This window comes from Propionivibrio pelophilus DSM 12018 (assembly GCF_059569095.1).
Genome location: NZ_JCANUT010000020.1, coordinates 1 through 52,561, shown reverse-complemented (window position 1 = coordinate 52,561; position 52,561 = coordinate 1). Strand labels below are relative to the sequence as shown.

Annotated in this window: 54 protein-coding genes; 16 read left to right on the top strand and 38 right to left on the bottom strand. The window is 60.8% G+C overall.

Annotation, left to right across the window (positions count from 1 at the left end; genetic code table 11):
• Positions 1–211 precede the first annotated feature (211 nt).
• The 3 genes from sucD to BO74_RS10440 are packed head-to-tail and all read right to left on the bottom strand — an operon-like array spanning position 212 to position 2,874.
• Positions 212–1,105 (bottom strand): succinate--CoA ligase subunit alpha, encoded by an 894-nt coding sequence (sucD, locus tag BO74_RS10450; RefSeq protein WP_496442127.1) that lies wholly within the window; start codon positions 1,103–1,105, stop codon positions 212–214.
• Positions 1,106–1,120: 15 nt separating this feature from the next.
• Positions 1,121–2,281 carry an ADP-forming succinate--CoA ligase subunit beta gene (gene sucC / locus BO74_RS10445; RefSeq protein ID WP_496442125.1) on the bottom strand — a complete coding sequence of 387 codons (1,161 nt, stop codon included), beginning with the start codon at positions 2,279–2,281 and terminating at the stop codon, positions 1,121–1,123.
• Positions 2,278–2,874 (bottom strand): DUF2889 domain-containing protein, encoded by a 597-nt coding sequence (locus BO74_RS10440; RefSeq protein ID WP_496442123.1) that lies wholly within the window; start codon positions 2,872–2,874, stop codon positions 2,278–2,280. Before BO74_RS10440 ends, sucC begins: the two co-directional genes overlap by 4 nt.
• A gap of 159 nt (positions 2,875–3,033) precedes the next feature.
• On the opposite strand from BO74_RS10440, the gene BO74_RS10435 reads away from it, so the two are divergent.
• Positions 3,034–3,981, top strand: coding sequence for an AEC family transporter (locus tag BO74_RS10435; RefSeq protein WP_496442121.1), 948 nt, complete (start codon positions 3,034–3,036; stop codon positions 3,979–3,981).
• A 5-nt stretch (positions 3,982–3,986) separates the two neighbouring features.
• Here BO74_RS10435 and BO74_RS10430 read toward each other — a convergent pair whose 3' ends face one another.
• The 5 genes from BO74_RS10430 to BO74_RS10410 form a co-directional block, all read right to left on the bottom strand.
• Complete coding sequence (locus BO74_RS10430) at positions 3,987–4,745, bottom strand: phosphate ABC transporter ATP-binding protein (protein ID WP_496442119.1); 759 nt, start codon at positions 4,743–4,745, stop codon at positions 3,987–3,989.
• Positions 4,742–5,617, bottom strand: a complete 876-nt coding sequence (locus BO74_RS10425) for a PstA family ABC transporter permease (RefSeq protein ID WP_496442117.1) — start codon at positions 5,615–5,617, stop codon at positions 4,742–4,744. Before BO74_RS10425 ends, BO74_RS10430 begins: the two co-directional genes overlap by 4 nt.
• A 4-nt stretch (positions 5,618–5,621) precedes the next feature.
• On the bottom strand, positions 5,622–6,488 hold the full coding sequence (locus tag BO74_RS10420; protein WP_496442136.1) for a PstC family ABC transporter permease: 867 nt from the start codon (positions 6,486–6,488) through the stop codon (positions 5,622–5,624).
• Positions 6,488–7,324, bottom strand: a complete 837-nt coding sequence (locus BO74_RS10415) for a phosphate ABC transporter substrate-binding protein (protein ID WP_496442116.1) — start codon at positions 7,322–7,324, stop codon at positions 6,488–6,490. Before BO74_RS10415 ends, BO74_RS10420 begins: the two co-directional genes overlap by 1 nt.
• A gap of 153 nt (positions 7,325–7,477) precedes the next feature.
• Positions 7,478–9,112, bottom strand: coding sequence for a methyl-accepting chemotaxis protein (locus BO74_RS10410; protein WP_496442114.1), 1,635 nt, complete (start codon positions 9,110–9,112; stop codon positions 7,478–7,480).
• Positions 9,113–9,257: 145 nt separating this feature from the next.
• On the opposite strand from BO74_RS10410, the gene BO74_RS10405 reads away from it, so the two are divergent.
• Positions 9,258–11,027: a M61 family metallopeptidase gene (locus BO74_RS10405; protein WP_496442111.1), complete on the top strand. Its 1,770-nt coding sequence runs from the start codon at positions 9,258–9,260 to the stop codon at positions 11,025–11,027.
• 42 nt (positions 11,028–11,069) lie between these two features.
• Here the strand turns inward: BO74_RS10405 and BO74_RS10400 are convergent, their stop codons facing one another.
• Both BO74_RS10400 and BO74_RS10395 read right to left on the bottom strand, forming a co-directional pair.
• Positions 11,070–12,941 (bottom strand): methyl-accepting chemotaxis protein, encoded by a 1,872-nt coding sequence (locus BO74_RS10400; protein WP_496442109.1) that lies wholly within the window; start codon positions 12,939–12,941, stop codon positions 11,070–11,072.
• A gap of 87 nt (positions 12,942–13,028) precedes the next feature.
• Positions 13,029–14,378: an MATE family efflux transporter gene (locus tag BO74_RS10395; protein WP_496442107.1), complete on the bottom strand. Its 1,350-nt coding sequence runs from the start codon at positions 14,376–14,378 to the stop codon at positions 13,029–13,031.
• A gap of 260 nt (positions 14,379–14,638) precedes the next feature.
• Between BO74_RS10395 and BO74_RS10390 the strand changes: the two genes are divergently transcribed.
• A complete protein-coding gene (locus BO74_RS10390) occupies positions 14,639–14,833 on the top strand; it encodes a hypothetical protein (RefSeq protein ID WP_496442105.1) in 195 nt (64 codons plus the stop codon).
• Positions 14,834–15,038: 205 nt separating this feature from the next.
• Here the strand turns inward: BO74_RS10390 and BO74_RS10385 are convergent, their stop codons facing one another.
• Positions 15,039–15,785, bottom strand: a complete 747-nt coding sequence (locus tag BO74_RS10385) for a Nif3-like dinuclear metal center hexameric protein (protein WP_496442104.1) — start codon at positions 15,783–15,785, stop codon at positions 15,039–15,041.
• Between the two features lie 25 nt (positions 15,786–15,810).
• Here BO74_RS10385 and BO74_RS10380 point away from each other — a divergent pair, with 25 nt between their 5' ends.
• The gene (locus BO74_RS10380; RefSeq protein ID WP_496442102.1) at positions 15,811–16,959 is read left to right on the top strand and encodes a trypsin-like peptidase domain-containing protein; all 1,149 of its coding nucleotides are present in this window, start codon (positions 15,811–15,813) and stop codon (positions 16,957–16,959) included.
• Between the two features lie 30 nt (positions 16,960–16,989).
• On the opposite strand, the gene tatC is transcribed toward BO74_RS10380, so the two are convergent.
• The 10 genes from tatC to hisB all read right to left on the bottom strand — a co-directional run bounded on the left by tatC (position 16,990) and on the right by hisB (position 22,434).
• The gene (gene tatC / locus BO74_RS10375; RefSeq protein WP_496442100.1) at positions 16,990–17,751 is read right to left on the bottom strand and encodes a twin-arginine translocase subunit TatC; all 762 of its coding nucleotides are present in this window, start codon (positions 17,749–17,751) and stop codon (positions 16,990–16,992) included.
• A 2-nt stretch (positions 17,752–17,753) separates the two neighbouring features.
• On the bottom strand, positions 17,754–18,167 hold the full coding sequence (gene tatB, locus BO74_RS10370) for a Sec-independent protein translocase protein TatB (protein ID WP_496442099.1): 414 nt from the start codon (positions 18,165–18,167) through the stop codon (positions 17,754–17,756).
• Positions 18,168–18,262: 95 nt separating this feature from the next.
• Positions 18,263–18,493: a Sec-independent protein translocase subunit TatA gene (tatA, locus tag BO74_RS10365; RefSeq protein WP_496442097.1), complete on the bottom strand. Its 231-nt coding sequence runs from the start codon at positions 18,491–18,493 to the stop codon at positions 18,263–18,265.
• Between the two features lie 11 nt (positions 18,494–18,504).
• Complete coding sequence (locus BO74_RS10360; protein WP_496442096.1) at positions 18,505–18,855, bottom strand: histidine triad nucleotide-binding protein; 351 nt, start codon at positions 18,853–18,855, stop codon at positions 18,505–18,507.
• Positions 18,856–18,863: 8 nt separating this feature from the next.
• Positions 18,864–19,190: a phosphoribosyl-ATP diphosphatase gene (locus BO74_RS10355; protein WP_496442094.1), complete on the bottom strand. Its 327-nt coding sequence runs from the start codon at positions 19,188–19,190 to the stop codon at positions 18,864–18,866.
• Positions 19,187–19,591 (bottom strand): phosphoribosyl-AMP cyclohydrolase, encoded by a 405-nt coding sequence (gene hisI / locus BO74_RS10350; RefSeq protein ID WP_496442093.1) that lies wholly within the window; start codon positions 19,589–19,591, stop codon positions 19,187–19,189. The genes BO74_RS10355 and hisI overlap by 4 nt, the downstream gene beginning before the upstream one ends.
• Positions 19,588–20,349, bottom strand: coding sequence for an imidazole glycerol phosphate synthase subunit HisF (gene hisF, locus BO74_RS10345; protein WP_496442091.1), 762 nt, complete (start codon positions 20,347–20,349; stop codon positions 19,588–19,590). The genes hisI and hisF overlap by 4 nt, the downstream gene beginning before the upstream one ends.
• Positions 20,350–20,388: 39 nt before the next feature.
• Entirely contained in the window at positions 20,389–21,141 is a 753-nt protein-coding gene (hisA, locus tag BO74_RS10340; protein ID WP_496442090.1) for a 1-(5-phosphoribosyl)-5-[(5-phosphoribosylamino)methylideneamino]imidazole-4-carboxamide isomerase, read from the bottom strand.
• Between the two features lie 55 nt (positions 21,142–21,196).
• A complete protein-coding gene (gene hisH, locus BO74_RS10335; RefSeq protein WP_496442088.1) occupies positions 21,197–21,847 on the bottom strand; it encodes an imidazole glycerol phosphate synthase subunit HisH in 651 nt (216 codons plus the stop codon).
• Positions 21,847–22,434: an imidazoleglycerol-phosphate dehydratase HisB gene (gene hisB / locus BO74_RS10330; protein WP_496442134.1), complete on the bottom strand. Its 588-nt coding sequence runs from the start codon at positions 22,432–22,434 to the stop codon at positions 21,847–21,849. The genes hisH and hisB overlap by 1 nt, the downstream gene beginning before the upstream one ends.
• Before the next feature lie 116 nt (positions 22,435–22,550).
• On the opposite strand from hisB, the gene hisC reads away from it, so the two are divergent.
• Entirely contained in the window at positions 22,551–23,633 is a 1,083-nt protein-coding gene (hisC, locus tag BO74_RS10325; RefSeq protein ID WP_496442087.1) for a histidinol-phosphate transaminase, read from the top strand.
• Between the two features lie 109 nt (positions 23,634–23,742).
• Here the strand turns inward: hisC and BO74_RS10320 are convergent, their stop codons facing one another.
• From BO74_RS10320 to BO74_RS10240, 17 genes are all read right to left on the bottom strand, one after another.
• On the bottom strand, positions 23,743–25,017 hold the full coding sequence (locus BO74_RS10320; RefSeq protein ID WP_496442085.1) for a TRAP transporter large permease: 1,275 nt from the start codon (positions 25,015–25,017) through the stop codon (positions 23,743–23,745).
• A gap of 15 nt (positions 25,018–25,032) precedes the next feature.
• Complete coding sequence (locus tag BO74_RS10315; RefSeq protein WP_496442084.1) at positions 25,033–25,530, bottom strand: TRAP transporter small permease; 498 nt, start codon at positions 25,528–25,530, stop codon at positions 25,033–25,035.
• Between the two features lie 66 nt (positions 25,531–25,596).
• Positions 25,597–26,571 carry a TRAP transporter substrate-binding protein gene (locus BO74_RS10310; protein WP_496442083.1) on the bottom strand — a complete coding sequence of 325 codons (975 nt, stop codon included), beginning with the start codon at positions 26,569–26,571 and terminating at the stop codon, positions 25,597–25,599.
• Positions 26,572–26,824: 253 nt separating this feature from the next.
• Entirely contained in the window at positions 26,825–28,138 is a 1,314-nt protein-coding gene (hisD, locus tag BO74_RS10305; protein WP_496442082.1) for a histidinol dehydrogenase, read from the bottom strand.
• Positions 28,135–28,779, bottom strand: coding sequence for an ATP phosphoribosyltransferase (gene hisG, locus BO74_RS10300; protein WP_496442133.1), 645 nt, complete (start codon positions 28,777–28,779; stop codon positions 28,135–28,137). Before hisG ends, hisD begins: the two co-directional genes overlap by 4 nt.
• 127 nt (positions 28,780–28,906) lie before the next feature.
• Positions 28,907–30,928 (bottom strand): sodium-translocating pyrophosphatase, encoded by a 2,022-nt coding sequence (locus BO74_RS10295; RefSeq protein ID WP_496442081.1) that lies wholly within the window; start codon positions 30,926–30,928, stop codon positions 28,907–28,909.
• 73 nt (positions 30,929–31,001) lie between these two features.
• Positions 31,002–31,763, bottom strand: coding sequence for a hypothetical protein (locus BO74_RS10290; RefSeq protein ID WP_496442079.1), 762 nt, complete (start codon positions 31,761–31,763; stop codon positions 31,002–31,004).
• 311 nt (positions 31,764–32,074) lie between these two features.
• On the bottom strand, positions 32,075–33,328 hold the full coding sequence (murA, locus tag BO74_RS10285) for a UDP-N-acetylglucosamine 1-carboxyvinyltransferase (RefSeq protein WP_496442078.1): 1,254 nt from the start codon (positions 33,326–33,328) through the stop codon (positions 32,075–32,077).
• Positions 33,321–33,566 (bottom strand): BolA family protein, encoded by a 246-nt coding sequence (locus BO74_RS10280; protein WP_496442077.1) that lies wholly within the window; start codon positions 33,564–33,566, stop codon positions 33,321–33,323. The genes murA and BO74_RS10280 overlap by 8 nt, the downstream gene beginning before the upstream one ends.
• A gap of 3 nt (positions 33,567–33,569) precedes the next feature.
• Complete coding sequence (locus BO74_RS10275) at positions 33,570–34,322, bottom strand: ABC transporter permease (RefSeq protein WP_496442075.1); 753 nt, start codon at positions 34,320–34,322, stop codon at positions 33,570–33,572.
• Positions 34,319–35,245, bottom strand: a complete 927-nt coding sequence (locus BO74_RS10270; RefSeq protein WP_496442131.1) for an ABC transporter ATP-binding protein — start codon at positions 35,243–35,245, stop codon at positions 34,319–34,321. Before BO74_RS10270 ends, BO74_RS10275 begins: the two co-directional genes overlap by 4 nt.
• A 42-nt stretch (positions 35,246–35,287) precedes the next feature.
• Positions 35,288–35,578, bottom strand: a complete 291-nt coding sequence (locus BO74_RS10265; protein ID WP_496442074.1) for an STAS domain-containing protein — start codon at positions 35,576–35,578, stop codon at positions 35,288–35,290.
• Positions 35,575–36,195 (bottom strand): MlaC/ttg2D family ABC transporter substrate-binding protein, encoded by a 621-nt coding sequence (locus BO74_RS10260; protein ID WP_496442073.1) that lies wholly within the window; start codon positions 36,193–36,195, stop codon positions 35,575–35,577. The genes BO74_RS10265 and BO74_RS10260 overlap by 4 nt, the downstream gene beginning before the upstream one ends.
• Positions 36,196–36,222: 27 nt before the next feature.
• Positions 36,223–36,924: an MlaA family lipoprotein gene (locus BO74_RS10255; protein WP_496442071.1), complete on the bottom strand. Its 702-nt coding sequence runs from the start codon at positions 36,922–36,924 to the stop codon at positions 36,223–36,225.
• Between the two features lie 17 nt (positions 36,925–36,941).
• Positions 36,942–37,412, bottom strand: a complete 471-nt coding sequence (gene mlaD / locus BO74_RS10250; RefSeq protein WP_496442070.1) for an outer membrane lipid asymmetry maintenance protein MlaD — start codon at positions 37,410–37,412, stop codon at positions 36,942–36,944.
• Positions 37,412–38,197: a lipid asymmetry maintenance ABC transporter permease subunit MlaE gene (mlaE, locus tag BO74_RS10245; protein WP_496442068.1), complete on the bottom strand. Its 786-nt coding sequence runs from the start codon at positions 38,195–38,197 to the stop codon at positions 37,412–37,414. Before mlaE ends, mlaD begins: the two co-directional genes overlap by 1 nt.
• A 13-nt stretch (positions 38,198–38,210) precedes the next feature.
• Entirely contained in the window at positions 38,211–39,008 is a 798-nt protein-coding gene (locus tag BO74_RS10240; RefSeq protein WP_496442067.1) for an ABC transporter ATP-binding protein, read from the bottom strand.
• A 157-nt stretch (positions 39,009–39,165) separates the two neighbouring features.
• On the opposite strand from BO74_RS10240, the gene BO74_RS10235 reads away from it, so the two are divergent.
• The 11 genes from BO74_RS10235 to BO74_RS10185 all read left to right on the top strand — a co-directional run.
• Positions 39,166–40,623, top strand: a complete 1,458-nt coding sequence (locus tag BO74_RS10235; RefSeq protein ID WP_496442065.1) for a sigma-54-dependent transcriptional regulator — start codon at positions 39,166–39,168, stop codon at positions 40,621–40,623.
• Positions 40,620–42,002: an AAA family ATPase gene (locus BO74_RS10230; RefSeq protein ID WP_496442063.1), complete on the top strand. Its 1,383-nt coding sequence runs from the start codon at positions 40,620–40,622 to the stop codon at positions 42,000–42,002. The genes BO74_RS10235 and BO74_RS10230 overlap by 4 nt, the downstream gene beginning before the upstream one ends.
• 108 nt (positions 42,003–42,110) lie before the next feature.
• Positions 42,111–43,913 carry a type II secretion system protein GspD gene (locus BO74_RS10225; protein ID WP_496442061.1) on the top strand — a complete coding sequence of 601 codons (1,803 nt, stop codon included), beginning with the start codon at positions 42,111–42,113 and terminating at the stop codon, positions 43,911–43,913.
• Positions 43,910–45,118 (top strand): tetratricopeptide repeat protein, encoded by a 1,209-nt coding sequence (locus tag BO74_RS10220; RefSeq protein ID WP_496442060.1) that lies wholly within the window; start codon positions 43,910–43,912, stop codon positions 45,116–45,118. The genes BO74_RS10225 and BO74_RS10220 overlap by 4 nt, the downstream gene beginning before the upstream one ends.
• A 30-nt stretch (positions 45,119–45,148) precedes the next feature.
• Positions 45,149–46,849 carry a GspE/PulE family protein gene (locus tag BO74_RS10215; RefSeq protein WP_496442129.1) on the top strand — a complete coding sequence of 567 codons (1,701 nt, stop codon included), beginning with the start codon at positions 45,149–45,151 and terminating at the stop codon, positions 46,847–46,849.
• A 5-nt stretch (positions 46,850–46,854) separates the two neighbouring features.
• Positions 46,855–48,057, top strand: coding sequence for a type II secretion system F family protein (locus BO74_RS10210; protein ID WP_496442059.1), 1,203 nt, complete (start codon positions 46,855–46,857; stop codon positions 48,055–48,057).
• A gap of 9 nt (positions 48,058–48,066) precedes the next feature.
• The gene (locus BO74_RS10205; protein ID WP_496442058.1) at positions 48,067–49,608 is read left to right on the top strand and encodes a hypothetical protein; all 1,542 of its coding nucleotides are present in this window, start codon (positions 48,067–48,069) and stop codon (positions 49,606–49,608) included.
• Positions 49,605–50,219 (top strand): hypothetical protein, encoded by a 615-nt coding sequence (locus BO74_RS10200; RefSeq protein WP_496442057.1) that lies wholly within the window; start codon positions 49,605–49,607, stop codon positions 50,217–50,219. Before BO74_RS10205 ends, BO74_RS10200 begins: the two co-directional genes overlap by 4 nt.
• Positions 50,216–50,671, top strand: a complete 456-nt coding sequence (locus BO74_RS10195) for a hypothetical protein (RefSeq protein WP_305074051.1) — start codon at positions 50,216–50,218, stop codon at positions 50,669–50,671. The genes BO74_RS10200 and BO74_RS10195 overlap by 4 nt, the downstream gene beginning before the upstream one ends.
• Before the next feature lie 78 nt (positions 50,672–50,749).
• Entirely contained in the window at positions 50,750–51,838 is a 1,089-nt protein-coding gene (locus BO74_RS10190) for a hypothetical protein (RefSeq protein WP_496442056.1), read from the top strand.
• Positions 51,825–52,561, top strand: a 737-nt coding sequence (locus BO74_RS10185; protein ID WP_496442055.1) for an IS630 family transposase, incomplete at its 3' end; no start/stop codon positions are given. The genes BO74_RS10190 and BO74_RS10185, both read left to right, overlap by 14 nt.

The window sequence follows — 52,561 nt, the reverse complement described above, 5'->3', positions numbered from 1 at the left end:
GCTTCGTTCCACACACAGGTCGGATATACGGTCGCAGTCGCACCCATTTGCCCTATCTCAACTCGCTCTTGCAAAACGGGAGGAGTCCATATACGGAATCCAGAAAATGCAACAAACTGGACCCCGGCCTTCGCCGGGGTGACAGATAGTTCTACGGTTCTTTGGCTGAACGTCTGCCGCCAGTCCTGTGCAGGCCAGCGGCACGAAACAATCAGAGCAGGCTCTTCAACAGCCTTCCCATTTCCGACGGATTGCGGGTGACCTTGAAGCCACACTCTTCCATGATCGCCAGCTTGGCTTCCGCCGTGTCGGCGCCACCGGAAATCAGCGCACCGGCATGGCCCATGCGCTTGCCGGCCGGCGCCGTCACCCCGGCGATAAAGCCGACCACCGGCTTCTTCATGTGCTTCTTGCACCAGTAAGCAGCTTCGGCTTCGTCCGGCCCGCCGATTTCGCCGATCATGATCACCGCATCGGTATCCGGGTCGTCGTTGAAGCGCTTCATCACGTCAATATGCTTGAGTCCATTTATCGGGTCGCCGCCGATGCCGACCGCCGAGGACTGGCCGATGCCCAGTTCGGTGAGCTGGGCGACGGCCTCGTAGGTCAGCGTGCCGGAGCGCGAGACGACACCGATGCGCCCTTTCTTGTGGATGTGTCCAGGCATGATGCCGATCTTGATTTCGTCTGGGGTGATCAGGCCGGGGCAGTTCGGGCCGAGCAGCAGGGTTTCCTTGCCGCCCTTGGCGACCTTCTGCTTCATCCTGTTGCGCACGACCAGCATGTCGCGCACCGGGATGCCTTCGGTGATGCAGATGACCAGATCGAGCTCGGCCTCGACAGCTTCCCAGATGGCGTCTGCGGCACCGGCCGGCGGAACGTAGATGACCGAGACGGTGGCACCGGTCTGCTGCTTGGCGTCCTTCACCGAGGCGTAGATGGGGATGTCGAAGATCGACTCGCCGGCTTTCTTGGGATTGACGCCGGCAACGAAGCAGGCCTTGCCGTTGGCGTATTCCTGGCACTTTTCGGTGTGGAACTGCCCCGTCTTGCCGGTGATGCCCTGGGTGATGACCTTGGTGTCCTTGTTGATGAGTATCGACATGTTCTTTTCTCTCCCTTACTGGACGGCGGCAACGATCTTGGTGGCGGCTTCGGCCATGGTGTCGGCGGAGATGATCGGCAGGCCGGACTCCTTGAGCAGCTGCTTGCCGAGTTCTTCGTTGGTGCCTTTCATGCGCACGACGAGCGGGACGTTGAGGTGGGTCTCCTTCACCGCGGCGATGACGCCGTTGGCGATGGTGTCGCACTTCATGATGCCGCCGAAGATGTTGACCAGGATGCCCTTGACGTTCTTGTTGCCGAGCATGATCTTGAAGGCCTCGGTAACTTTCTCGGTGCTGGCGCCGCCGCCGACGTCGAGGAAGTTGGCCGGTTCGCCGCCGAACAGCTTGATGGTATCCATGGTAGCCATGGCCAGGCCGGCGCCGTTGACCAGGCAGCCGATGTTGCCGTCCAGCGAGATGTAGGCGAGGCCAAACTTGGACGCCTCGATTTCATTGGGGTCTTCCTCGTCGAGGTCGCGGTAGGCGAAGATCGCCTCCTGCCGGTAGAGGGCGTTGTCGTCGACGTTGAACTTGGCGTCGAGCGCCTTTATGGTGCCGTTGCCCTCCAGGATCAGCGGGTTGATCTCGGCGAGCGAGGCGTCGGTCTCCATGTAGCAGGTGTAGAGCCCCTTGAGCAGGATGACGGCCTGCGGCAGGGAGGCGTCGGGGATGCCGATGCCGGCGGCGAGTTCGCGCGCCTGGCTGTCGGTGAGACCGGTCAGCGGGTCGACGAAGACCTTGAGGATCTTCTCGGGGGTGGCGTGGGCGACTTCCTCGATGTCCATACCGCCTTCGCTGGAGGCCATCATGACCACCTTCTGGCTAGCGCGGTCGGTGAGCGCGGCGACGTAGTATTCCTTCCTGATGTCGGCGCCTTCTTCGATGAGCAGGCGGCGGACCTTCTGCCCTTCGGGGCCGGTCTGGTGCGTCACCAGTTGCATGCCGAGGATCTGGCTGGCGTGCTGCCGAACCTCGTCGAGCGACTTGGCGACCTTGACGCCGCCGCCCTTGCCGCGCCCGCCGGCGTGGATCTGGGCTTTCACCACCCAGACCTTGCCCCCCAGCGTCTCGGCGGCTTTCACCGCGTCATCGACACTCGCGCAAAAAACGCCGCGGGGTACGTTAACGCCGTACTTGCGCAGCAATTCCTTTCCCTGATATTCGTGGATCTTCATGCGGCACCCTCTTTTGAATTTGGATTACATGCCTTGGGCAGGGGCCCCTGCCCGGGGGTTGGGTCGCGGTACCAGCGCGGATAAAAGCGCCTGACCACGTCCGAATCTGTAGCAAGTGCATGACAACGATCAAGGTGAAAAGGTTTCTTTTCCGACTCGCCATGTTTCACTTCGCCGGCAAAAGTCTGGAAAGCAGCCGTCGGAACAGCCATCAACAGCTCACTCAGGTGCGCGCAGCCGCGCGTATCGCCGAACAAATTCTTGATCGACTTGAGGAAACCCTTGAACAGGTTCAGTCCGATGATCTGCCGGTAATCGGGGAGGATCTGTTCGCACACGCCCATGAACGGCGTGTAGTCGGCGCAAGCCACCACGTCGACAACGTTCATCGCGCTGTCGATCGTCACGCGCACGCTGATGTCGTGCACCGGCTCTCCCGCCTTGCGCACGCCGCTGCGCAGATTCAAGTCCTGATCCTTGACGTCGACGAGACGCGCCTCGATGTCCCACAGGCCGTCATCGCAGCGGAAACCTTCAAAGGTGATCGAACGGGTGTGCTTGCGTGAGCGTCGGGCGGGTGGCGGCAAAGGCATTGTCAGTTCCATGGATTACGGTCAACTGGCTTCAGCATAAGCGTTTTTGGCCGCTGATGCCCGCCGTTGCGATCATCCTGTCGCTCGCGTTCGGAAGATAAACAGGTGCATTGGCCTATAATCCTCGAGCACATTCCCTGCGTACAAGCCCCCCCATTCATGCTCGACATCCTGTCCACCACCGCGCCCATTTACCTGGCCATCGCCGTCGGCTATTTCGCCGCGCGGTTCGGCCTCTTCGACAAAGCCGGGCTGCGGGTGATGGGGAAATTCGTCATCTACATCGCGCTGCCCGCCATGCTGCTCAACGCACTGATGCAGCGCCGTGTCGACGAGATGCTCAACGTGACCTACGTGCTGGTTTATGCGGTGGGATCGCTGATCAACATCGGTATCGCCTTGTGGTGGGCGCGCCGCCTGGCCCCCGCCGAACCGAGCGCGCGCCCGTATATCGCACTGGGCATGTCCTGCTCGAACAGCGGCTTCGTCGGCTTTCCGATCATGCTGCTCGCCTTGCCGACCGTCGCCGACATCGCGCTCGCACAGAACATGCTGGTCGAGAATATCCTGCTGCTGCCGTTGGTTTTGTCATTGGCGGAACAGGGTGAATCGTCCGGCGGCAACCGGTTGGCCACGATCGGGCAAACGCTCTGGCGCTTGCGCAAGAACCCGTTGATCGTCGCGATCTTCGTCGCCTTCGGTCTCTCGTTGCTGGAAGTGAAGTTACCGCCGGCGCTCGGCCGCACCGTTTCGCTGTTCGCGCAGGCCAGCATCTCCGTCGCACTGTTCGTCATAGGGGGCACGCTTTACGGGATGCCGTTCAAGGGCGTCAAGGCACGCGTTTTTTCGATCACCGCCGGCAAGCTCCTGCTTCACCCGCTGCTCATCTGGCTGACGCTATCGGGCGCCTTGGCGCTCGGTCTGCCCGCCCTGCCGAGCGAACTGCGCAACGCACTGATCCTCACCGCGGCGCTGCCGATCATGAGCATCTACCCCATCCTGGCCATGCGCCACGGCCACGAGGGTTTTGCCGCGGCGGCCCTGCTGGCGACGACAACGCTCTCGTTCTTCACGCTCAGCGCACTGATCGGTCTGTTGCAGCCCTGACCCGCTCAGACGAGTTCGTCCATCACGGCCAGCAGCGCTTCCTTGTCGCGAAAGACTTCTTCCTCCAGACGCTCGACCCGCCCGCCATCGCTCAACACGAACACCTGCTCGGCCAGCCGGTGCGCCTGACTCAGGCTGTGCGAGACGACGACCAGCGTATAGCGCGACTTCAGCTCGACGAGCAGTTCCTCGATCTGCCGCGCCGCCTTGAAATCGAGCGATGCGGTCGGTTCGTCCAGGAGCAGGACTTCCGGGCGCAACGCCAGCGCCCGCGCCAGACACAGGCGCTGCTGCTGCCCACCGGAGAGACTCGCCGCCGGCGCGGCAAGGCGGTCGCCAACCTCGTCCCACAGATGCACATCGCGCAAGGCCTGCTCCATGCGCGCTTCGCACTCGTCGGCTGACAGGTTAAGCACCGTCAGCAGCGGCAGGGTGACGTTGCGCGCCACGGACAGAGGCAGCACGTTCGGCGACTGGAAAACCATGCCTGCCTGGCGTCGCAGGGTCTCGACGACGGTTCCCGGCGCATAGGCATTCACCCAGTCACCGCCGAGTTGCAATGACACTTGCCCGCGTGTCACGCAGCCGGGAAAGCATTCGTTGAGCCGGTTGATCGCCCGCAACAGGGTGGTTTTTCCCGAACCGGAGCGCCCAAGCAGGAAGGTCGGGCCGCCGCGGCCGATCTCCAGGTTCAGATGATCGATGACCATCCGCCCGCCAAAGGCGACCGACAGATCCTCGATGCGGATCACGCACGAATTCATTGCAGGCGTTCCGTTTTCCATCGCGTTTCCAGATGAGCGCGCAACAGGCGCGCGACGGCGAACAGGCCGCCGGTGATGCACAAAAGGACCAGCGCCGCGGCGAACGCCTGCGCCAGCTGGACCGGCGTCTGATACTCAGCGGCCAGATAGTAGATGTGGAACGGCAAGGCCTCGTACTTGCCGAACAGCGACGATGGCGCCCCAGCATTGGCCACCACGCCGGTGAGCAGGATCACCGCGGTGTCCTCGGCGGCCCGCCCGACGGCCAGGATGACGCCACCGAAGATGCCGTGCAGGGCGGACGGCAGCAGAATCCGCCCGACGACCTGCCCGTGCGACAGCCCAAGGCAGGCACCGGCCAACCGCAGCTCCTGCGGCACGCCCTCCAGCGCCAGGCGCGTGGTGCTGATCAGATACGGCAGGACCAACAGGGCGAGACACCCCGCCGAAAGCAGCAGGCCGGTGTTGGCCGTCGGCGCGACAGTCTTGCGCAGCAGGAGAATCAGCGCGAAGCCGAACAATCCCATCAGGATCGACGGGACGCCGGCCAGCAGATCCACGCAAAAGGACAATGCGGCACGCTGACGCGTGCTAGCGAATTCCGCCAGATAGACACCGCTGGCGATCCCGAGCGGCACGGCGATCGCCGTCGCCAGCAACACCAGCGCCACCGTGCCGAGGCACGCCGGCCACAGGCCGTCGAACACCGGCGCGCCGCGCAGCACGGCGTCGAGCGGCGGCGTGTCGCCGAAGAACAGGGCCAGCGACCAGCCCGGCACGCCGCGCCACAGGAGAAACGCCAGCAGTGTCAGCAACACCGCCGGGACGAGCGCGCCCGCCCCCCAGGCGAACACACGCAACGCTCGCTCCATGGCCCTACTCCGCCTGGCCACGCCAGCGGCGCAGCAGCAGATTGACAAACGCCGTCACGGCGAAAAGGATCAGACCGCTGGCGAACAGCGAGGCGTAGGCCAGATCCTGGCTGTCGGTGGCCACCACCAGCGCAACGTGCGAGGTCAACGTACGCAGCGGATCGAGCAGGGAGTGCGGCACCCGCGCCGCATTGCCGGCGAGCATCAGCGGAATCAGCGTATCGCCGACGGCCCGCCCGAAGCCGAGTGCCAAGGCTGCCGCCAGACCGCGCCGGGAAAGCGGCAGGGTCAGGCGCAGCAACTGCTGCACCGGGGAAAAGCCCAGCGCCGCGGCACTCGGCCCGATGTCCGCCTGCACCTGCCGGAACTGACCATCGACGAGCAGGACGATCGTCGGCAGAACCAGGACGCTCAACGTCAGCGTCGCGGCCAGCCAGGAAAAGCCGGAGCCGGAAAAGGCATCGCGGATCAGCGGCACCAGCAGGAACACCGACACCAGGCCATACACAACGGTCGGCACGCTGGTCATGAAGCGGACGGCGGTCAGCAACGGCTGCGCCGCGCGGGCCGGCCCGGCGCCGTGGACAAAACAGCAGACGCCCAGCGCCAGCGGGAAGGCCAGCAGCAAGGCCGAGGTCGCCAGACAGAACGAGCCGAGCAGCATCGGCAGGATGCCGAACTGGCCGCGCAGCGGCTGCCAGCGCCAGGACAGCAGCGAAGCCAGCGCGTCGCCGCGGAACACCGGCAAGGCGAACCAGAGGAGAAAGGCGAACACCGCGACGACGGTCAGCGCCGACACAGCGGCAGCGGCGAGCAGCAACGAGCGCAGGAAGGCGCCGTCCCGTGCCGGAACAGCGCCGCCGGCCGGCATCACAGCGGCAGATACCCCGCCGCAGCGGTCATCTGCTTGCCTTCGGCCCCGAGGATGTAGTTGATGAACGCCGCCGTCAGCCCCTGCGCCTCGCCCTTGGTGTTCATGTACAGCTTGCGCACGACCGGGTACTTGCCGGAACGCGCGTTGTCCTGCGTCGGCGCGACGCCGTCGAGCGCAGGCGCCTTGAGCGTGTCATCGATGTGGCCGATCGAAACGTAGCCGATGGCGTCGGCGTCGCCGGCCAGCGCCGACTTCATCGCCCCGTTGGAGGCCACGACGTTGGCGCTGTTGGCGATAACGCCTTTCTTCAGCAGTTTTCCCCAGAACACCTCGCGCGTGCCGCTCGCTTCGTCGCGGGTGAAGACGTGAATCGCCGCATCGGGGCCGCCAACAGCCTTCCAGTTGGTGATCTTGCCGGAGAAGATCTCCTGAACCTGCACGGCGGTCAGCCCGGTGACCGGGTTCTTTGGATTGACCACCGCCGCCACCCCGTCGATGGCGAAGGCGTACGACTTGAGCCCGTACTTCGCGACTTCGGCCTCGGTCAACGCCCGGCCGGTATTGCCGATATCGACCAGCCCCTCGCCGACCTTCTGCACGCCGACCCCCGATCCGCCCGCCGCGACGGTAATGCGGATCGACGGGTTGGATTGCATGATGCGCTTGGCGGCCGCGTTCATTACCGGAATGTGCGCCGTGCCGCCGGCGATGTCGATCTTGCCGTTCTGGCCAGCGAACGACGCCAGATCCGCTGCCCCGGCAAGTGGCGAAAACGCGTACAAACCGGCGGACAGCACCAGGGTCAGGCAACGCGACATAAATGAATTGCGCATGGTCATCTCTTTCGTGAACGAGGGAAAAAAAGGCCGGTATTATCCGCCATCCCCTCGTGGCGAGAAAGCCGGGCCTCCCCTCCCGTCGCCGCGTCGACGGGAGATAAAACGAAGGGCGCCAGAGGCGCCCCCGTCGCGAAAGAATCGAGGCGGTCAGACCACGTACTGATGCACCGCCTTGTTCATCCTCTCCACGATGCCTTCGAGTTTCTGCACCATGACTTCGGTCTGGTTGACCACTGCGACGTTCTGCTCGGTCATCATCGCCACCTGCTCGACGTTCTGCGCCAGTTGGGTCATCGCTTCCTGCTGTTCGCTGGAGGCATGCGAGATTTCGTTGACCCGTTGGATCGTATTGCCCATCTCGTCATCGATGCGCTGCAAGGCATCCTGCGCCGAATGGACCAGCGTGACGCCCTCCTCGACCTGCGCCGCCCCGGCGCGCATGCCGTCAACGGCGTTCTGCGTGTCGCTCTGGATCAGCCCGATCATGCTGGTGATCTCCTCGGTGGCCTTGGCCGTGCGTTCGGCGAGCTTGCGCACTTCATCCGCCACCACGGCGAAGCCGCGCCCGGCCTCGCCGGCGCGGGCGGCTTCGATCGCGGCGTTGAGCGCCAGCAGATTGGTCTGGTCGGCGATTTCCTTGATCGCACCGGCAATCTGGCTGATTTCCGCGGAACGCTGCCCGAGCGTTTCGACCTGTTCCGCCGAACGCTTGACCGTATCGGCCAGCGAGTTGATCGTGCGGCAGGCTTCGTCAGAGCGTTCGACCCCGGTGCGCGACACCTCGCCGGCGCTCGCCGCCACGTCACGCGTCGAGCGGGCATGTTCGGCCACTTCGCCAATCGAAACCGTGACTTCCTCGACCGCCGCTGCAGCCGACGAGGTCGCCTCGTTCTGGCGTGTCGCCGAATCCATCGCCACGCGCATGCCGTCATCCACCTCGTGCGTGGCTCGCTGGACATGACCGGCAGTATCCGCAATGCCCTGCACCGTCGCCTGGATCGACGACACGAAAACGTCCATCTGGCGCGCCGTGATTCCGAGCAGGTCACCCCGTGTGATCGGCAAACGCTGCCGGAGGTTGCCCGAAGACAAGACCCCCTCGATCCACTGGTTCATCGTTCTCAAGTCACGATTGACCTTGGGTACGAAGTACGTCATGAAATACAGGGAATACAGGACGGTGAAGATCATCAGCCCGTGATGCACGACCGGAATCAGCTCGTGGCCAAAGAATACCTCCGCCACATCCAGCGCGCCGAGCAGCAGGATCAGGATTCCGAGGAACTGCATCTGCCAACTCAGGGAAAGCAGGCCAAGCACAAAGCCGGAATGTCTCTTTCTTGCCCGGCCGTGGCTGACTATCAGGTTTTTCGCCCCGGCGTTGATCCGCGCGTAGGCCTTCTCGGCCGCGGCAATTTCCTCCCTGCTCGGCCGGCTGCGCACCGACTGGTAACCGACGACCTGGCCGTTCTCGCGTACAGGCGCGACGTTGGCCACGACCCAGTAGAAACCGCCGTCCTTGCGCCGGTTCTTGACGATGCCACGCCACGGCAAGCCCAGCTTGAGATCCCGCCACATGTCCTCGAACGCCGCCGGCGGCATGTCGGGGTGACGCACCATGTTGTGCGGCTGCCCAACCATCTCCTCGCGGGTAAAACCGCTGATTTCGCAGAACGCTTCGTTGGCCTCGGTAATCTGGCCTTTCAGGTCCGTTCGCGAATAGATGAACTGGTTTTCCGGGAGGAGGGTTTCGACATTCGTGACGGGCAGGTTTTTTCGCATGGTTATTGGCTTTATTAAGTTGGGGCGTTCATCGGCAATTATGACTCTGCTCATAGAACATCGGCAACAGAAACGAGAGGTAATGCCCGCACTATCGGTCGTAAAATCGCATTCCAACAACGTCTAGCCCGATTCCCTGCCAACCATGCCCAAAATACCCCCTGTCCGTTACAGCGTAATTGCTGCCAACCCGGCGGCGCACCGTTTCACCGTCATCTGCAGCGTCGAGCACCCCGACCCCGCCGGGCAATGTTTCGCGCTGCCGGCCTGGATTCCCGGCAGCTACCTGATCCGCGACTTCGCCCGCCACATCGTCGCCATCCGCGCCGAAGCGGGGGGCAAGCCCGTTCGCCTCGACAAGCTCGACAAGCACACCTGGCGGGCTGCGCCGCTGAAGGCCCCGGCAACGCTGACCGTCACCTGCGAGGTGTATGCCTGGGATCTTTCGGTACGCGGCGCGCATTTCGACCCGACGCATGCGTTCTTCAACGGCACCAGCCTCTTCCTGCGCCCGCTCGGCCTGGAGGCGTCGCCCTGCCTCGTGGAACTGCGGCGGCCGGAGGGTGCCGCCTTCAGGAACTGGCGCGTCGCCACCTCGCTGACACCGGCAATGGGTGAAAAGGGTTGCGCCAAACAGTATGGCTTCGGCTGGTACCGTGCCGACAACTACGACGACCTGATCGACCATCCCGTCGAGATGGGCACTTTCACGCTCGTCTCGTTCGACGCCTGCGGCGTGCCGCACGATGTCGCAATCACCGGCCGGCACGATTGCGATGGCGAACGTCTCGCTGCCGATCTGAAGCGCGTCTGCGAGTGGCAGATCCGCTTCTTCGGCGAACCCGCGCCGATGCGTCGTTACGTTTTCCTCGTCACCGCAGTCGGAGAAGGCTACGGCGGACTGGAGCACCGCGCATCCACCGCCCTGCTCTGTTCGCGCAACGACCTGCCGTACAAGGGCATGAAGGGGCTGCCGGAGAGCTATCGCACCTTCCTCGGGCTGTGCAGCCACGAGTACTTCCACACCTGGAACGTCAAGCGCATCAAGCCCGCCGCCTTCGTCCCCTACGACCTCGACCGGGAAAACTACACGACGCAGCTGTGGGCGTTCGAAGGCATCACTTCGTACTACGACGATCTCGCGCTGCTGCGTAGCGGTGTCATCGGCCGGAAGGACTGGCTGGAACTCACCGCAAAAACGATCAGCAACGTGCACCGCGCGCCCGGCCGCCTGCGCCAGTCGCTCGCTGAATCGAGCTTCGACGCCTGGAGCAAGTTCTACCGGCCGGACGAAAACACGCCGAACGCAGTCGTCAGCTACTACGCCAAGGGCGCGCTCGCCGCGCTGGCGCTCGACCTCACGCTGCGCCGGAAAAGCACCGTCTCGCTCGACGACGTGATTCGCGTGCTCTGGCAGCGCTTCGGCCAGACCGGCCACGGCGTGGACGACGACGACGTGCGGCGGATTGCCGAAGAACTCTCCGGCCTCGATCTGAAACGCTTTTTCACCGAAACAATCCACGGCACTCGCGACCTGCCGCTGAAAACGCTGCTCGCCCCCTTCGGAATTAGTCTGGCCTGGGAGAAAGCCAAGACACCTTCGCTCGGCTTCAAGACGGCCAGCGAAGGCAACGACCTCCGCCTGGCCACGGTTTACGACGGAAGCGCGGCACAAACCGCCGGGCTCTCGGCCGGCGACGTGCTGGTCGCCATTGACGGATTGCGCGTCACCGCGAAGAATCTCGATCCGATCCTCGGCCGATACCAACCCGGCGAGACGCTGACGATCCACGCCTTCCGCCGCGATGAACTGATGAAATTCACCGTCGCACTCGGGCCACACGCTGAAGATTCCGCCAAGCTGACCTGTACGCCGGCAACGAACGGTCTACGCGAAGCCTGGCTGGGCGGCTGACGCCCCGAGAAGGGCCGGGGTAGCCCCCGGCCACAGGCTACGTTACACCCGGAACTTGTCCATCTGCACGCGGACGTCGCGAGCCAGCCCGCGCAGGCGGTCGGTTTCGGTCTGCGTTTCCTGGATCGACGCGTCGGCGCTTTCGGTCATCTCGTGCATGCGCGCGATGTTGCGGGCGATCTCCTGGCTGGCGAGCGACTGTTCGGAGGTTGCCGAGGCGATCGTCACCAGCGCCTGTTCGATGACCTGGGCGTTCTGCTCGATCTGGGAAATGGACGACGTCACCGCCTGCGATTTTTCGACACCGCGGTGAACCTGTTGTACGGCCTCTTCCATGCTGGCCACCGCCTTCTTCGTTTCCTCCTGGATCAGGCGGATCGTGTCGCCGATCTCCACGGTCGAGACGCCCGTCCGCTCGGCCAGTTTCCGCACTTCGTCGGCAACCACCGCGAAACCCCGCCCCTGCTCGCCCGCCCGCGCCGCCTCGATCGCGGCGTTGAGCGCCAACAGGTTGGTCTGGTCGGCGATTTCCTTGATGACTCCCACAACCGTGCTGATCTGCGCCGAACGCCCGTCGAGTTCATGCAGCACCGTTTCGAGTTGCCGGACAGTCGTCGAGATGCGTGCAATCTCTTCGGCAGTCTCCATGACATCGGTGGCGAGCTGCTGCGAAGCCTGCCCGGCGTCGCGCGTCAACTGCTCGGCGTTCTTCGCCGAATCGGCGATGTGGCTGATGCTGACGGTCATTTCCTCGATGGCCGCGGCAGTGGCGTTGGCCGACGACGCCTGCTCCTTTGAGCCTCCGCTGATATCCTCGGTCGCCTTGGCCACCCGCTCGATCCCCTCGATCAGCTTCGACGAGTCGTTCTTGATCTCGCTGACCATCCCGCGCAGGATCGCGGCGAAGCGGTTGAACGCATCCTTGGTCTGGCCGACCTCGTCATGGCTATCCACCGGCAAGGAAACGGTCAGGTCGCCGCCGCCCATCGCCATACCCTGCATCGTGTCGCGTAGCGCGGAAATGCCGCGCATCATCCGGCTGATGCCGAACGACATGACGAAGAAGGCCACCACGAGGCCGATCGCCATCAGGCCGAGCATGCCATACATCAGTTGATCGACTGGTTTGGTTGCCTTGTCTTCCGGCACCATCACGCCCAGCAACCACCCGGTATCGCCAACGGGATAAAGCGCACTGAGCATCTCACCGGCGCCGGTCTTCCGCGCGTGAATCCTGCCATCGGCCGGAAATGACGCGAGATCGAAGCCCGGCTCGACGTCGGCAATCTTTTTCAGGCCGGAGTCCTTGGCCGGATGGGCGATCACCAGTCCGTCCTTGGTAATCAGGAACGCGTAGCCATCACCCGGCAGACGGACCGAGAGAATTTCGTCGACGATGCGCTGCAAGGTCACGTCGCCCCCCGCCACGGCAACCACCTCCCCACCGTCGCGCCGCGCCTTGGCAAAGGTGATGATCGGACGCTTGGTCGACGCATCGATGTACGGGGGTGAGGCAATCGCATTCTGTGAAGCCGCTGCGGCGACGTACCACGGCCGAACCGTCGGATCGTAGCCCGGCGGCACCGGCGTCGCCTGCGAAAACTGGGTCATCGTCTTGTCCGGCTGGCCGATGTACATGTCGTCGAAGCCGCCCGCCTCCCTGGCCTGGTCGAGAATCGGCTTCAATTCACCCGTACCGAAACGCCCCAGAGTCGACGCCACGACGGTCTGACGCGAACTCACCCATTCAGTGACAAAACTCATTTTCCCCGCAGCCGCCTGCTCGACCTGCTGATGGATCGACGCCAGCAACGCCTCCCGCGTCTTGACGTAGGCCACGCCGCAAAGCAGTGCCGAAACCACCGTCAAGATGGCAAGAACAAACACGATCATCCGGATTTTGAGCGATCTCATCATGCCCCCCTCTGTCATAGAAACGTTTTGAACAAACACATCCCGGCAAAGATGACGCCCTGTCAGTATAGCCGGCGGCGGGAGCAATCAGCCTGCCCGTTCTCCACCCCCCTGGGGGCGCATCGCCGACCACATCATCGCGACGAGAAGCATCGCGGCGACAATCAGGCTGAGCAGCGAAGCCAGCCAGAATCCTGCCGCCCCCATCGGCGACTGCGTCCGGAAGGCCAGCCACCAGCCTCCCGCAAGGCCGACGCCCCAGAATGCGGCGACATGCACCAGCATCGGCCAGAAGGTGATCTTGTAGCCGCGCAACGCGTGCGCCGCCACGGTCTGGGCAGCATCGAACAACTGATACGCCGCCATGAAGCCGATCAGAGAAAGACTAACGTTCTGCACGGCCGAGTCATTCGAATACGCGCCTGTCAGCGGTTCGCGGAACATCCACAGCAGTCCACCGAGGAGTGCCGAAAGTATGGAAGCAATGAGCACGCCGGCAATCGCCGAGACACGCGCCCTTGCGTAATCTCGCCCACCGGCGGCGAGCCCCACCTGTGCCAGCGTTGCCACGGCCAGCGACAGCGGCAGCATGTAGCAAAGGCCGGCCAGGTTGGCAATCACCCGATGCCCGGCCACCACGGCAGCACCGAGTTGCGCTACGAATAAGGCCACCAGCGTGAATGCCGAGATTTCCACGAAATTGGACATCCCCATCGGCATCCCGAGGCGCAGCAAGGATTTCTGATCAGACCAGCAGGGGGGTCGCCATCCCTGCATCAGGCGGTAGCACTTCAGTCGCTCGCTGGTCAGAATGTAGATGAGGCTGGCAACGAGTGCCAGCCAGCCGATCAGCGCATTCGAAATGCCGCAACCGACGGCACCAAGTGCCGAACTCCCCGACAGTCCGTTGACCAGCACGCTGGCCAGCGCACCGTGCGCCAGCGTGCAACCGAGGGAAATGATCATCAACGGACGCGGCTGCCCGACAGCAATGCAGAACGCATGAAACGTCCGGTACAGAAGCCACGCGGGAACGCCCCAGGCCAGCGCCGCAAGATACGCGCGCACCTTGGCCTCAATGACCGGTTCGATCGTGGATAGCGCCAACAGCGGATCGGGGTAAAGCAGCGCAACGATACCCGGCAAGGACATTGCCAGTGCCAGCCAGACGCCCTGATGCAGCGCGCCGGCGACTTCATCCTCGCGCCCGGCTCCTTTCAGATGGGCGACGATCGGCGACACGGCCTGAACGATCCCGACCAGCGCGAGGATCACCGCGACATAGATCCCGCTGCCGACAGCGACCGCGGCGAGATCGTCCGTACCGAAATGCCCGAGCAGAACGGTATCGATGACCATCATGCCCATCGAGGCCACCTGGGCCACGAGCATCGGCCAGGCTTGAACGACAATCAACCGGGATTGGGCAAGGAACATGAGCGGACCGAAGGGAAGAAGACAGCGCTTCAGGCTACCGCAACTTCGCCATGCCCGGAATGCTCGACGCGCGAACACAGCGCGGCCCAATGAAAGTTTCGAACATCACACGCCGTTACAAAAGCCGGACGCCCGTTACACAAGCCCGAAAAAGAGCCAACAGACGCCCCTGTGCCCGCTTGTTACGATTCATCCCGTCAGATGAAACGACGTTTCACACTGATAAACGCAGTTCAACCACTCTTGTAAAAGGAAACATCATGGAACTCAACTCTAGCTTCCTCTTTGAGCACAGCCTCGAACTTCGTCTGATCGTTGCGGCACTGGCAGTTGTTGGCGGCTACGGACTCGTCAAGCTCTACGCTCTGGTTGGTGAAGCACGCGACGCCGCCCTCGAAGCCTACCGCAAGGCCGCTGAAGGCAAACTGAGCACCAGTGCAGCTGGCGCACGCTAAGCCTGCCAGGTCATGACAGGGCAAACTCCGACCGGAAAATAACAGTTCGCCGATCGATTCACCATCGTTGCGGCAACAAGACGCCAAGCCACTCCAGGCAGGCCTTCCGGTCGGAATATAGCGGCACCCATCATCGGCGCCGAGCAGTAATATCCCTGCCACATCGCCAACCATCACAGGTTCTCCGGCGAAATCCCCAAACTGATCACACCGGGTTGTCGATATCGACGAACTCGCATGAAACACCGAAGCGTGCCTGCAAATTCTCGGCCAACGCCTGAACCCCAAAACGCTCCGTGGCATGATGCCCGGCCGCGATGAAGGCGACGCCCGACTCCCGCGCAAGATGCACCGTTTGCTCCGAAATTTCCCCGGACAGATACGCATCGACACCCAACGCCACAGCCTGCTCGAAATAACCTTGCGCGCCTCCGGAGCACCAGGCGACACGGCCGATCTGACGCTCGCCGTCGCCCACGACAAACGGTTGGCGCCCCAGCTTTGCGGCTATCGACTGTGAAAAATCCGACAACGACACCGCTTGCGGCAAGCGCCCATAAAAGCCGATCTCCTGCTCGCCAAAGCGCCCTTCGACCTCCCAGCCGAGGCGAGATGCGAGTTGAGCGTTGTTTCCCAGCCCATAATGCGCATCCAGCGGCAGGTGGTAAGCGATCAGATTGATGTCATGCAGCATCAGCGAGCGCATGCGCGCCTTGCGAAAACCGGTCACACGACCATCCTCGCCGCGCCAGAACCAGCCATGGTGCACCAACAAGGTATCTGCACCGCGCGCGATCGCCGTGTCGATCAGCGCCTGGCTGGCCGTGACACCAGCAACGATCGACCGCACCTCCCTGGCTCCTTCCACTTGCAACCCGTTTGGGCAATAATCCTTGAATCGTCCCGTCTCGAGCAACTCGTCGAGGTACTGCACCAACTCTTCGCGTCTCATAACGCCATCTCCGAATCAATATCCCATGCGCAGACTCTGGCTGATTTTTGCACAAACCGTCACCGTCAGTCTCGCCATCCTGTTTGTCGTTTCGTTGCTAAAACCGGATTGGTCGATTCATTGGCCGCTCCCGGAAGAAACGACGGACCACATGCCGGCTACCGGCAGTTCGTTCCGTGGCGCTGCCAAAAGAGCGCTGCCGTCGGTGGTGCATATTTTCACCTCGCAAAAGCAACCATCCCAACAGACTCCGACGGCCGAAGACCCGCTGTTCCGGCACTTCTTCGGCGACGAAGGTGACATCGACGATTCCCGCAAATCCGGACTCGGATCAGGCGTAATCGTCAGCGCCGATGGCTATATCCTGACCAACTATCACGTTGTCGAGAACGCCGACCAGATCGAGGTCGTGCTCGACAACGGAAAGACGCTCAGCGCGCAAACCGTCGGCGGCGACCCGGAAACGGACCTCGCCGTGTTGAAGCTTGAGTCCGGCAAGGACGGCATCCGCGAATTTCCGGCGATTTCCCTCGGCCGGATGGACGACGTCATTGTCGGCGACGTCGTTCTGGCCATCGGCAACCCGTTCGGCGTCGGACAAACGGTAACGATGGGCATCGTCTCGGCGCTCGGCCGCTCGCACCTCGGCATCAATACGTTCGAAAATTTCATCCAGACCGACGCCGCCATCAACCCCGGCAACTCCGGCGGCGCGCTGGTGGACGCAAAAGGCAACCTGATCGGCATCAGCACCGCGATTTATTCTCGCTCCGGTGGCTCGCTCGGGATCGGCTTCGCAATCCCCGTTTCGACCGCCAGCAATGTACTGGAGCAGATCGTGCGCACCGGCGCGGTCACCCGCGGCTGGATTGGTATCGAAGCCCAGGAGATCAATCAGGAACTGGCAGATTCCTTCGAACTCGCCTCGACGGAAGGCGCCTTGATCGCAGGCGTTCAGCGCGGCGGACCGGCCGATGCCGGCGGAGTCAAACCCGGGGACATCCTGTTGTCCGTCGCGGGGAAACCGGTCAGGGACCCGCAAGCGATGCTCGACCTGATTGCCGCATTGACGCCGGGAGAAAAGGCGCTATTCACTTTCCGCCGCCAGAAGGAAGTCGTCGAGACCGAACTCCGAATCGGAAAGAGACCGCCGCTGCGCGGGAACCGAGACTGACCGACGCCCGTTTTTCAGGGAGCGCTGGCTTCAGGAAGCGTCTTGAGGCCCTTCCAGGCGCGCTGGCCCGGATTCTCCGCGTTTCCGCACAAAACGCGCCATCAACATACCCAGTTCGTACAAGAGGCAGAGCGGAATCGCCAGCATCAACTGCGAAACGACATCCGGCGGCGTGAATATGGCTGCAATGACGAAAGCACCGACAACAACGTAAGAGCGCCATTCCTTCAAAGTGGACAATTCCACGATGCCGACCAGCACCAGCACCACAACGATCACCGGCACTTCAAACGCCACCCCGAACGCTACGAACGTGGTCATGACGAACGACAGGTATTTCTCGATGTCGGTCATCCACGCCACGCCCTCAGGAGCAACGTTGGCCATGAAGCCGAACACCGTCGGAAAGACCAGGAAATACGCGAACGACATTCCGACGAAGAACAACAGCACACTCGACGCGACCAGCGGCAACGCAAGCTTCTTTTCATGCGCATAGAGCCCCGGAGCGACGAAGGCCCAAACCTGATAAAGGACGTAGGGCAAGGCGATGAGAAAAGCCACCATCAACGCCACCTTCATTGGAACGAGGAACACGCCGACCACGTCCGTCGCGATCATCTGCCCCCCTTGCGGCAAGGTCGCCAACAACGGTTGCGCCAGCAGCGCATACAGCTCTTTTGCCCAAGGGAACAGACACAGAAAGACGACCAGAATGGACAACATCGCCCTGATCAGGCGATCTCGCAGCTCAATGAGGTGAGTAAGAAACGATTGCTCTGGCTGGTCCATCGTCAAGCACCTGTCTTCGTCGGGTTCGATGAATCGTCAGGCAGTGAGGCGCGAGGAGCATCCGGAGCAGGCACATTCTGCGTCTCCGCCGCAGACTTGGGCTGCTTCACAGGTTCAGGCAATCCTTCCTTTACCGACTCGACTGCCTCGCCGACATCTTTCCCGATCGTCTGCACCTCTGCGGCGATAGTCTGCTCGAAATTGCGGGCGGATTCCTGCATTTCCGCCTGCAATTTCTTCAGTTCATCCAGTTGCATTTCCCGGCTGATGTCTGCCTTGACGTTGTTAACGTAACGCTGCATTCGCCCGAGCAAGATTCCGGCGGTGCGGGCAACCTTCGGTAGACGCTCCGGTCCGATGACTACGAGCGCTACCACTCCCACGACGAGAAGTTCCGAAAAGCCTATATCGAACATAGAGGTTCAGTCACGAGGAAATAGCGCGAACGCTCGGCAAACAAACTAATGAAGGACAAATGCCCGAAGAGCGGCGCCAAGACCCCGGCCAGTTGTTATGACTTGGTTTTTTCCTTGACTTCACCTTCGATCGTCTGACCGCCGGAAATCTGTTCCGAAGGCGTCTCTGCCGGCTTGTTTTCTGCCGTTCCTTCACGCATGCCTTCCTTGAAACCTTTGACAGCTCCGCCAAGATCTTCACCGATATTGCGCAGCTTCTTGGTGCCAAAAACGAGCATGACGATCAACAAGACAATTAGCCAATGCCAGATACTGAAACTTCCCATGATGAATCTCCTTAATTGCGCTTGAGCATCGGTCCGACCGGTTCCGGCCCGCCGACGACGTGGGCGTGAAGATGGGGAACTTCCTGCCCGCCGACCCGCCCGTTGTTGATGATGACACGAAAACCGTCCGGACTACCGTTTTCCTTGGCCAGTTGGTTCGCCACGAAAAGCATGCGTCCGAGCACGGGTTCGTCGGCTTCGGTGGCCGTTTGCAACGATTCGATATGGCGCTTGGGAATAACCAGAAGGTGCATCGGCCGCGCCGGATTGATATCGTGAAACGCGAGTACCATTTCGTCCTCGAAGACCTTGCGCGCAGGGATTTCGCCACGCGCAATCTTGCAAAACAGGCAGTCAGACATGGAGCCTCCTAACCGGCAGTCCGCGAGTTCTTCTCGGCGATACCGGAGGTTCCCTCACGGCGCTGAAGTTCCTCGAGCACATCCTCGGCCCCCAGTTCATAGAACGCCAGCAACGCGAGCACGTGATAAAACACATCCGCCGATTCATAAATAATGTTTTCCGGCTTGCCGTCCTTGGCCGCCATGATCAATTCGGCGGACTCCTCCCCGATTTTCTTCAGGATCGAATCCGGCCCCTTGGCAAACAACTTGGCCGTATAGGACGTCGTTGGATCGGCGTGCCGACGCGACGCCAGAATCTCCGACAAGCGGAGCAATACGTTTTCGTCACTCATTTTGCGTAGATATCCTTTGGATCTTTCAAGACGGGATCGGCGGCAACCCAGCGATCACCGTTTAATTCGAGGAAGAAGCAGCTTTCGCGGCCGGTATGGCAAGCGATGCCGCCAATCTGCTCGATGGCAAGCAGCAATACGTCACCGTCGCAATCCGCGCGAATCGTCCGGATCTTCTGCACATGTCCCGACTCTTCGCCCTTGCGCCACAGGCGTTTGCGCGAGCGCGACCAATAGACAGCATTGCCGGTCGCTACGCTCTCCTGTAATGACTCACGGTTCATCCAGGCGAACATCACCACCCGGCCGCTCGCAACATCCTGGGCAATGGCGGGGATCATCCCGTTTTCGTCCCACTTCAGCGCATCGAGCCAGAACTGGCTTGCATCCAGATCACTCACAGGCGAACCTCGATACCCCGATCGCGCATGAACTCCTTGGCCTGCCGCACCGTATATTCGCCGAAGTGGAAAATGCTGGCGGCCAGGACGGCATCTGCCCCGCCGATCGAAACGCCGTCGGCGAGATGTTGCAGGTTGCCGACGCCGCCACTGGCAATCACCGGAATAGCCACGGCATCCGACACGGCACGGGTCAGCGCCAGATCGAAACCGTTTTTCGTGCCATCGCGGTCCATGCTGGTCAGGAGAATTTCGCCGGCACCGAGTTCCTGCACGCGGCAAGCCCAATCGACGGCGTCAAGTCCTGTATGGTTGCGCCCGCCATGAGTGAACACCTCCCATTTTTCGGGCGCCACCTGCTTGGCGTCGATCGCCACCACGATGCATTGATTGCCGACCTTGGCAGAAGCCTCCGCAACCAGATCGGGGTTATTGACCGCCGCGGTGTTCATGCTCACTTTATCCGCGCCCGCGTTCAGCAAACGCCGCACATCAGCCACGGTGCGTACGCCGCCACCGACCGTCAGAGGAATGAATACCTGTGCCGCACAGGCCTCGACGATATGCAGGATGATATCGCGCTGATCGGACGATGCCGTGATGTCGAGAAAGGTAACCTCGTCGGCGCCCTGGTCGTCGTAACGACGGGCGATCTCGACAGGATCACCAGCATCGCGCAGGTCGACAAAATTGGTACCCTTGACGACCCGCCCGGCGGTCACGTCAAGGCACGGAATGATTCGTTTGGCTAGACCCACGGCAAACTTCCAGAATCGTTAAACAGATGCATGCGTGGATCAGGCCTCGTCCGCCCCGCCCGCCTCATCGGCCTCGGCTTGCGCGGCGGCGAAATCAAGGGATCCGTCGTAGATCGCGCGCCCGGCGATGGTCCCCATGATGCCCTCGCTCTCGACCGCGCATAAACGGCGGATATCATCGATGTTCGACAACCCGCCGCTGGCGATCACCGGAATCCGCAGCGACTGCGCCAGTTTGACCGTCGCCTCGATGTTGATTCCGGAAAGCATGCCATCACGCCCGATGTCAGTGTAAATGATGGCTTCGACGCCGTAGTCCTCGCATTTTTTCGCGAGATCGATGACGTCATGCTTGGTCAGCTTCGACCATCCATCGACTGCCACCTTGCCATCCTTGGCATCGAGGCCGACGATGATCTGCCCCGGGAAGGCGCTGCAGGCATCATGCAGGAAGCCAGGGTTCTTCACCGCAGCCGTGCCGATGATGACGTAACTGACCCCGTTGTCGAGACAGCGTTCGATGGTATCCAGATCGCGGATGCCACCGCCCAACTGGACGGGAATCTCGTCGCCAACGGCGTCGACGATTTCCCGGATCGCCTTCTCGTTTTTCGGCTTGCCGGCGAATGCGCCGTTCAGGTCGACCACGTGCAGACGACGCGCACCTTGTTCGAGCCAGTGAGCAGCTTGTTCACCAGGGGAATTGGAAAAGACCGTCGCTTCATCCATGAGGCCCTGCTTGAGACGGACGCACTGCCCGTCCTTCAGGTCGATCGCGGGAATGATCAGCATTTTGGGAAAACAGAAGGGTGGTTGAAAAAATCGGTAACCGGAGATCGGCAAGTGCTCAGGGAGCCCAGGAAATGAAGTTCGACAATAGCGTCAATCCTGCTTGCGCGCTCTTCTCCGGATGACATTGAATGGCAAAGATATTATCCCGGGCCACCGCACTGGTAAAGGATATTCCGTAATCCGTCCTGCCAGCGATGCAATCCCGATCGACCGGATCGACATAATAGCTGTGCACGAAATAGAAGCGCGAACCGTCATCGATACGCGCCCACAAGGGATGCTCACCGCATTGTTCGACCTGGTTCCAGCCCATGTGGGGCACTTTCAGCCGTTCTCCGGAACGAGAAAACATCTTGTCCGAAGGGAAGCGCCGAACGCTTCCGGAAAACACCCCCAACCCGGGAACATCGCCCTCTTCGCTATGCTCGAAAAGCATCTGAAGACCGATACAGATGCCAAGAAACGGTTTGTTCCTGGCCGCGTCGAGGACCACGGGACGCAATCCACGTGCGTCAAGTTCGCGCATGCAGTCCGGCATGGCGCCCTGTCCGGGAAAAACAACACGCTCTGCGGAAGCCACAACGCCGGGATCGGCGGTAACGACGACTTCCCTGCCTTCGGCCACATGTACCAGCGCCTGCCAGACGGAGCGCAAATTCCCCATGCCGTAATCGATGACGGCGATCGTTCCTGCCTTGTTGGTCATCACAGCGACCCCTTTGTGGAGGGAATCGTCCCGGCGCTACGGGGATCCGGTTCGATCGCCATGCGCAAGGCGCGACCGAATGCCTTGAAAACCGTTTCCGCCTGATGGTGGGCATTGTCGCCGCGCAAATTATCGATGTGCAGGGTCATCAACGCATGGTTCGTCAGCCCCTGAAAGAATTCGCGAACGAGATCGACATCGAAGGCACCGATCGTCGCGCGGGTGAAATCGACGTCGAACGACAAGCCCGGCCGACCGGAAAGGTCGATAACTACCCGGGACAACGCTTCGTCGAGCGGCACGTAGGCGTGACCATAACGACGGATTCCCTGCTTTCCCCCCAGAGCTTGAGCCAACGCTTGCCCGAAAGTAATCCCGATATCTTCGACCGTGTGGTGCGCGTCGATATGCAGATCACCGGTCGCCTGCACCTCAAGGTCGATCATTCCGTGCCGCGCCACCTGCTCGAGCATGTGGTCGAGAAACGGCACACCCGTAGCAAAACGGCTCTTCCCGCTCCCGTCGAGTTCAAGTCGGACGAACACCTGGGTTTCCAGCGTATTTCGGGTTATTTCTGCCTGGCGCATGATGAAATCGTGATCGGAGGTTTTCGCCGCTTGAGGCGGCGCGTGGGCAAGATCGGTCGTCAAGCCCGCATGATACCATCTGGTGCTTCCACCGCACCGGACCTTTCAAACCGCCCATGAGCCAATACTGGAGCCCACTCGTTCATGGCTTGACCCCGTACACCCCGGGCGAGCAGCCAAAACTGACCAACCTGGTCAAGCTGAACACCAACGAAAACCCGTACCCGCCGTCACCCAAGGCAGTTGCGGCCATGCGCGAAGAACTCGGCGCAGATGGCGCCACGTTGCGGCTTTATCCAGACCCGAACGCCGATCTGCTGAAACAGGCCGTCGCCACACGTTTCGCCGACCTGGGGGTGACATCTGCGCATGTCTTTGTCGGCAACGGGTCCGACGAGGTCCTGGCCCACGTGTTCATGGCTCTGCTCAAGCACGACAAGCCGGTTCTCCTGCCCGACATCACCTACAGTTTCTACCCGGTCTATTGCGGCCTGCATGGCGTGAGCAGCGTTTCGATTCCGCTCGACGAGCATTTCGCCATCCGCGTAGACGACTACATGATGGAGAACGGCGGGATCATCATCGCCAATCCAAACGCACCGACGGGGCACCTCTTGCCGCTCGGAGAAATCGCGCGACTGGCGGTAGCGCACCCCGGCTCCGTGGTCGTCGTCGATGAAGCCTATATCGACTTTGGCGGTGAAACCGCGATTTCCCTGGTCGATCGTTTCCGCAACCTCCTGGTCGTCCGCACGCTGTCCAAATCGCACTCGCTGGCCGGCCTGCGTGTCGGCTACGCCGTTGGTGACCCGATGCTGATCGAAGGACTCGAGCGCATCAAGAACAGTTTCAATTCGTATCCGCTCGACCGCCTGGCCATTGTCGGCGCCGCCGCGGCGCTCGCCGACGTGGAGTATTCCGAAACGACGCGACAGGCCGTAATGCATAGCCGGTCCGTCCTTGTTGCTGGCCTGACTGAACTCGGATTCGACGTCCTCCCTTCCGCTGCGAATTTCATTTTCGCTCGCCACCCAGAACACGACGCCGTAACACTTGCCGGGAAGCTTCGGGAACGCAGCATCATCGTTCGCCATTTCAGATTGCCGCGCATCGACCAGCACTTGCGGATTACCATCGGTACGGACGCTGACTGCGCCGCGCTGACCAACGCGCTCAAGGAAATTCTCGCCGCTGGCTGACGCCACCGTAGCGTAGACGCCAGAAGGGGCATGCAACTGCATGCCCCTTCTGGCTTTCAGGAGTCGCTTCCCAGCCCCCACCGGGAAGCGGCCCGTCCCCAAACGATCGCTATTTCAACGCATTCGGCAAGACCGTAATGATCCACGGATTGGTGGTCAGGATAACCAGCGTCACCAGCAACGCGAACAGGTACGGCAGCGAGGCCTTCATCACCTTCTCGATCGGCACCTTGGTAATCGCGCTGGCCACGAACAGGTCCAGACCCACCGGCGGGGTGATACAACCGATCGCCAGGTTGACCACCATCAGCACGCCGAAGAACAGCGGATCAATCCCCAGCGTCTTGGCCACCGGCAGGAAGATCGGGGTCAGGATCACCACCGCCGCCGAAGCATTCACCATCGTTCCGGCCACCAGCAGCAACACGTTGAGGACCATCAGGAACATGATCGGCGAGGAAGTGAGCGAGACGACGAACTCGCCGAGCCGGTGCGGAATCATCAGGTTGGTCAGCATCCAGCCAAAGACGTTGGCCGCGCCGACCAGCAGCATGATCATGGTCGTGCCGATGACCGCCTGGAAGACGATCTTCGGAAAGTCCCGGAACTTCAGCTCCTTGTAGATGAACAGCCCGACAAAAATTCCGTAGACCACGGCCACCGCCGCTGCTTCGGTCGGCGTGAAGATCCCGCCGTAGATGCCGCCGATAATGATCACCGGCGTCAGCAGCGCGAAGAACGAGTCCTTGAAGGCGGTCGCCACCCCGGCAATGGAAAACTGTCCATCGGGTTCGATTCCCGCCTTTTTGGCCTTGTACCAGCTGACGATCATCATCGAAAGGCCCATCAGGGCTCCCGGGATGAAGCCACCGACGAACATCTCGCCGATCGACACATCAGCGATGACGCCATAGACCACCATGGTGATCGACGGCGGGATGACGATACCGACCACGCCGCTCGACGCCACCACACCCGTCGCCCACTCACGTCCGTAGCCCTTCTTGTCCATGGCGTCGACCATGGTGGTCCCGAGCGCCGCGGTCGTTGCTGCCGACGACCCGGAAATGGCCGCGAAGAAGCAACCGGAAACCGACACCGTCTGTGCCAGGCCGCCGCGGAAGGAGCCCACCAGCGATTGCGAGAAGTTGACCAGGCGCATGGTCACCCCGCCCGCCGACATGAACGACCCGGCCAGCATGAAGAACGGCACGGCCATGAAGGAGAACGAATCGATGCCGGAGAACATGATCTGGGTAACCATGACCAGCGGCTTGTCGATGAAGAACACCAGGATCGAGGCCACCGCGAGGGCCAGCGTGAAAGCGACCGGAACCCCGAGCAGGGTCAGGCCGAGAAAAACTGCGAGCAATACATAATCCATGCTTTATTCCCCCGATTAGCCGTGAACTTCTTCACGCTTGACGTCTTCACCCTTGACGAACCGGAGCGTGTCCCGGATCAGATAGAGCAGCATCAAGGTGGCACTCACCGGAATGACGGCATAGATATAGCTCATCGAGATTTCCAGCCCCGGGGACTCCTGGAAGGTCATGACCTGTACCATCTTGGCCCCTTGCGTCAGCAGGATCGCCACGAACAGGTAGCCGCACACCAGCGAAAGCAGCGTCAGCAACTTCCCGACGAAGGTGCCCTTGAAGTGGTTCGGCAGGAACTCGACGGAAAGATGGCCCGATTCGCCCATGATCAACGCCGACCCGAGGAAAACCACATATACAAACAGATAGCGCGCGAGTTCTTCCGACCATTCCGGCGTATAACCGAACCCGTAGCGCGTAATGACTTGCGCAAAAATGGTCACCAGCATGACCATCATCGCGACAAACGAGAACCAGTACAGGACTGATCTCACCTTGCCCAAAATTGCGTCCAGCATCGCATGCCCTCCTGCAAAAAGAACCCGGACAGTGCGGCTGCCCGGGTTCCTGTAGTAACTGCTCTTTTACTTCTCCAGCGCCTTGATTTTGTCAACGTTCGCCTGACCAACGGTCTTGGCCAGCTGCTTGTACACCGACTCCGTGGCGTCCATGAACGGCTTGCGATCAACCGTGATGACTTCCATCTTGCCGGTTTGCTTGATCTTGTCCCAGAACTCGCTGTCCTTGGCTTCGGCCAGCGCGCGCTGCCAGGCAATCGCTTCGGTCGCCGCCGACTGGATGATGGCCTGTTGTTCCGGCTTCAGTTTCTTCCAGGTCGACATCGAGATCAGGAACGGCTCAGCCGCGTAGGCATGGCCGGTCAGCGAGGCGTACTTCTGCACTTCGTAGAAGCGCTTGGTATAGATATGCGCACTCGGATTTTCCTGGCCATCAACGACGCCAGCCTGCATGCCCGAATAGAGCTCAGCCAGGGACATCGGGGTCGGGGAAGCGCCCAGCGCCTTCATCATTTCCACGTAAACCTTGTTGTTCATCACGCGGATCTTCAACCCCTTCATGTCGGCGGGCGACTTGATCGGGCGGGAGTTGTTGGTCATGTGACGGATGCCGTTTTCCATGTAGCCGAGCATTTTCAGCCCCTTGGCTTCGAGCGGCTTGGCCAGTTCCATACCGACCGTGTCCAGCGCCTTGAAGGCATGCGCGCGGTCCTTGAACAGGAACGGCATGTCGAAAATCGCCATTTGCGGTTGGAAGGTGCCCAGTTCTGCGGTTCCGGTAAGCGTCATGTCAACGGTGCCGTAGATCAGCCCCTCGATCAGTTCCTTCTGAGTTCCCAGAGACGAGGACGGGAAAACCTTGATTTCGATGTCGCCATTCGACTTTTGCTTGACGAGCTCGGCGAATTTGTCAGCGCCCTGACCGTAAGGATTGGTCGACTCGGCGATATGGCCGAGCTTCAGCACGGTGGCGGCCATGGCCGAGCTGGAAAGAGCGAGCGCCACTACAATCGCCGAAAGCGTCCCGATGCGTTTCTTCATGTGATCCCTCCAATGAATTGCTAGTGCAACGACAATAAAAATATTTAGAAGAACATGGACCAAGCCCATAAAAAATATCTTATAACAAATTTTTATTGCCGTGGAAACAATTTTGCAATTCTTTTTTTGACCACCATTCGCGACAAATACGCGACGAATGCAACAAGCCTCCGCAGCCAGGAAGGCCATGGAAAACAACAAATATGCAGGAAAAACAAGAACGGTTGCGCCCTTGAAGGCGCAACCGGGAACTTCACTGTTCCAGACGCATTGCGGCGGAGAGCGCGTGCGCGGACAACCCTTCGCCATCGGCCAGGGTACGCGCGACCCTCCCAAGTGTTTTCGACCCCGTCGGAGAAACGCGAATCAGGCTGCTGCGCTTCTGAAAATCATAAACACCAAGGGGCGAGGAAAAACGCGCACTTCCCGACGTCGGCAGGACATGGTTCGGACCTGCGCAATAGTCACCCAACGATTCGGATGTGTAGGGACCGATGAAAATCGCCCCCGCGTTACGTATTTTGGCAACCCACGCATCGGCATCAACGAGCGAGAGTTCTAGATGTTCGGGAGCGATCCGGTTGGCGATCGCACAGGCTTCGTCAAGGTCACGAACCTGAATCAATGCGCCGCGGTTCTCGAGTGCGGCGCGGATGATTTCCTGCCGCGGCATCGTGGGCAGCAATCGCTCGATGGACTCAAACACCTTGTCAATGTACGCGCCATCGGGGCACAGCAGAATCGATTGCGCCAATTCGTCATGCTCGGCCTGGGAGAAAAGATCCATCGCCACCCAGTCCGGCTTTGTTTTCCCGTCGCATACAACAAGGATCTCCGACGGCCCGGCCACCATGTCGATGCCGACGATCCCGAAAACCCGACGCTTGGCAGCCGCAACATAGGCGTTGCCTGGGCCGACAATCTTGTCGACGCGCGGGATCGTTTGCGTACCGTAGGCCAGCGCGCCAACCGCCTGCGCACCACCGATGCAAAACACCCGGTCGACGCCGGCCAAGGCCGCCGCCGCCAGAACGAGTGGATTCCTGTCACCGCCCGGTGTCGGCACGACCATGACAAGTTCGCCGACGCCGGCGACCTTCGCCGGAATTGCGTTCATCAATACCGATGACGGGTAAGCCGCCTTGCCCCCCGGTACGTAAAGACCGACGCGATCAAGCGGGGTCACTTTCTGCCCGAGCAAGGTACCGACCAACTCCGGCACCTGTTCTTCATAGTGCCAGCCCTGCACCACCTGATGCTGGTGATAGGTCTTGACCCGCTGCGCGGCCGTTTCCAGCGCCTCCCGTTGGTCGACGGGAAGCTGTTCCAGCGCAGATGCGAGCTCTTCACGCGAGAGCTCCAGTTCCGCCAGCGCGCGCACGGACAGACGATCGAAGCGATTTGTGTACTCGACGACGGCCGCATCTCCCCGTGCCTTGACGTCGGCCAGAATGTCGGCCACCGCCTGCTCGACGGCCACATCCTGAGCGCCCTCGAAGGCTAGAAGGGCATCGAGACGCAGCGAAAAATCGTCGTCGCAACTGGAAAAGCGCTTGATGTCGATCATGCGCCGACTGCCTTGGTGATGGCCTCCATGATCGGCACCAGACGCTCGCGCTTCAACTTGAGCGCAGCCTGGTTGACGATCAGGCGTGACGAAATATCCATGATGTGTTCGACCGCGACCAGATTATTGGCCTTCAGCGTTCCGCCGGTCGACACCAGATCGACGATGGCGTCCGCGAGGCCGGCCAGCGGAGCCAACTCCATCGAGCCATACAACTTGATCAGATCGACGTGGACACCCTTGGCCGCGAAATGCTCGCGGGCAATATTGATGTACTTGCTCGCCACCTTGAGACGTGCACCTTGGCGAACCGCGTTTTCGTAGTCGAACCCGGCGGGGATCGCCACCATCATCCGGCACTTGGCGATTTTCAGATCCAGCGGCTGGTACAGTCCTTCGCCGCCGTTCTCGATCAGTACATCCTTGCCGGCTACGCCAATATCCGCCGCGCCGTACTGGACATACGTCGGCGCGTCGGTCGCGCGCACGATGACCACGCGCACGTCGTCGCAATTCGTCGGAATGATCAGCTTGCGCGAAGTCTCCGGATTCTCCAGAGGCTCAATCCCGGCAGCCGCCAGCAACGGCAAGGTTTCTTCGAAAATACGGCCCTTGGACAGGGCAATGGTAATGCCTTCCACGACGATCATCCCGCTCATTGAAAGGTCTGATTTTACCGTATGACCTCACTCGCAAGACACATCCAAAAAAGCGAAGCCCCTAGCCTGTGCCGAGAGCTTCGCCGAGGAAGCAAGAAACTCCTGATACCTACTTTACGAGTTGTTCGACGATTCCGCCGTATTGAACGATTGCCGGCGCGAACACCAGCGAAACGATGGTCATCAGCTTGATCAGGATGTTCATTGATGGCGACGCTGTATCCTTGAACGGATCGCCCACCGTGTCACCGACCACCGCCGCCTTGTGCGCGAAGCTTCCCTTGCCGCCATGCTCGCCGCCCTCGATGTATTTCTTGGCGTTGTCCCACGCTCCACCGGAGTTGGCCATGAAGATCGCCAGCAATACGCCGGTAACCAACGCGCCAGCGATAAATCCTGCCAGCGCTGCCGGGCCGAGCAGCAAGCCCATGGCCAGCGGCAGGATAATCGCCAGCGACCCAGGCAACAGCATGCGTTTCAACGACGCGGCGGTCGAGATATCGACGCACTTCGCGTAATCCGGTTTGGTTGTACCTTCCATCACCCCAGGGATCGTGCGGAACTGCCGCCGGACTTCCTCGATCATGTCCGTCGCCGCATCGCCTACCGCCTCCATGGTCAACGCCGCAAAGAGGAAGGGGATCATCGCGCCGAGCATGAGCCCGGCCAAGGTCAGCGGATTGAGCAGGTCGATGCTGCTCAAGTTGACGGCCTGGGCGTAGGCGGCGAACAGCGCCAGCGCGGTCAGAGCCGCCGAGCTGATGGCGAAGCCCTTCGCGATGGCTGCCGTAGTATTGCCGACGGCATCCAGCTTGTCGGTGATTTCGCGAATCCGGCTCGGCATCTCGGACATTTCGGCAATACCCCCGGCGTTGTCGGAAATCGGGCCGTAGGCATCGACCGAAACCGTGATCCCGGTGATCGACAGCATCCCGACGGCCGCCAGAGAGATTCCGAACAGGCCGGAAAAGGCATCGCTGGCGCCGCCCATGACGTAGTACGCAACCAGCATCCCGACGGCCATGCAGATCATCGGCCACATGGTCGAATACATGCCGATGCCCATGCCCGAGATCAAGGTCGTCGCGGGGCCCGTCTCCGATTGACGGGCGATGGTCTTGACAAAGCGATAGTCGGCCGAGGTGTAGATTTCGGTGATCTTGCCGATGGTCAGGCCGGCGATCAGGCCGGCCGTCAAGGCGGCGAATGCCTTGAGATTGCCGAAGACCAGCTGGCTGAGTACGCCGGAGATTACGACCGTCAGCCCGCCGGCAACGTAGGTACCGAGGTTGAGCGCCGCTTGCGGGTTATCGCCCTTGCTGGCGCGGGCAATCAGCACACCGGCGATGCACGCCAGAATACCGAGGGCACAAAGCCCGAAGACATAGAGCACACCCTCGCCGTTCTTGAACAGGACGGCCCCCAACGCGAAAGCCCCGATGATCGAACCAGAATACGACTCGAACAGGTCAGCCCCCATCCCGGCAACGTCGCCAACGTTGTCGCCGACGTTATCGGCAATGACCGCCGGATTGCGTGGGTCATCCTCGGGAATCCCGGCTTCGACCTTGCCGACCAGGTCCGCCCCCACGTCGGCCGCCTTGGTGTAGATGCCGCCCCCGACGCGGGCAAACAGCGCGATCGAACTCGCGCCGAGACCGAAACCGGTGATGTAGCTGACGTTCTGATCGAACAGCAGATAAAGCACACCGAGGCCGAACATACCCAGACCGGCAACGGACATCCCCATCACGGCACCGCCGGAAAACGCGATGCGCAGAGCGGCATTCATACCCGTTTGCGCGGCCGCTGCGGTGCGGACGTTGGCCTTCGTCGCCACCTGCATGCCGAAAAAGCCGGCCATGATCGAACAGCAGGCCCCGCCGACAAAACACACTGCCGTCTGCCAGTTGATGAATAGTGCGAGCACGGCAAATACGATGAGGATGAATACCGCCAGATAGCGATACTCACGATAGAGAAAGGCCATCGCTCCTTCGTGAATGTATCCGGCAATCTCGCGCATCCTCGGGCTGCCGGCGTCGGCGTTACTGATTTCCTTGCTCAGCACGAAGGCAAAAACCAGCGCAACGACACCGGAAAGCGTCGAAAGAATCAGGTAAGTGTTCAAGATAGGACCTCTAGGCTTTATTGATTATGGTCATGCGCGGCGGCGTACCAAGCCGGCCCCCCGCCGCGAAAACTCAGACGTTGGCGGAGCGCCACCATTGGGTGTGTTTATCTCTCAATTCATGATGAGAGAGCATCGGATAAAACACCAAATCGCCGCCGTTCCCGACATAGACTCCCTTCTTGACCATCCGGTAGGGGAATTCCATCGAGTGCACCCGGTGGACCATCTTGCTGTCCTTGCCGCCCTTGAGAACCATCAAGGCCTCACGCAAGTGATGGATATACGAATACGGCAAGTCGTTTGCCGACCCGTTTTCGGGGTCATCGGCCAGCGCCCCCAACCCCAGCTCGACAAAGACCAACCCCGGGAAACGAATGAATTTCGCCGGATTAATCGTCACGCTCTGGTAAAAGGCAACCGGGTCAAGATGGCTGACAACCAGACTATTAACTGGAACGAGATCCTGGTAGAGGTGCAGGCAGCCATCCTTCTCGGCAGGCAACTCGCCCTTCTCCAAACCGAGTGTATGGCCGTAAGCCGTCGTCAAGTACAGCTTGCCGAGCGCGGCGAGCGGGAGATGCTCGAGAACGCGGTAAACGGAAACATAGACCGAATGCTTCGGCGAGCCGTCTTCGGCCGGAACGCAACGCTGAATGGCAGTCGGGATATCGAAGTAGTCGCTTCGGAAGTCCGGATCGACCTCGAAGAACAGGCATTGCCCCTTGGATTTATAGCCTGTACCCGTAGCGTAGTACTGGCCGAATTGTTCGGGTGTCAGATTGGAAGCAATCAGCGCCTCCGGTATAAGCGAGAAATACAGATGAACGTCCACGCCCCCTCCTCCTGGTTGTTGAGTTTTGTGCTGAGTGAGACTTTGTGCCGGCCGCGCATGACCGGGACCCTTTGGCCACCCCTTTGACCAAAGGCCGGTCACCCCCCAGGCGCCGGCGAACTGTCAATTTCCGCTTTTTTTCGAGTCTACAACGCGTTGACAGGCAATCACAAGATGTGATTAACCGACATTAGCGAACAAGATCTTGCGACTTGCTCACCAACATTGCACTGCCACATGCCCGCATAAAACCACTGAGGATTCCGATTGGCCAACCCAGTTGACCAATCGGCAAGGGGGAGAGAAAAACGTTATCTGACGCGGCGAACCCGCGCGCCCAAACGGGCAAGTTTCTCCTCGATACGCTCGTAGCCACGATCAAGGTGGTAGATGCGTTCGATCAGCGTTTGCCCACGGGCGACAAGCCCCGCGATCACCAGACTGGCGGAAGCGCGCAGATCTGTCGCCATCACGGTTGCGCCGTCCAGCTTAGGCACACCCGTGACGACCGCGGTGTTTCCATCGATCCTGATGTCCGCACCCAACCGGATCAACTCGACCGCGTGCATGAAGCGGTTCTCGAAAATCGTTTCCCGTATCACTGCCGAGCCGTCCGCCACGCAGTTGATCGCCATGAACTGCGCCTGCATGTCGGTCGGGAAAGCGGGATACGGCGCGGTTCGCAGGCTGATGGCTTTCAGGCGCTGCGGCGCCTTGAGGTGTATCGAATCATCGGCGCAGTCGATCACGCACCCCGCTTCACGCAACTTCTCGATAACCGAGTCAAGCCACACCGCAGAGGTGCGCGCCAACGTGATGTCACCACCGCTCGCCGCGGCCGCGCACAGGAAAGTCCCTGTTTCTATCCGATCCGGCATGACCGAGTGAGTAGCGCCGTGCAGACGCTCGACGCCCCGGATGCAGATTCGGTCCGTTCCGGCGCCGGCGATGTTCGCCCCCATCGCGATCAGGCAATTGGCCAGGTCAACGACCTCCGGTTCACGTGCCGCGTTTTCGATGACGGTTTCGCCTTCCGCGAGGGTTGCCGCCATCATCAGGTTTTCCGTGCCGGTCACCGTTACCATGTCGGTGACTATGCGTGCGCCCTTGAGCCGTTTAGCGGTGGCATGGACATAGCCCCCCTCGACACGGATGTCCGCCCCCATGGCCTGCAAGCCCTTGATATGCTGGTCGACAGGCCGTGCGCCAATAGCGCAACCACCCGGCAGCGATACTCGCGCCTCGCCGCACCGGGCCAGTAGAGGCCCGAGAACAAGAATGGATGCGCGCATGGTCTTGACCATGTCGTACGGAGCAAACGGATTGCTCAGCCCCGCACTGTCGAGAGTCACCGCCTCGTTACCGTCGAGTGCGACGACAACGCCCATCTGGCCAAGCAAGCGCAGCATCGTCGAAATGTCGTTGAGGTGTGGAACGTTGCCCAGGCGAAGAGTATCCGGGCACAGCAGACTGGCGCAGAGAATCGGCAATGCCGCGTTTTTGGCGCCGGACACGGCCACTTCGCCGACGAGCGGCTCGCCGCCCTCAATCAACAATTTATCCACGCAGTGCGCTCCACTCGTCGGGAGTAACGGTCTTCATCGAAAGTGCATGCAGCTCTCCACTATCGAAATACGAGCGCAGCACGGCATTGACCATTTGCTGCCTCTGCACACGACTCTTGCCGAGAAAGAGCGAACTGACGACGAGCGCTTCAAAATGCTCACCGTCTCCCAGCACCTGCAATTCCTCGCACAACAGTCCGTCCGCGATCAGTTTTTTCACCTGTTCGGCCAGCATCATGACTCAATACCTCAACTTGTATCCCTTGCGCAGCAACGCCAAGGTTGCCAGCGCAATCATTAGAAGAAACAGCGCCGAGACGACCAGGCTTCTACCGGGCGAAACGTCCGACACACCGAAGAATCCGTAGCGAAATCCGTCGATCAAATAAAACACCGGATTGAAATGCGACACACCCTGCCAGAAGGCGGGCAAGGATCCGATTGAATAGAATACTCCGGACAACATCGTCAGCGGCATGATCAGAAAATTCTGGAAGGCCGCCAACTGATCGAATTTGTCGGCCCAGATGCCCGCTACCATCCCCAGCGCCCCCATCACGCCTCCCGCCACGAGCGCGAAGATCACGATCCACCCCGGCGCTACCACCTCCACCGGCACGAACCAGACGGTCACAGCCAGCACACCCAATCCGACCATCATGCCGCGCAGGACGGCGGCAACGACATAAGCCATGAAAAATTCGACGTAGGAAATCGGGGGCAGCAGAACGAAGACGATGCTCCCCGTAACCTTTGCCTGAATCAGGCTGGACGAACTGTTGGCGAAGGCATTCTGCATGACCGACATCATTGCCAATCCGGGAATCAGAAACGCCGTATATCCCACGCCATTGATCTGCACCCGATCTTCCAGAACGTGCCCGAAGATCAGCAGGTACAACAATGCTGTCAAGACCGGAGCGGCGATGGTCTGAAAGCCGACTTTCCAGAAACGCAACACCTCCTTGTAGAACAGAGTCCTGAACCCGATCATCGCCCGTCCTCGGCCTCGCTCTCATGCTTACCCTGCATGACGGAAACGAAAACGTCCTCCAGATCGACTTCGGTCAGGCGAATATCCTGGATCGCGCACCCGAATTCACGCACACTTGCAAGCAGCGGTTCGACGTCCTGACAGCTGGGCAACGAGAAATTGAGGAACCCGTCACGTTCGACGGCCCGAGCACGCAAATCGCCAGGGAGCCGCTCCGGTCGGTCAACACGCAAGCTCAGGGTTCGCCCGGAAGAGCGCTCCAGCAAACGCTGGGTCGTATCCAGCGCAACAACCTGCCCTTGCTTGAGCATCGCGATGCGCCCGCAGAGTTCCTCGGCTTCCTCCAGATAATGCGTTGTCAAAATGACGGTATGGCCGGCACTATTGAGACGTCTGACGAAAGCCCAGAGCCCCTGGCGCAATTCGACATCAACCCCGGCAGTCGGCTCGTCTAGAACGATCACCGGAGGTTTGTGTACCAGCGCCTGGGCAACGAGCACACGCCGTTTCATTCCTCCGGAGAGACGCCGCATGTTGGTATCCGCCTTGGCCGTGAGGTCGAGGTTCTCCAGAATTTCGTCGATCCAGTCGTCGTTCCGGCGAATGCCGAAATAGCCCGACTGGATGCGCAGTGTTTCGCGCACCGTGAAAAACGGGTCGAATACCAGTTCCTGCGGGACGACACCGAGCAACCGGCGTGCACTGCGGTAGTCTGTCTGGACATCATGCCCCATCACCTCAAGGGAGCCGGAGTCCGCGCGCACGAGTCCGGCAAGACACGAGATAAGTGTCGTTTTCCCGGCCCCGTTCGGCCCGAGCAAGCCGAAGAATTCCCCTTCGGCAATCTCCAGCGACACGCCATCAAGCGCCCGCAAACTCCCGAATGCCTTGGCAACTTGCGTTACAGACACTGCGGCGCGCATCACGAAACGAATCTGGAGAAGGAGTTAGCTGGCCGAGGCAAATCAGCCGAGAGGAAGCGAGTCGGAAACACCGTACAGCGCAGCCAGGCTGATCAATCCCGAAGAGGGATTGGCGACTCGAATCCGTTTACCGCATGCACCAGCGGTACGGATCAGACCAAAGATCACGCCTAGCGCCGACGAATCCGCGTCCTGCACCTGGTCAAGATCCAGCGTAAACTCCTCGGCCGTTTCACCACTCAGCAGCGCCCGTCCCGCCAGGAGCAGGTCCCGGGCGTTGGCCATCAACATCGGCGCGACAACAACGTACCGACCGTCCTTTTTTTCGATCATTTCTTGTCGGCTTCAGTCTGCTTGTTCTTGTTGACAAGCATCTGGATCAGCCCATCGACACCGTTCGCCCGAACCTCCTGGTTGAACGTATCACGATAATTGGTTACCAGACTGACGCCGGCGACGATCACGTCATAGACCTTCCAGCCTTCCGGTTGCTTCTCCAGCGAATAGTTCAGCTGAATCGGCTTTCCGCCGGACTGGTGGATTTCCGTCTTCACCACGACATCGGTCGCATCCCCCTGCATCCGCGTGGGCTTGTAGCGGATGGTCTGGTCGCGATATCCCGTCAAGGCATTCGAATAGGTCCGGACGAGCAGCGTCTTGAACTCCTCCGACAAACGCCTTTTCTGCTCCGGATCGGCCTTGTTCCAGTCCCGCCCCATGGCCAGGGCCGTCATCCGCTGGAAGTTGAAATGCGGCAGAACTTTGACCTCGACCAGTTCAATCGCCTTGCGCGTGTTGCCGTTCTGGATATCCTTGTCCTGCCGCACGATGGACAACACTTCTTCCGTCACTTGCTTGATCAGCGCATCGGGGGAACCTTCTTGCGCGAATGCGCCGGAAACGGACAAGCCCAACCCAAGACAGAGCACCAACAACCACTTCTTAACCATAAGTATCCTCATTCAGTCGATTGCCCTTCAGTCCTCGAGCGGGGGCGGATTCCCGTCATGGATCACGCTGCGACGATTCTGGAAATAAGCGTTACGCAGGTAGTTGTACTTGTCGAAGGCGGCTTCTTCGACAACCTTGTCGGCCGGAAGCAGGCTGGCCCGATAATCGATGAGCCGAACACCAATCAATGTGTTCCGCGCCGAAACGTCTTCAAGATGCCCCACCGGGTCCGCCGACACATCCACCACGAAGCCAAGCGTATCGCGCACATTCCTCGGCCCGATGACCGGCCAGAACAAATACGGGCCGTCGCCAACGCCCCAGTAACCCAAGGTCTGGCCGAAGTCCTCGTCATGCTTGTCGAGTCCGATTTCACTGGCCACATCGATCAAACCGAGGATCCCGACAGTCGAATTGACCAGGAAGCGACCGACGTCCGAAGCCCCCTCCGTCAGTTTCCCCTGCAAAAGATTGTTCACGGCAATCCAGACATCCGCGAGGTTGCCGAAGAAATTACCGATACCGGTCTTGACCGGATCGGGCGTCACCTCGTCGTAGCCTTTGGCGACCGGCTTGAGCACCGTATCGACGCCTTCGTGGACAGCGAACATGGCACGGTTGAAGCCTTCGAACGGATCTTTCGGGTGGCTTGCCGTTGTTGCACACCCCGGCAGAACGAGGGCAACAGCGAGAACGAGGGACAGACGCTTCAAAGGATGGCAATTCACGACCTGTTCCTTTCGCACTATTGGGCATCCGGCGTCTCTGACGCCTTGTTGAACATGAACTGACTGATCAGCTTTTCCAGCACCACGGCCGACTGCGTCTTCATGAAGGTATCGCCACTTTTCAGCATCTTCTCGTCACCGCCGGCATCGAGCCCGATATATTGCTCGCCGAGCAACCCGGCCGTCAGGATCGAAGCGAACGTATCCTTAGGGAACTGGTACCGGCTGTCGACCGTAACGGTCACCAGCGCTTCGTAGCTTTGCGGATCGAAACGGATATCGGTAACCCGGCCAACGACCACCCCGGCGCTCTTCACCGGTCCGCGGACCTTCAGGCCGCCGATGTTATCGAACCGGGCGGTCAACTGGTACGTATCGGCAAAACTGGCCGACGACATGTTCCCGACACGCAACGCCAGGAACAAAACGGCGGCGAAACCAAAAACGACAAAAAAACCCACCCACAAATCAAGCAACTTGCGACTCATCAAACCCCCCGGAACATGAACGAGGTCAACACGAAATCCAGCGCCAGGATCGCCAGCGCCGAATACACGACCGTCCTCTTGATCGAAGCCGATACACCTTCCGCCGTCGGCACGGCATCGTAACCCTCAAACACGGCAATCAGCGACACGGCGACGCCGAAAACGAAACTCTTGATGATGCCGTTCCAGATATCCAGACGAAAATCGACAGACCCTTGCATCTGCGACCAGAACGCTCCTTCGTCCACACCGATCAGCACCACACCAACGAGATAACCGCCGAAAACTCCGACCGCCGAAAACAACGCCGCGAGCAACGGCATCGAGATGACCCCGCCCCAGAACCGCGGCGCAACGACACGCGCGACCGGATTGACCGCCATCATGTCCATCGCCGTCAGTTGCTCCGTCGCCTTCATCAGCCCGATTTCCGCGGTGATCGACGATCCCGCGCGCGAAGCGAAAAGCAGCGCCGACACGACAGGCCCCAGTTCGCGGGTCAACGACAAGGCCACGAGAATCCCCAACGCCTCCGAAGAGCCATAGCGTTGAAGGGTTTCATACCCCTGCATGCCCAGGACCATGCCGATGAACAGACCGGAGACCAGAATGATCAGCAATGACTGGAATCCGCTGAAGTAAATCTCGCGGATCGTCAGATGCAGCCGCCGGAACGACTGTCCGGAGTACGCCAGAATCATCATGAAGAAGCGCGTGGCAAAGCCCAGGGTCTGCAGCGCATTGTTCATGCGATGGCCCGTCGAGCGAACCAATTCGACCAGCACGGATAACGTCCTGCTAAGCACCGGCGACCTCCCGCATCAACTCCTGCGCAAACGGAACCGCCGGGTAATGGAAATGCACAGGTCCGTCCGCTTCGCCGAACACGAACTGGTGCACAAAAGGATCAGTGGAGGCCTTGATTTCGTCCGGCGTCCCTTGCGCCACGATCTGGCCATCGGAAACGAAATACACGTAGTCAACAATCATCAACGCTTCCTGAACATCGTGCGTCACCAGCAGGGTCGTCGCCCCCAGCGCATCGTTCAACTTGCGGATCAGTTGCCCGATGACGCCCATCGAAATCGGATCGAGCCCGGCAAACGGCTCGTCGTACATGATCAGCATCGGGTCCAGGGCAATGGCACGGGCCAGGGCCACGCGGCGCGCCATCCCGCCCGACAGTTCAGAAGGCATCAAGTGATGCGCCCCGCGCAGCCCCACCGCATTCAGCTTCATCAACACCAGGTCGCGGATCATCTCTTCGGGCAGATCGGTATGCTCACGCATCAGATACGCCACGTTGTCGAATACCGAGATGTCGGTGAAGAGCGCACCGAACTGGAAGAGCATGCCCATGCGCCGCCGCATGGCATAGAGCTCGTCGTGGCTCATGTGCGGAACGGATTGCCCATCGACCAGGATTTCACCACTGGTAGGCTTGAGCTGGCCGCCGATCAGACGCAGCAGCGTTGTCTTGCCGCAGCCGGAGTTCCCCATGATGGCCACGAGCTTTCCACGCGTGATCTCCATGTCGACGCCCTTGAGGATCGAGCGATCATCGTAGGCAAAGTTGACATCAGTGATCTTGACCAAGCAGTCAGCCGGCACAGCACAACCCCGAGACAAAAGAAGCTGCGATTATACCCTAGCCATATTCGATATTTTCGAGGCAACGCGCAGCGGCTGAATTTCGTGAAGAGCTTTTGTGAAATAATGCCCCGACTGTCCCGACGAATCGATGATGCGTTCCATGCCCGACCCCAGACCGCCGTCGCCGGAAAACAAGCCGCTTTTGCTGATCGTCGACGACGACCCGCTGATCGTCGACACGCTGTCGTTTTCCCTTGAGCCGGCGTTCGAAATAGTCACCAGCCACAGCCGGCCGCATTGCCTTCAGCTGCTTCAACGAACGTCACGCCAGCCCGACGTCGCTCTCGTCGACCTTGGCCTCCCACCCTTCCCGCACCGCCCCGATGAAGGACTGGCGCTCATTCCGGAACTTCTCAGCCAGGCCCCGGACATCAAGATTGTCGTGCTATCCGGACAGAACGACGGAGACAATGCGCGCCACGCGCGGGCCCTGGGCGCAGTGGACTTCGTGGCGAAGCCATGCCCGCTGAGCGACTTGCGCAGCGTGCTTGACCGTGCCCTGAGTTTCCGGGCGATGGAAGCAGAACCCGCCGCAGACACCCGGTCGCCGCTCCTGATCGGCAACAGTCCCGCCATCGAAAAACTCAAGCTTCAGTTGAAGCACTACGCCGACGCACCGTTCCCGGTGCTCGTCGAGGGCGAGTCCGGAACCGGCAAGGAAATCGTCGTAAAAAGCTACCTGCACCAGAACACCGGGCGAAGCCGCAAGCCGTTCTTCGCACTCAACTGCGCGGCCATTTCGCCAACGCTGGTCGAACCGACGTTATTCGGTTACGCCAAGGGATCCTTCACCGGCGCGACATCGTCCCGGGCGGGCTATTTCGAGGATGCCGCGGACGGAACGCTGTTTCTCGACGAAATCGGGGAACTGCCGCTCGAACTGCAGGCGAAACTGCTGCGCGTTCTCGAAAACGGCGGGTTCCAGCGCGTGGGAGAAACCCAGGAGCGCATCAGCCACGCCCGGATCATCGCGGCGACCAACCGGGACCTGCGGCGGGAAGTCAAGGCCGGAAATTTCCGGGCCGATCTATACCACCGCCTTTCTGTATGCACCGTCAGCGTTCCCCCGTTGCGCGACATGGGTGACGACAAGCTTCTGCTGCTCGTCCATTTTCGCCATCTCTATGCGGTACAGTCGAAGCGCCCTCCGTTCGAACTCTCCGCGGAAGCGCTGCGACTCTGGGCCAGTTACAGCTTCCCCGGCAACGTGCGCGAACTGCGCAACATCGTCATCCGGCTGACTGCAAAATACGCAGGACAACGCGTCGACAACCCGGAACTAGAAGCGGAGCTCGATCTTCAGGATGAACCACCCGTACCGGAAAAGCCCCCTCTGCCGCAGGGGCCGAACGACGATGCGCTGATCGCCTCCGCGCTACACCGCCTGCAACAGCCCACCCCATTCAACCTCGATACAACGCTGGCGGAAACCGAGCGTAGCTTCATCGAGGCCGCATTGCGCCTGTCCGCCGGCAACGTCAGCCGGGCGGCCCGTCTGCTCGGCATCAACCGGACCACGCTGTACAGCCGCATGGAAGCAATGAGCAAAGCGTCGTGATCTACCTGGAACATTTCGGCTTGCGCGAACCCCCGTTCGGCATCACGCCGCACACGGAGTTCTTTTTCGCCGGCGCCAACCGCGGAGAGACGCTCGACGCGCTGATTTACGCGGCCGTCAACGACGAAGGGATCATCAAGGTCAGCGGCGAAGTCGGCAGCGGAAAAACGATGCTCTGCCGGATGCTGATGGAAAGACTGCCAAAGCATGTCGAAACGGTCTATCTGGCCACGCCTTCGCTGTCACGCGTCGAGATCATCGAGGCCATTGCTCACGAACTGGGACTGGCGCTGCCCGATTCGCAGATGCACCGGATGATGCTCGCGATCCAGGAAAGCCTGCTGGAGATCCATGCTTCCGGACGTCGCGTCATCGTCCTGATCGACGAGGCGCACGCCATGCCCGACGAGACGCTCGAGGAAGTCCGACTGCTCTCCAATCTCGAGTCGGATCGACACAAACTGCTGCACATCGTGCTGTTCGGCCAGCCGGAACTGGACGAACGCCTGAGCAACAAGGCCATGCGACAACTTCAGGATCGCATCACGCACAATTTCTGGCTTGCGCCATTACACCACAACGACATCGGCAACTATCTGATGTACCGGCTTCGCGCCGCCGGCTATCGGGGCCCGGACCTCTTCTCCCGCAGCGCACTGCGAATCATCGGCAAGGCCTCGGGCGGACTGACGCGGCGTTTGAATATCCTCGCCGAAAAGTGCCTCCTTGCCGCCTTCGCCGCAGGGCAGCACGGCATAGAAGACCGGCACGCCAAAGCGGCCGTGCGCGATCTGCGGCCCCCGCCCCGAAAAGAAGGCGCAGCACGATACAGCGGCAAGATCGTCGCAGTCGCAGTGGCAGCGGCAGTTTTCATCGGCATGGCGGTTGCGGCATGGCGCACGGATTTTCCCGGAGAAGCCCCGACGACGACATCTGCCCTCCCGGAATCTCCGCCAGAAATACCTGCTCAATCCACAAGCAACCAGCTTCAACCCACGGAACTCGACCGCCCCCCCATCCATCAGGAATTGGCGCACGACGAGGCTTCCTCACCTCGCAACCAGAGCTCGCTCGGCGAACAAATCGCCGCCACCGCAGAGTGGATCAAGGCAACGCCGGAAAATCACTATTTCATCCAACTGCTCAGCACCGACGGAAACAACGGGATCGGCGTGGAGCAATTCATCGCGGGCATCGCCGGCTCGCTGGACGCGCAACAGATTCGCGTCTATCGCTCGAACCTGAGCGGACGCGACCGACTCGGCGTCATTTATGGTGACTTCGCCACCTGGGAGGAGGCCAGCACGGCGCTCGCCAGACTCTCCGAAACCAACCCCGGCGAAAAGCCCTACATCCGCGCGGTGAGCAAGCTCAAATAGCGGCGACAGGCAAGCCCCGCAGCCCCGACTCGGCCTATAAATCAATCGGTTGAACAAAAAACCTTACGTGATATGATGATTTCAAACTTCAACAGGATGAAATCCCGCATGTTGCGAACTGCTGGCGCCATCGTTTCTGCGTTACTCCTCGTGGCTTGTACCCCGGCCACGCTGAGTAGCGGTCCATCGGCAGGTCACCTGCGCACCGAAGACAAGGCCAAGGCAACCGGAACGATTCCCGCCCCCGTCCAGCACGCCATCCCGCTGCCCCCACCCAAGGCCGGCGGCAAAACGGAAACCTACAGCGTCGTCGTCAACAACGTAAAGGTACAGGATCTGCTGTTCGCGCTGGCCCGTGACGCGAAGCTCAACGTCGACATCCACCCGGGCATTTCCGGCAACGTCACCCTCAACGCCATCGACCAGACCTTGCCGCAGTTGCTCAATCGCATCGCCAGGCAGGTCGACATGCGCTTCGAACTCGACGGTCCGAACCTGGCCGTGATGCCCGATTCGCCTTTTCTCCGACATTACCGTGTCGACTACGTCAATCTGTCGCGCGAAGTTACCGGCACGGTCTCGACCAACACCCAGATTTCAACGAGCGCCCTGGCCAGCAGCGTCGGCAGTTCCTCCAGCGGCAACGTTTCGCGGATCCAGATCGAAAACAAGTCGAAGAACCGTTTCTGGGAGTCACTGGAAAAGAACCTGAAGGACCTGCTGCACGAAACCGACAAAGTCTTCCCCGAAGGCAGCACCGAAACAGTCGTCGAAAGAAGCGAGGCGCAGAGCACGACCGGAACCGGCGCCCCGGTCCCCGCCCCCGGAACGACCAGCCGCAGCAATCAATCGACACAAACACTGGCCGGCAGCCCGAATCCTGCCTCACTGCAGAATTCCGGAGCCACGGTGGTGAAACGCATGACCTTCCGCGAAGCGGCATCGGTCATCGCCAACCCGGAGGCCGGCGTCATCGCCGTTCGCGCCACCTCACGCCAGCACGAGAAGGTGCAGGAATTCCTCGACCGGATCATGCGCAGCGCGCGCCGTCAGGTGATGATCGAAGCGACGATCATCGAGGTCAATCTGGCCGACAACTACCAGCAAGGCATCGAGTGGTCGAAGGTCGCCACGGACACCGGTTTTTCCCTCTCGCAGGCAACCAACACGCAGAGCGCCGGATCGACCGTCAATCCTTTCACGCTCACCTACCGGAACATCTCGGGAGGGCTCAACATCTTCGTCGACATGCTGCGCGGCTTCGGCACCACCAAGGTGCTCTCCAGCCCGAAACTGACCGTGCTCAACAACCAGACGGCCACCCTGAAGGTTTCCGAGGACTTCGTCTACTTCAACGTCAAACAGGACATTGCCGCAGGCAATACCAATACCAATGCCGTAACGACCACCACCACGACGCCGCAATCCGTCTCGATCGGCTTTTTCATGAGTCTGACCGCGCAGATCAGCGACGACGACGTGGTCACCCTCAACGTGCGTCCCTCCATCTCCAGCATCGCCGCGCTCAAACAGGACCCCAACCCGGCGCTCACAGTGGTAAACGAGGTTCCTCAGATCCGCACCCGCGAGATCGAGTCGATGATGCGCGTAAAGAGCGGCGACATCGCCGTGCTCGGCGGGCTGATGGAAGACCGGATGGAAAACAAGAGCGGACGTTTTCCTGGTGTGGGCGACATTCCGGTACTCGGAGAGATCTTCACCACCCGCAACAATGCCTCGACCAAGACCGAACTCGTCATCATTCTCCGACCGACGGTCATCAGGGACGCGTCGATCAACGGTGATTTCAGCCACCTGGCGACATCACTCCCCGACGAGAAATTCTTCGCGACCGACAAGGTCTACGAGCCTTTCTCCGGGCCGCAGATCACGCAGGAGCCGCTGCGGTGAGTCTGTTGATGGAGGCGTTGAAGAAGGCGGAAGACGCCAAACGCCTCGCGGGCGACGGTCGCCCACAGGACTCCCCACACGATTCGCCGCTGCCGGACCTCGCGTTGCATCTCGACGCGATCGATTCGGAACTGGCACTGACATCGGGAAGACCGTCCGAGCCGAATTCCAGACCGGCGCAGACCGAGAAGGAAGTCACCGAAGCCGACCGTGATCGCCGCACCGCACACAATCTGTTCACCGCAAAACAACCGGACAACAGGAGCCATCGGCTGCTGCCCCTGCTCGCGCTGGCGCTGCTCCTCGCTTTCGGCGTGGGAGGCTATTTCTGGTGGCAACTCCACGCCATTCCGACGCAAGCACTCACGCCCCTCCCTGCGGCGAAAACAGTGCCCCCCGAGCCAGGAAACGACACGCCCGTGTCTGCCGTCCGCAACGACAACACCGCAATAGCAAGCCGAAGCGAGGCTCCGGCGACACGCACGGCACCTGCCGCACCGTCAGTGACGCCCGTTTCACGAGCAAGTGAGAAAGCGCCAGCATCCTCGCCCACGCCACCTTCGCCGGAAAAAGAAAAACGAGCGGAATCTTCGCCGGCCAGCCCCACTATCCGCCTGAGCAGAACGCCACCGCGGGTCAATCCGCATCTCGAACGCGCTTATGCGGCGTTGATGGCGGAGCGATTCGATGAAGCGCAAACCGGTTACGAGCAGGTCTTGCGTTCCGATGCGAAAAACGCCGATGCTTTGCTCGGCCTCGCAACGATCGCCTCCCGTCGCGGACAACTGGAGCGAGCCTACTCGCTCTACACACGGGCTCTTGAATCGGACCCAACCAACGCCACGGCACGGGCTGGCGTCGCCAACACACTGGGGCTGGCCGACGCAGAAACTGCGGAAAGCCGGCTGAAAACCGCGCTTTCGGAACAGCCGGATTCGGTATCGCTCCTGTTCGCGCTGGGTAACCTTTACGCCGGACAGGCACGCTGGAGCGAAGCACAGCAGGCCTACTTCCAGGCCTACGCTGCCGACCCGGAAAACCCCGACTTCATCTTCAACGTCGCGATCAGCCTCGACCATTTGCGGAAGAGCAAACTGGCGGCCCAGTACTACCAGATGGCGCTGGCGGCAGGAGAGACCCGGGCGGCCGGATTCGACCGCGAGCAGGCACGAAGCCGGCTCGCCGAGCTGCGGTTGCAGCAATAATCACCCCGCAGCCCGAAAAGCGCCATGCCGATGAACGCCCCGCCCCCGCGCCAGATCGGACAAGTCCTGATCGCCAAGGGCATCCTCAGCGAGGATCAGCTGCGGATCGCCCTGCTGGAGCAGATGAAGACGAACCAGCCGGTCGGCAAGCTGCTCGTCGCCCTGGGCTTCGTCACCGAGGCCACCTTGCGCGATGCGCTGTCCGAAAGCCTCGGCAAACAGAGCATCGACCTCTCGAATGCCATCATCGACCCCTCGGCGCTCGCGCTGGTGCCTCGCGAACTGGCCAAGCGCCACAACATGCTGCCCCTCGACTACGACGAGGAGCACCAGCGCCTGACAATCGCCATTGCCGACATCAACGACATTGTCGCGCTGGACCGGATCCGCAGCCTGGCGAAAACGGCACTGGAGATCGATCCGCTCCTCGCCGGAGAAACCGAGGTCGCCCGGGCCATCGACCAAGCGTATGGCTACGAGCTGTCGATCGACGGCATCCTGCACGAAATCGAGACCGGCGAGATCGACTTTCGCGGGCTGCAATCATCCTCCGATGAATACAGCCAGCCGGTCGTCCGCCTGATCGACTCGATCGTGACGGATGCCGTCAAGCGTGACGCCTCGGACATCCATTTCGAACCGGAAAGCGGTTTTCTGCGCATCCGCTACCGGATCGACGGCATGCTGCGCCAGATCCGCTCGCTGCACCAATCGTACTGGCCGGCGATGGCCGTGCGCATCAAGGTCATGAGCGGCATGAACATCGCCGAAACCCGTGCCCCGCAGGATGGCCGGATCACCCTGACCATCCGCGGGCGGCAAATCGACTTCCGCGTCTCCGCGCAGCCAACCATTCACGGCGAAAACATCGTCCTGCGCATCCTCGATCGCCAGAAAGGTCTCGTTCCGCTCGAAGGGCTCGGCCTCACGGAACGCCAGCTGGACACGCTCAAGCTGATGATCGCCCGGCCCGAAGGCATCATCCTGCTCACCGGCCCCACAGGCAGCGGCAAGACGACAACGCTCTACTCGATCCTCAACCACATCAACTCCGAGGGGCTGAACATCATGACCCTCGAGGACCCGGTCGAATACCCGATGGCGATGGTCCGGCAGACATCGGTCGCCGAAGCGGCGAAGCTCGATTTCGCCAACGGCATCCGCTCGATGATGCGTCAGGACCCGGACGTGATCCTCGTCGGCGAAATCCGCGACGCCGAAACGGCGGAAATGGCCTTTCGCGCGGCGATGACCGGCCACCAGGTCTACTCGACGCTACACACAAACTCGGCGATCGGCGCCATCCCCCGCCTGCTCGACATCGGCGTGCTGCCGGACATCATGGCCGGCAACATCATCGGTGTTGTCGCGCAACGACTGGTCCGCCGCCTCTGTCCGCACTGCAAGACGCCCTATCAGGCGGGTGAGCACGAAGCACGCTTGCTCGGCAGCCCGCTCGATGCGCCACGCCCGATCGTCTTCCGCCCCTGCGGCTGCGAGCGGTGCGATTTCCAGGGCTATCGCGGGCGCCTGGCGATCATGGAAATCCTGCGCATGAATGGCGACCTCGACGAACTCGTAGCCAAACGGGCAACGGGGCGGGAAATTCGCCAGGCCGCCGTCCAGAACGGCCTCGTTTCACTCGCCGAAGACGGACTGCGCCGGGTGCTCGACGGCTCGACCTCGCTGGAGGAACTAAGCCGCGTGGTCGACCTGACCGACCGGATGTAAGCGCCGTGCCGCTGTTCAACTATCGGGCAATCGACGCGGACGGCCACACGGTCAGCGGGCGCATCGACGCGCAGAACGAGATCGACCTCGACATGCGGCTGCGACGCATGGGGCTCGACCTGGTCAAGGGATCGCCCGTCAGCAACCACCAGCTACTCGGGGTGCAATCCGTTCCAAGAAGGGAACTGATCCACTTCTGCTTCCATCTGGAACATCTGCTCCGGGTCAGGGTACCAATTCTCGACGGACTCAAGGATCTGGCCGACACCCTGGAGCACCCGCGTTTCCGGGAAGTGGTTGCCAGCCTGGTCGACAGCATCGAGGGCGGCCAGACGCTCTCGCAGGCGATGGAAGCCCACCGGAAGGTATTCGACACGGTTTTCGTCAACCTGATCCGCGCCGGCGAGACCAGCGGCAAACTGTCAGACGTGCTGCAAAGCCTGACCGAAACGCTGAAATGGGAAGACGAACTGGCCTCGCAGACACGCAAGCTGGCGATGTACCCGGCCTTTGTCGGCTCGATCGTGATCGCCGCCACGTTCTTCCTGATGACCTACATGGTTCCCCAGCTGAAGCTCTTCGTGCGCAACATGGGCCAGGCGCTACCGATGCAGACGAAAGTGCTTTTTTTCGTCTCCGACCTGCTCGTCGCGTACTGGTACGTCGCCTTGCTCCTGCCCATCCTTGCACTCGTCGCCGTCCAGCTTCTCCTGCACACCAACCCGCTGGCGCGCCTGCGCTTCGACGCACTCAAGCTCCGGCTGCCGCTGATCGGCGACATCCTGCGCAAGATCATCCTTTCCCGCTTTGCCAACACCTTCGCCCTGCTGTACGCCTCTGGAATCTCCGTGCTCGACGCGATTCGTACCACGCAGGATATCGTCGGCAACCTGGCGATCCGGCGCGGACTGGAACGCGTCGAGCAACTCATCGGCGAGGGGCAGAACGTCACGGCGGCCTTCCAGCAGACCGGCTTCTTCCCGCCCCTGGTCATCCGCATGCTGCGCGTCGGCGAAAGTACCGGCGCGCTGGACGAGGCGTTGATCAACGTCAGTTACTTCTATAATCGCGACGTCAAGGAATCGGTCGAAAAGGTCCAGCAGCTGATCGAGCCCCTGCTCACGCTCATTCTCGGCGCACTGCTCGGATGGATCATGCTGTCGGTGCTCGGTCCGGTCTATGACGTCATCAGCCGGATCGCCACCTGATAGAACGCAATGAAACCCCAACGCCACCTCTACCTCAGCGCGCAGCAACTGGCGGCCTATCGCTGGCACGCCGGCACGCTGTATGAGGAAGGCCGTTTCCCTGCCTCGGAAGCCGGCCTGCTGCAGTTCAGGGAGTATCTGGCCAGCAATGCGTCCAGCGTTTTTTCATTGCTGGCGAATGTCGCCGAAGAAGGATTCCACAGCGAGACGATTCCGTTCCTGCGTGGAAGCGACCGGACGGCAGTCATCCAGCGCAAACTGGCGCAAACGTTCTTCAACACGCCCCTGACCGCGTCGCTGTCGCTGGGACATGAAAAAAACCGGCGCAAGGACGAGCACCTGCTGCTCGCCGCGCTGACCAATCCGGCTTTCTTCCAGCCCTGGCTGGACATCATCGGCGAAACGGATGTCGCGCTGTCCGGCCTTTATTCGCTGCCCACGGTCTTCCCGTCGCTGCTGAAAAAGCTCCGCCTGCCCGAAGAGCCCTGCCTGTTGCTGACGATTCAGGACAACAGTATCCGCCAGAGCTATTTCGAGAAGGGCCAGCTGCATTTCAGCCGGCTGACGCCGCTGCAGCACAGCAGCATCGGCAGCATCGCCCAGGCCTTTGCCAGCGAATCGCTCAAGCTGCAGCAATACCTCGCCAGCCAGCGCCTGGTCGGGCGCAACCAGACGATCACCGCCCACATCCTCGCGCACCCCGGTGCTCTGAAAGCGATCGAGAACAGTTGTGTCGACACGCCTGCCGTGCGCTTCAACGTTCTCGACATCAACGAGTGCGCGAAGCGTACGGGCCTCAAATCACTGCCGCCGGACAGCCACGGCGAGAAGTTGTTCCTGCACCTGCTGGCGACCCATCCGCCAGCAATGCAGTTTGCCGGTGACACCTTGCGGCACACCTACCAGGTCGGCCGGCTGGGCACCCTGCTCTATGGTCTCGGCGCCACCGCGTTGTGTGGTTGCCTGCTGCTATCGGGCAATCAGCTTTTCGACGCGTATCAATTCACCCGCGAATCAGCAGAACTGCAGGCCGAAACCGGGCAGTCCCGCCAGCGTTACGCCGACGTGCTGAAAACGTTCCCCAGCGTGCCCGTCGACCGCGAAACGCTGAAGAGCGTGATCGGCCGATATCTCGTCCAGGCGCAGCGAAGCATCTCCCCGACCCCTTTCTACGTCGAACTCAGCCACGCTCTGCAAGGCCATCCGACAATCGAACTTGCCTCGCTCGCATGGAAACTCGGCGGGACCGAACCGGCGCGCGGCACCGCCGGAAGGCCGGACATCGGAACGAAGCCGCTTCCCGACGACAGCGAAAGCCTTGTCATGCAAGGAACGCTGCATGCGCCACCCGGCGCTGACACCAGGCAAACACTCCAACTGTTCAACCGCTTCGTCGAGCAGCTAGCAGCGAACAAGGCACTGCGGGTCGACATCCTGCAACAACCGTTCGACATCGAATCCGGGAAGGCGCTGCGCAGCGGTGACGCTGCTCTGGAGCGCAACCCCTTGCGTACGTTCAGCCTGCAGGTCACGCGGAAGATCGGATCATGAAGCTGAACGCGAACGATTGGTCCAGATTGCAGATTCCGCTGCTCGCGCTGGCGGTGATGCTCGCCCTGGGGGCCGCATCGATCCTCGTCGCGCGCGCGGAACTCGGCGACGCGCAAGCCCGCCTGGCCAACATCCAACAGGAACGCAAGGAAATCGACAACAAGCTCAGGCAAGTCCGCAGCGAAGAAAACGAAATACGGCAAAAAGCAGCCGTCTTCAACGAGCTGCAATCACGCCGCATCCTTGGCGAAGAGCAGCGCCTGGAATGGGTCGAGTTGCTCGAAGAGATTCGCGCCCGGCATCGCCTGCCCGAAATGCACTACGAGATCGCGCCGCGCCAGCCGCTGGAAAAATCGCCATCGGGGCAACTGGCACTTTACGCCAGCACCATGAAGCTTGAGCTCAAACTGCTGCACGAAGAGGACCTGACGCGGCTGCTCGACGACCTGCGCCGCGAGGCGCCCGCACTGATCCAGACCCGGCGCTGCGACATCTCCCGCCTGGCGCGCACCGCTGCGGATGGCGCATCTACTGCCTCGCTGCAGGCCGGTTGCCTGATCGACTGGATCACTGTGCGCAAGGCGGACAGCGCGGAGGGACTGGCGAAATGACCCATCGCATTCACCGCTTTCCCGATCATTCAATGCGCTCGCTCCGGCTAGCGCTGTTTGCTTTCATTTTCGCGATACCCAGCGCCACATCCGCTGAAGAACTCGGTCGACTGTTCTTCACGCCGGAGCGACGGCAACAGCTGGATCATCAACGGCAGTTCAATCCCGAAGAGCAGCGCGAAGCTTCCGAAGACCCGACCCTGACGATCAATGGCGTCGTTACGCGCAGCAGCGGAAAGCGGACGGTGTGGGTCAATGGGGTTCCTCAGGAAGACAGCGGTGTGCTAGTAAGCGCAAAGCGATCCAATCCAAGCAAGGTCATTGTGGATACAAATGACGTCCCAGCTACCCAAGTCAGTGTTGGCAATACGCTCAACCGGGACACAGGCGAGACGGCTGATATCCTCGGTAGCGGCAAAATCCTGATCACCTCCCCAGCGAGAGCGCAATAGCTTCCGTAAGACATGGCAATGCCGAATCATGAAACGAAGCGCGGCCCGGCATGGGGGAAGCGATGTCGAACATTCTGCATGAACCCACAGACCGCGCAGGACGGCATTGCATTGATTGCTGTTCTGACCTTACTGACGCTAGTGGGACTAAGCCTGTTTCTCGGCCAGTTCAGCGTTGCGCAGTATCAAGCCAGACGTATTCAGGCCACGTCCCGGGCGCTCGCCGAAGCCAAAGATGCGTTGATCGGAGACGCCATTTCGACCACATCGGTCAACGACGCCGCCTATCTGCGGTTACCGGACGTCGGACAGACGGAGGGAGTCGCAGCGCTGAATTTTCTAGGCAACGCGAAGGATCTTTCCGTTCTCGGAAAATTCCCGTGGAAAACGCTCCGCACCGAGGTCTTGCGCGATGGAAACTCGGAATGCCTGTGGTACGTTGTTTCTGGCCGCTACAAGATCACCCCGTCAACCGATGTGCTGAATTGGGACACCCCGGGACAGATCGACATCATCGACGGTAACGGCAACGTCATCACTACAGGTCTTGCGGCGCTACTCGTGGCGCCCGGGTCACCCGTCGACGAACAGAGCAGGGCATTGTCGAACCCTGATTACACACAATGCGGTGGAAATTACGACTCCCGTAACTATCTGGATACCTACAATGCGTTCAACGCTGTTGCTGGCGAAGTCAATTACTTCGCCAGCAGCACCAATGGCCAGGTCGCTGCCACAAAAGACAACAAACGCTTCGTCATGACCCATTCTGAACATTACAACGACAATTTCCTGCAAATCACGCCCGACGACGTTTTCCGGCATCTGATTCGGCGTAGTGATTTCAGTACGGCCATTGAAAATCTTCTGGACAACCCGTCATTTACGACACTCGCGATTAGTGGACCAAAAGGGACTGACAACATCGCCTGCGGTACAGACCTTTTTTGCCAGAACTGGAAGGAAATGCTCTTTCTGACCCAGTTGCCTGCCCCGGCTAAAGTCACCATTGACGGGGCGCTATCGCCCGTCTGCAGCCGTATCGTGATTTTCGCCGGTAAAAGTATCCCCGGACAAAACCGCAACACCGAGGCGGAAAAGGCTAGTCCATTGAAACAAAGAGATTGCACCCCATATGGTGTGCATGGGAAAGATGAATCTGAGTGATTTGGAGCGGGAAGAGTTGGAAGGCTTGCAGCGCAAGCGGACAGCGGCAATGGCGCAGGTTCGGCGCGCGAAGCTGATTCTTCTTCTCGATGACGGTGTGTCGCGGGACACGATCATGAATACGCTGGGCTGCGACTCGCGCTTTATCGCGACGTGGCGAGCGCGCTTTGCCGAGGAACGGCTGGCGGGTCTGTACGGAAGGCATCCGGGTCGCGCACCGCGGCGCAACTTGCCGCGCCTGGAAGCCCGTGTGCTCGACTACACGCTCAAGCGCAAGCCGAAGGACGGTTCCACGCACTGGAGCAGCCGCAAGCTGGCCGCCGAACTGGGGATCTCGTTCATGGACGTTCAGCGTATCTGGCGTCGTCATGACCTGAAGCCCCATCGCGTGGATCGACACATGGTCTCCAACGATCCGGACTTCGAGACCAAGGCGGCCGATGTGATTGGCCTGTATCTGAACCCACCGGCCAACGCCGCGGTGTTCTGCGTCGACGAGAAGACCGCGATTCAGGCGCTCGACCGTAAGGACCGGATGCTCCCGCTGTCGCCCGGACGTGCCGAGAGCCACGGATTTGAATACAAGCGCAATGGCACGCTCAGCCTGTTTGCGGCACTGAACACCGCCACCGGCGAGGTCGTGGGAAAGACGGCGGCACGTCACACCAGCGCACAGTTCGTTGCTTTCCTCTCTGACGTGGTCGCCAGCCAGCCCAAAGGACG

Coding starts and splice junctions, on each gene's coding strand:
- sucD (WP_496442127.1), bottom strand. CDS start 1,105: ATGTCGATACTCATCAACAAGGACACCAAGGTCATCACCCAGGGCATC.
- sucC (WP_496442125.1), bottom strand. CDS start 2,281: ATGAAGATCCACGAATATCAGGGAAAGGAATTGCTGCGCAAGTACGGC.
- BO74_RS10440 (WP_496442123.1), bottom strand. CDS start 2,874: ATGCCTTTGCCGCCACCCGCCCGACGCTCACGCAAGCACACCCGTTCG.
- BO74_RS10435 (WP_496442121.1), top strand. CDS start 3,034: ATGCTCGACATCCTGTCCACCACCGCGCCCATTTACCTGGCCATCGCC.
- BO74_RS10430 (WP_496442119.1), bottom strand. CDS start 4,745: ATGAATTCGTGCGTGATCCGCATCGAGGATCTGTCGGTCGCCTTTGGC.
- BO74_RS10425 (WP_496442117.1), bottom strand. CDS start 5,617: ATGGAGCGAGCGTTGCGTGTGTTCGCCTGGGGGGCGGGCGCGCTCGTC.
- BO74_RS10420 (WP_496442136.1), bottom strand. CDS start 6,488: ATGCCGGCCGGCGGCGCTGTTCCGGCACGGGACGGCGCCTTCCTGCGC.
- BO74_RS10415 (WP_496442116.1), bottom strand. CDS start 7,324: ATGCGCAATTCATTTATGTCGCGTTGCCTGACCCTGGTGCTGTCCGCC.
- BO74_RS10410 (WP_496442114.1), bottom strand. CDS start 9,112: ATGCGAAAAAACCTGCCCGTCACGAATGTCGAAACCCTCCTCCCGGAA.
- BO74_RS10405 (WP_496442111.1), top strand. CDS start 9,258: ATGCCCAAAATACCCCCTGTCCGTTACAGCGTAATTGCTGCCAACCCG.
- BO74_RS10400 (WP_496442109.1), bottom strand. CDS start 12,941: ATGAGATCGCTCAAAATCCGGATGATCGTGTTTGTTCTTGCCATCTTG.
- BO74_RS10395 (WP_496442107.1), bottom strand. CDS start 14,378: ATGTTCCTTGCCCAATCCCGGTTGATTGTCGTTCAAGCCTGGCCGATG.
- BO74_RS10390 (WP_496442105.1), top strand. CDS start 14,639: ATGGAACTCAACTCTAGCTTCCTCTTTGAGCACAGCCTCGAACTTCGT.
- BO74_RS10385 (WP_496442104.1), bottom strand. CDS start 15,785: ATGAGACGCGAAGAGTTGGTGCAGTACCTCGACGAGTTGCTCGAGACG.
- BO74_RS10380 (WP_496442102.1), top strand. CDS start 15,811: ATGCGCAGACTCTGGCTGATTTTTGCACAAACCGTCACCGTCAGTCTC.
- tatC (WP_496442100.1), bottom strand. CDS start 17,751: ATGGACCAGCCAGAGCAATCGTTTCTTACTCACCTCATTGAGCTGCGA.
- tatB (WP_496442099.1), bottom strand. CDS start 18,167: ATGTTCGATATAGGCTTTTCGGAACTTCTCGTCGTGGGAGTGGTAGCG.
- tatA (WP_496442097.1), bottom strand. CDS start 18,493: ATGGGAAGTTTCAGTATCTGGCATTGGCTAATTGTCTTGTTGATCGTC.
- BO74_RS10360 (WP_496442096.1), bottom strand. CDS start 18,855: ATGTCTGACTGCCTGTTTTGCAAGATTGCGCGTGGCGAAATCCCTGCG.
- BO74_RS10355 (WP_496442094.1), bottom strand. CDS start 19,190: ATGAGTGACGAAAACGTATTGCTCCGCTTGTCGGAGATTCTGGCGTCG.
- hisA (WP_496442090.1), bottom strand. CDS start 21,141: ATGCTGATCATTCCCGCGATCGACCTGAAGGACGGGCAGTGCGTCCGT.
- hisH (WP_496442088.1), bottom strand. CDS start 21,847: ATGACCAACAAGGCAGGAACGATCGCCGTCATCGATTACGGCATGGGG.
- hisB (WP_496442134.1), bottom strand. CDS start 22,434: ATGCGCCAGGCAGAAATAACCCGAAATACGCTGGAAACCCAGGTGTTC.
- hisC (WP_496442087.1), top strand. CDS start 22,551: ATGAGCCAATACTGGAGCCCACTCGTTCATGGCTTGACCCCGTACACC.
- BO74_RS10320 (WP_496442085.1), bottom strand. CDS start 25,017: ATGGATTATGTATTGCTCGCAGTTTTTCTCGGCCTGACCCTGCTCGGG.
- BO74_RS10315 (WP_496442084.1), bottom strand. CDS start 25,530: ATGCTGGACGCAATTTTGGGCAAGGTGAGATCAGTCCTGTACTGGTTC.
- BO74_RS10310 (WP_496442083.1), bottom strand. CDS start 26,571: ATGAAGAAACGCATCGGGACGCTTTCGGCGATTGTAGTGGCGCTCGCT.
- hisD (WP_496442082.1), bottom strand. CDS start 28,138: ATGATCGACATCAAGCGCTTTTCCAGTTGCGACGACGATTTTTCGCTG.
- BO74_RS10280 (WP_496442077.1), bottom strand. CDS start 33,566: ATGATGCTGGCCGAACAGGTGAAAAAACTGATCGCGGACGGACTGTTG.
- BO74_RS10275 (WP_496442075.1), bottom strand. CDS start 34,322: ATGATCGGGTTCAGGACTCTGTTCTACAAGGAGGTGTTGCGTTTCTGG.
- BO74_RS10270 (WP_496442131.1), bottom strand. CDS start 35,245: ATGCGCGCCGCAGTGTCTGTAACGCAAGTTGCCAAGGCATTCGGGAGT.
- BO74_RS10265 (WP_496442074.1), bottom strand. CDS start 35,578: ATGATCGAAAAAAAGGACGGTCGGTACGTTGTTGTCGCGCCGATGTTG.
- BO74_RS10260 (WP_496442073.1), bottom strand. CDS start 36,195: ATGGTTAAGAAGTGGTTGTTGGTGCTCTGTCTTGGGTTGGGCTTGTCC.
- mlaD (WP_496442070.1), bottom strand. CDS start 37,412: ATGAGTCGCAAGTTGCTTGATTTGTGGGTGGGTTTTTTTGTCGTTTTT.
- BO74_RS10235 (WP_496442065.1), top strand. CDS start 39,166: ATGCCCGACCCCAGACCGCCGTCGCCGGAAAACAAGCCGCTTTTGCTG.
- BO74_RS10225 (WP_496442061.1), top strand. CDS start 42,111: ATGTTGCGAACTGCTGGCGCCATCGTTTCTGCGTTACTCCTCGTGGCT.
- BO74_RS10215 (WP_496442129.1), top strand. CDS start 45,149: ATGAACGCCCCGCCCCCGCGCCAGATCGGACAAGTCCTGATCGCCAAG.
- BO74_RS10205 (WP_496442058.1), top strand. CDS start 48,067: ATGAAACCCCAACGCCACCTCTACCTCAGCGCGCAGCAACTGGCGGCC.
- BO74_RS10200 (WP_496442057.1), top strand. CDS start 49,605: ATGAAGCTGAACGCGAACGATTGGTCCAGATTGCAGATTCCGCTGCTC.
- BO74_RS10195 (WP_305074051.1), top strand. CDS start 50,216: ATGACCCATCGCATTCACCGCTTTCCCGATCATTCAATGCGCTCGCTC.
- BO74_RS10190 (WP_496442056.1), top strand. CDS start 50,750: ATGAACCCACAGACCGCGCAGGACGGCATTGCATTGATTGCTGTTCTG.